The organism is Rhizobacter sp. P5_A1, assembly GCF_056400745.1.
Genome location: NZ_JBFUKR010000003.1, coordinates 278,732 through 332,403, shown reverse-complemented (window position 1 = coordinate 332,403; position 53,672 = coordinate 278,732). Strand labels below are relative to the sequence as shown.

Annotated in this window: 54 protein-coding genes, 3 pseudogenes and 1 riboswitch (2 of these 58 running past the window's edge); of the genes and pseudogenes, 36 read left to right on the top strand and 21 right to left on the bottom strand. The window is 70.1% G+C overall.

Going from position 1 to position 53,672, the window contains the following annotated elements:
- The 3 genes in view from metF to ahcY are tightly spaced (at most 5 nt apart) and all read right to left on the bottom strand, a layout consistent with a single transcriptional unit that may run on beyond the window.
- A protein-coding gene (gene metF / locus AC1DTW_RS05115) for a methylenetetrahydrofolate reductase [NAD(P)H] (RefSeq protein ID WP_477979765.1) crosses the window boundary here: on the bottom strand, positions 1–209 show its 5' portion. Its footprint begins 640 nt before the window's first position; only the first 209 of its 849 coding nucleotides appear in the window; it begins with the start codon at positions 207–209; the stop codon falls past the left edge of the window.
- Position 210: 1 nt separating this feature from the next.
- The gene (locus AC1DTW_RS05110) at positions 211–981 is read right to left on the bottom strand and encodes a TlyA family RNA methyltransferase (RefSeq protein ID WP_477979763.1); all 771 of its coding nucleotides are present in this window, start codon (positions 979–981) and stop codon (positions 211–213) included.
- A gap of 5 nt (positions 982–986) precedes the next feature.
- A complete protein-coding gene (gene ahcY, locus AC1DTW_RS05105) occupies positions 987–2,429 on the bottom strand; it encodes an adenosylhomocysteinase (RefSeq protein WP_477979761.1) in 1,443 nt (480 codons plus the stop codon).
- A gap of 76 nt (positions 2,430–2,505) precedes the next feature.
- Positions 2,506–2,587: riboswitch (S-adenosyl-L-homocysteine riboswitch) on the bottom strand.
- 58 nt (positions 2,588–2,645) lie between these two features.
- Here ahcY and AC1DTW_RS05100 point away from each other — a divergent pair.
- Together AC1DTW_RS05100 and AC1DTW_RS05095 are read left to right on the top strand one after the other, a co-directional pair.
- A complete protein-coding gene (locus tag AC1DTW_RS05100; RefSeq protein WP_477979759.1) occupies positions 2,646–3,464 on the top strand; it encodes an HAD-IIB family hydrolase in 819 nt (272 codons plus the stop codon).
- Positions 3,465–3,531: 67 nt separating this feature from the next.
- Positions 3,532–4,746: a YbfB/YjiJ family MFS transporter gene (locus AC1DTW_RS05095; RefSeq protein ID WP_477979757.1), complete on the top strand. Its 1,215-nt coding sequence runs from the start codon at positions 3,532–3,534 to the stop codon at positions 4,744–4,746.
- 49 nt (positions 4,747–4,795) lie between these two features.
- Here AC1DTW_RS05095 and AC1DTW_RS05090 read toward each other — a convergent pair whose 3' ends face one another.
- Positions 4,796–5,893 carry a DNA glycosylase AlkZ-like family protein gene (locus AC1DTW_RS05090; RefSeq protein ID WP_477979755.1) on the bottom strand — a complete coding sequence of 366 codons (1,098 nt, stop codon included), beginning with the start codon at positions 5,891–5,893 and terminating at the stop codon, positions 4,796–4,798.
- 60 nt (positions 5,894–5,953) lie between these two features.
- Between AC1DTW_RS05090 and AC1DTW_RS05085 the strand changes: the two genes are divergently transcribed.
- Positions 5,954–9,301: an ATP-binding protein gene (locus AC1DTW_RS05085; protein WP_477979754.1), complete on the top strand. Its 3,348-nt coding sequence runs from the start codon at positions 5,954–5,956 to the stop codon at positions 9,299–9,301.
- Positions 9,302–9,325: 24 nt separating this feature from the next.
- Here AC1DTW_RS05085 and AC1DTW_RS05080 read toward each other — a convergent pair whose 3' ends face one another.
- Positions 9,326–10,060, bottom strand: coding sequence for a PEP-CTERM sorting domain-containing protein (locus AC1DTW_RS05080; RefSeq protein ID WP_477979752.1), 735 nt, complete (start codon positions 10,058–10,060; stop codon positions 9,326–9,328).
- Between the two features lie 196 nt (positions 10,061–10,256).
- On the opposite strand from AC1DTW_RS05080, the gene AC1DTW_RS05075 reads away from it, so the two are divergent.
- Positions 10,257–10,610: a DUF1428 domain-containing protein gene (locus AC1DTW_RS05075; RefSeq protein WP_477979750.1), complete on the top strand. Its 354-nt coding sequence runs from the start codon at positions 10,257–10,259 to the stop codon at positions 10,608–10,610.
- A 9-nt stretch (positions 10,611–10,619) separates the two neighbouring features.
- On the opposite strand, the gene AC1DTW_RS05070 is transcribed toward AC1DTW_RS05075, so the two are convergent.
- Positions 10,620–11,171 carry a GNAT family N-acetyltransferase gene (locus AC1DTW_RS05070; RefSeq protein ID WP_477979748.1) on the bottom strand — a complete coding sequence of 184 codons (552 nt, stop codon included), beginning with the start codon at positions 11,169–11,171 and terminating at the stop codon, positions 10,620–10,622.
- 20 nt (positions 11,172–11,191) lie between these two features.
- A complete protein-coding gene (metK, locus tag AC1DTW_RS05065) occupies positions 11,192–12,373 on the bottom strand; it encodes a methionine adenosyltransferase (RefSeq protein WP_477979746.1) in 1,182 nt (393 codons plus the stop codon).
- Positions 12,374–12,560: 187 nt separating this feature from the next.
- On the opposite strand from metK, the gene AC1DTW_RS05060 reads away from it, so the two are divergent.
- From AC1DTW_RS05060 to AC1DTW_RS05025, 8 genes and pseudogenes are all read left to right on the top strand, one after another.
- A complete protein-coding gene (locus tag AC1DTW_RS05060) occupies positions 12,561–13,412 on the top strand; it encodes a lysophospholipid acyltransferase family protein (RefSeq protein ID WP_477979744.1) in 852 nt (283 codons plus the stop codon).
- A gap of 26 nt (positions 13,413–13,438) precedes the next feature.
- Positions 13,439–14,320: an LpxL/LpxP family acyltransferase gene (locus AC1DTW_RS05055; RefSeq protein WP_477979742.1), complete on the top strand. Its 882-nt coding sequence runs from the start codon at positions 13,439–13,441 to the stop codon at positions 14,318–14,320.
- Between the two features lie 49 nt (positions 14,321–14,369).
- Positions 14,370–15,224, top strand: coding sequence for a diaminopimelate epimerase (gene dapF / locus AC1DTW_RS05050; protein ID WP_477979740.1), 855 nt, complete (start codon positions 14,370–14,372; stop codon positions 15,222–15,224).
- Positions 15,225–15,234: 10 nt separating this feature from the next.
- Positions 15,235–15,942, top strand: coding sequence for a DUF484 family protein (locus AC1DTW_RS05045; protein ID WP_477979738.1), 708 nt, complete (start codon positions 15,235–15,237; stop codon positions 15,940–15,942).
- A 10-nt stretch (positions 15,943–15,952) separates the two neighbouring features.
- Positions 15,953–16,915, top strand: a complete 963-nt coding sequence (locus tag AC1DTW_RS05040) for a tyrosine recombinase XerC (protein WP_477979736.1) — start codon at positions 15,953–15,955, stop codon at positions 16,913–16,915.
- The gene (locus tag AC1DTW_RS05035) at positions 16,912–18,093 is read left to right on the top strand and encodes a class I SAM-dependent rRNA methyltransferase (RefSeq protein ID WP_477979734.1); all 1,182 of its coding nucleotides are present in this window, start codon (positions 16,912–16,914) and stop codon (positions 18,091–18,093) included. Before AC1DTW_RS05040 ends, AC1DTW_RS05035 begins: the two co-directional genes overlap by 4 nt.
- A gap of 131 nt (positions 18,094–18,224) precedes the next feature.
- Positions 18,225–19,139 (top strand): annotated as a pseudogene (locus AC1DTW_RS05030) (trypsin-like serine protease); the annotation flags it as partial.
- A 99-nt stretch (positions 19,140–19,238) separates the two neighbouring features.
- Positions 19,239–19,322, top strand: a pseudogene (locus AC1DTW_RS05025) (PEPxxWA-CTERM sorting domain-containing protein); the annotation flags it as partial.
- A 55-nt stretch (positions 19,323–19,377) separates the two neighbouring features.
- Here the strand turns inward: AC1DTW_RS05025 and AC1DTW_RS05020 are convergent.
- Entirely contained in the window at positions 19,378–19,869 is a 492-nt protein-coding gene (locus AC1DTW_RS05020) for an Lrp/AsnC family transcriptional regulator (RefSeq protein WP_477979732.1), read from the bottom strand.
- A 122-nt stretch (positions 19,870–19,991) separates the two neighbouring features.
- Here AC1DTW_RS05020 and glmS point away from each other — a divergent pair, with 122 nt between their 5' ends.
- Together glmS and AC1DTW_RS05010 are read left to right on the top strand one after the other, a co-directional pair.
- On the top strand, positions 19,992–21,887 hold the full coding sequence (glmS, locus tag AC1DTW_RS05015; protein ID WP_477979730.1) for a glutamine--fructose-6-phosphate transaminase (isomerizing): 1,896 nt from the start codon (positions 19,992–19,994) through the stop codon (positions 21,885–21,887).
- Positions 21,888–21,957: 70 nt separating this feature from the next.
- A complete protein-coding gene (locus AC1DTW_RS05010; protein ID WP_477979727.1) occupies positions 21,958–23,160 on the top strand; it encodes a serine hydrolase domain-containing protein in 1,203 nt (400 codons plus the stop codon).
- On the opposite strand, the gene AC1DTW_RS05005 is transcribed toward AC1DTW_RS05010, so the two are convergent.
- Complete coding sequence (locus tag AC1DTW_RS05005; protein ID WP_477979725.1) at positions 23,112–23,411, bottom strand: hypothetical protein; 300 nt, start codon at positions 23,409–23,411, stop codon at positions 23,112–23,114. The genes AC1DTW_RS05010 and AC1DTW_RS05005 overlap by 49 nt on opposite strands.
- 309 nt (positions 23,412–23,720) lie before the next feature.
- Between AC1DTW_RS05005 and AC1DTW_RS05000 the strand changes: the two genes are divergently transcribed.
- From AC1DTW_RS05000 to AC1DTW_RS04975, 6 genes are all read left to right on the top strand, one after another.
- Positions 23,721–24,044: a hypothetical protein gene (locus AC1DTW_RS05000; protein ID WP_477979723.1), complete on the top strand. Its 324-nt coding sequence runs from the start codon at positions 23,721–23,723 to the stop codon at positions 24,042–24,044.
- A 99-nt stretch (positions 24,045–24,143) separates the two neighbouring features.
- On the top strand, positions 24,144–24,569 hold the full coding sequence (locus tag AC1DTW_RS04995; RefSeq protein ID WP_477979835.1) for a helix-turn-helix transcriptional regulator: 426 nt from the start codon (positions 24,144–24,146) through the stop codon (positions 24,567–24,569).
- Positions 24,566–24,973 carry a VOC family protein gene (locus AC1DTW_RS04990; RefSeq protein ID WP_477979721.1) on the top strand — a complete coding sequence of 136 codons (408 nt, stop codon included), beginning with the start codon at positions 24,566–24,568 and terminating at the stop codon, positions 24,971–24,973. Before AC1DTW_RS04995 ends, AC1DTW_RS04990 begins: the two co-directional genes overlap by 4 nt.
- A gap of 19 nt (positions 24,974–24,992) precedes the next feature.
- Entirely contained in the window at positions 24,993–25,388 is a 396-nt protein-coding gene (locus AC1DTW_RS04985; protein ID WP_477979719.1) for a DUF1801 domain-containing protein, read from the top strand.
- A gap of 235 nt (positions 25,389–25,623) precedes the next feature.
- Positions 25,624–26,769, top strand: a complete 1,146-nt coding sequence (locus AC1DTW_RS04980; protein ID WP_477979717.1) for a ParM/StbA family protein — start codon at positions 25,624–25,626, stop codon at positions 26,767–26,769.
- 24 nt (positions 26,770–26,793) lie between these two features.
- Positions 26,794–27,210: a hypothetical protein gene (locus tag AC1DTW_RS04975; RefSeq protein ID WP_477979715.1), complete on the top strand. Its 417-nt coding sequence runs from the start codon at positions 26,794–26,796 to the stop codon at positions 27,208–27,210.
- A gap of 101 nt (positions 27,211–27,311) precedes the next feature.
- Here the strand turns inward: AC1DTW_RS04975 and AC1DTW_RS04970 are convergent, their stop codons facing one another.
- The 4 genes from AC1DTW_RS04970 to AC1DTW_RS04955 are packed head-to-tail and all read right to left on the bottom strand — an operon-like array spanning position 27,312 to position 30,773.
- Complete coding sequence (locus tag AC1DTW_RS04970; protein ID WP_477979713.1) at positions 27,312–27,998, bottom strand: alpha/beta hydrolase family protein; 687 nt, start codon at positions 27,996–27,998, stop codon at positions 27,312–27,314.
- A 17-nt stretch (positions 27,999–28,015) separates the two neighbouring features.
- Positions 28,016–29,008, bottom strand: coding sequence for a Bug family tripartite tricarboxylate transporter substrate binding protein (locus AC1DTW_RS04965; RefSeq protein ID WP_477979711.1), 993 nt, complete (start codon positions 29,006–29,008; stop codon positions 28,016–28,018).
- Positions 29,005–29,406: an AtuA-related protein gene (locus tag AC1DTW_RS04960; RefSeq protein WP_477979709.1), complete on the bottom strand. Its 402-nt coding sequence runs from the start codon at positions 29,404–29,406 to the stop codon at positions 29,005–29,007. The genes AC1DTW_RS04965 and AC1DTW_RS04960 overlap by 4 nt, the downstream gene beginning before the upstream one ends.
- On the bottom strand, positions 29,403–30,773 hold the full coding sequence (locus AC1DTW_RS04955; RefSeq protein WP_477979707.1) for an acyclic terpene utilization AtuA family protein: 1,371 nt from the start codon (positions 30,771–30,773) through the stop codon (positions 29,403–29,405). The genes AC1DTW_RS04960 and AC1DTW_RS04955 overlap by 4 nt, the downstream gene beginning before the upstream one ends.
- A gap of 139 nt (positions 30,774–30,912) precedes the next feature.
- On the opposite strand from AC1DTW_RS04955, the gene AC1DTW_RS04950 reads away from it, so the two are divergent.
- Positions 30,913–31,836: a LysR family transcriptional regulator gene (locus AC1DTW_RS04950; protein WP_477979705.1), complete on the top strand. Its 924-nt coding sequence runs from the start codon at positions 30,913–30,915 to the stop codon at positions 31,834–31,836.
- 41 nt (positions 31,837–31,877) lie between these two features.
- On the opposite strand, the gene AC1DTW_RS04945 is transcribed toward AC1DTW_RS04950, so the two are convergent.
- Positions 31,878–33,566, bottom strand: coding sequence for an FAD-dependent oxidoreductase (locus AC1DTW_RS04945; protein ID WP_477979703.1), 1,689 nt, complete (start codon positions 33,564–33,566; stop codon positions 31,878–31,880).
- A 111-nt stretch (positions 33,567–33,677) separates the two neighbouring features.
- Between AC1DTW_RS04945 and AC1DTW_RS04940 the strand changes: the two genes are divergently transcribed.
- The 3 genes from AC1DTW_RS04940 to AC1DTW_RS04930 are packed head-to-tail and all read left to right on the top strand — an operon-like array spanning position 33,678 to position 36,535.
- A complete protein-coding gene (locus AC1DTW_RS04940; RefSeq protein WP_477979701.1) occupies positions 33,678–34,703 on the top strand; it encodes an ornithine cyclodeaminase family protein in 1,026 nt (341 codons plus the stop codon).
- 39 nt (positions 34,704–34,742) lie between these two features.
- On the top strand, positions 34,743–35,552 hold the full coding sequence (locus AC1DTW_RS04935; protein WP_477979699.1) for a phosphate/phosphite/phosphonate ABC transporter substrate-binding protein: 810 nt from the start codon (positions 34,743–34,745) through the stop codon (positions 35,550–35,552).
- The gene (locus AC1DTW_RS04930) at positions 35,552–36,535 is read left to right on the top strand and encodes a Bug family tripartite tricarboxylate transporter substrate binding protein (RefSeq protein ID WP_477979697.1); all 984 of its coding nucleotides are present in this window, start codon (positions 35,552–35,554) and stop codon (positions 36,533–36,535) included. The genes AC1DTW_RS04935 and AC1DTW_RS04930 overlap by 1 nt, the downstream gene beginning before the upstream one ends.
- A 28-nt stretch (positions 36,536–36,563) precedes the next feature.
- Here AC1DTW_RS04930 and AC1DTW_RS04925 read toward each other — a convergent pair whose 3' ends face one another.
- The 3 genes from AC1DTW_RS04925 to cynS form a co-directional block, all read right to left on the bottom strand.
- Positions 36,564–36,845 carry a hypothetical protein gene (locus tag AC1DTW_RS04925; protein WP_477979695.1) on the bottom strand — a complete coding sequence of 94 codons (282 nt, stop codon included), beginning with the start codon at positions 36,843–36,845 and terminating at the stop codon, positions 36,564–36,566.
- A 64-nt stretch (positions 36,846–36,909) separates the two neighbouring features.
- Positions 36,910–37,377: a nuclear transport factor 2 family protein gene (locus tag AC1DTW_RS04920; RefSeq protein WP_477979693.1), complete on the bottom strand. Its 468-nt coding sequence runs from the start codon at positions 37,375–37,377 to the stop codon at positions 36,910–36,912.
- A gap of 23 nt (positions 37,378–37,400) precedes the next feature.
- Positions 37,401–37,844, bottom strand: coding sequence for a cyanase (cynS, locus tag AC1DTW_RS04915; RefSeq protein ID WP_477979691.1), 444 nt, complete (start codon positions 37,842–37,844; stop codon positions 37,401–37,403).
- Positions 37,845–38,006: 162 nt separating this feature from the next.
- Between cynS and AC1DTW_RS04910 the strand changes: the two genes are divergently transcribed.
- The gene (locus AC1DTW_RS04910) at positions 38,007–38,834 is read left to right on the top strand and encodes an alpha/beta fold hydrolase (RefSeq protein ID WP_477979689.1); all 828 of its coding nucleotides are present in this window, start codon (positions 38,007–38,009) and stop codon (positions 38,832–38,834) included.
- 16 nt (positions 38,835–38,850) lie between these two features.
- Here AC1DTW_RS04910 and AC1DTW_RS04905 read toward each other — a convergent pair whose 3' ends face one another.
- Complete coding sequence (locus AC1DTW_RS04905) at positions 38,851–39,072, bottom strand: hypothetical protein (RefSeq protein WP_477979687.1); 222 nt, start codon at positions 39,070–39,072, stop codon at positions 38,851–38,853.
- Positions 39,073–39,265: 193 nt separating this feature from the next.
- Here AC1DTW_RS04905 and AC1DTW_RS04900 point away from each other — a divergent pair, with 193 nt between their 5' ends.
- The gene (locus tag AC1DTW_RS04900; RefSeq protein ID WP_477979685.1) at positions 39,266–39,634 is read left to right on the top strand and encodes an SPW repeat protein; all 369 of its coding nucleotides are present in this window, start codon (positions 39,266–39,268) and stop codon (positions 39,632–39,634) included.
- A 29-nt stretch (positions 39,635–39,663) separates the two neighbouring features.
- Here AC1DTW_RS04900 and AC1DTW_RS04895 read toward each other — a convergent pair whose 3' ends face one another.
- Positions 39,664–41,103 carry a serine hydrolase domain-containing protein gene (locus AC1DTW_RS04895; protein WP_477979683.1) on the bottom strand — a complete coding sequence of 480 codons (1,440 nt, stop codon included), beginning with the start codon at positions 41,101–41,103 and terminating at the stop codon, positions 39,664–39,666.
- Between the two features lie 5 nt (positions 41,104–41,108).
- Complete coding sequence (locus tag AC1DTW_RS04890) at positions 41,109–42,575, bottom strand: RNB domain-containing ribonuclease (protein WP_477979681.1); 1,467 nt, start codon at positions 42,573–42,575, stop codon at positions 41,109–41,111.
- Between the two features lie 163 nt (positions 42,576–42,738).
- Here AC1DTW_RS04890 and AC1DTW_RS04885 point away from each other — a divergent pair.
- From AC1DTW_RS04885 to AC1DTW_RS04870, 4 genes and pseudogenes are all read left to right on the top strand, one after another.
- A pseudogene (locus AC1DTW_RS04885) lies at positions 42,739–43,574 on the top strand (cysteine hydrolase family protein).
- A gap of 17 nt (positions 43,575–43,591) precedes the next feature.
- On the top strand, positions 43,592–45,292 hold the full coding sequence (locus tag AC1DTW_RS04880; protein ID WP_477979679.1) for an NAD+ synthase: 1,701 nt from the start codon (positions 43,592–43,594) through the stop codon (positions 45,290–45,292).
- A gap of 13 nt (positions 45,293–45,305) precedes the next feature.
- Positions 45,306–46,367 carry a bifunctional nicotinamide-nucleotide adenylyltransferase/Nudix hydroxylase gene (locus AC1DTW_RS04875; protein ID WP_477979677.1) on the top strand — a complete coding sequence of 354 codons (1,062 nt, stop codon included), beginning with the start codon at positions 45,306–45,308 and terminating at the stop codon, positions 46,365–46,367.
- Between the two features lie 12 nt (positions 46,368–46,379).
- The gene (locus AC1DTW_RS04870) at positions 46,380–47,084 is read left to right on the top strand and encodes an NUDIX hydrolase (protein WP_477979675.1); all 705 of its coding nucleotides are present in this window, start codon (positions 46,380–46,382) and stop codon (positions 47,082–47,084) included.
- Between the two features lie 52 nt (positions 47,085–47,136).
- Here the strand turns inward: AC1DTW_RS04870 and add are convergent, their stop codons facing one another.
- Entirely contained in the window at positions 47,137–48,147 is a 1,011-nt protein-coding gene (gene add, locus AC1DTW_RS04865; protein ID WP_477979673.1) for an adenosine deaminase, read from the bottom strand.
- A 316-nt stretch (positions 48,148–48,463) separates the two neighbouring features.
- On the opposite strand from add, the gene AC1DTW_RS04860 reads away from it, so the two are divergent.
- The 6 genes in view from AC1DTW_RS04860 to paaC are tightly spaced (at most 20 nt apart) and all read left to right on the top strand, a layout consistent with a single transcriptional unit that may run on beyond the window.
- Complete coding sequence (locus AC1DTW_RS04860; protein WP_477979671.1) at positions 48,464–49,990, top strand: 3-hydroxyacyl-CoA dehydrogenase; 1,527 nt, start codon at positions 48,464–48,466, stop codon at positions 49,988–49,990.
- Positions 49,980–50,450, top strand: coding sequence for a hydroxyphenylacetyl-CoA thioesterase PaaI (paaI, locus tag AC1DTW_RS04855; protein WP_477979669.1), 471 nt, complete (start codon positions 49,980–49,982; stop codon positions 50,448–50,450). Before AC1DTW_RS04860 ends, paaI begins: the two co-directional genes overlap by 11 nt.
- A gap of 20 nt (positions 50,451–50,470) precedes the next feature.
- Positions 50,471–51,793: a phenylacetate--CoA ligase PaaK gene (gene paaK, locus AC1DTW_RS04850; RefSeq protein ID WP_477979667.1), complete on the top strand. Its 1,323-nt coding sequence runs from the start codon at positions 50,471–50,473 to the stop codon at positions 51,791–51,793.
- Positions 51,794–51,804: 11 nt separating this feature from the next.
- Positions 51,805–52,806 (top strand): 1,2-phenylacetyl-CoA epoxidase subunit PaaA, encoded by a 1,002-nt coding sequence (gene paaA / locus AC1DTW_RS04845; protein WP_477979665.1) that lies wholly within the window; start codon positions 51,805–51,807, stop codon positions 52,804–52,806.
- The gene (gene paaB, locus AC1DTW_RS04840; RefSeq protein ID WP_477979664.1) at positions 52,806–53,102 is read left to right on the top strand and encodes a 1,2-phenylacetyl-CoA epoxidase subunit PaaB; all 297 of its coding nucleotides are present in this window, start codon (positions 52,806–52,808) and stop codon (positions 53,100–53,102) included. Before paaA ends, paaB begins: the two co-directional genes overlap by 1 nt.
- Positions 53,103–53,112: 10 nt before the next feature.
- A protein-coding gene (gene paaC, locus AC1DTW_RS04835; protein ID WP_477979662.1) for a 1,2-phenylacetyl-CoA epoxidase subunit PaaC crosses the window boundary here: on the top strand, positions 53,113–53,672 show its 5' portion. Its footprint extends 214 nt past the window's final position; only the first 560 of its 774 coding nucleotides appear in the window; the start codon lies at positions 53,113–53,115; the stop codon falls past the right edge of the window.

The following is a 53,672-nucleotide window of genomic DNA, read 5'->3' as shown; positions in this document are numbered from 1 at the left end:
TGCGGCGCGGCCTCGACGCCTTCTTCGATGATCGCCTGCACGGCCGCGAAGGTGCCGTCCTGCGTCGAACCGCCGGCGCCGTAGGTCACGGAGCAGAACTGCGGTTTCAGCGCATAGAGCTGGCGCCGCACCGCGGCCAGCTTGGTCACGCCTTCGGGCGTCTTCGGGGGGAAGAACTCGAGGCTGATCGGGGGAACCGTCTTGCTCACATCAACTTCCTTGTCGTGCGGCGGGTTGCGCCCACACGAAGAATTCGCGGTTGCCGTCGCCACCGTCGATGGCGCTGGCGAAATAGTCGCGCACCGTCAGGCCCAGCCGGGTGCAGGCCTCGCGGATGCGCGCCTCGACCCGCGGATAGGCGCTCGCGTCCTTCACGAGCCCGCCCTTGCCGATGTCGGCCGGCTGCAGCTCGAACTGCGGCTTGACCAGCAGCAGCGCGTCACCGTCGGCCGCGATGCAGCGCGCGATCGTCGGCAACACCAGCGTCAGCGAAATGAACGACAGGTCGGCGACGACGAGGTCGAACGAATGCGCCGGCTCGTCCTGCTCGAAGCCCGATCCGGCCACGTCGCGTGCGTTCAGGCCTTCGTGGCCGATCACCCGCGCATCCGCGGCCAGGCTCGCGCTGAGCTGGCTGCGACCGACATCGATGCCGACGACGCGCGCAGCGCCGCGCTGCAGCAGCGCGTCGGTGAAGCCGCCGGTGCTCTGGCCGACATCGAGACAGTTGCGCCCCGCGACCTCGATGGCCGCATGCGCGAGCGCCGCGTCGAGCTTCAGGCCGCCGCGCGAGACGAAGCGCAGTTCGGCGTCGTCAGTGATTTCGAGCCGGCATTCGTCGGGCAGGTCCTCGCCGGCCTTGCGCGGCACCGCCCAGCCCTTCGGCCCGAGCCAGCGCACCGCACCGGCATCGATCAGCCGCTGGGCGGCCGAACGCGTCGGCGCGAGTGCGCGCTGCACCAGCAGTTGGTCGGCACGCACCCTGATCAGTACCTGTAGGTGTCGGGCTTGTAGGGGCCCTGTTTGGGCACGCCGATGTACGCGGCCTGCTCGTCGGTCAGCTCGGTCAGCATCGCGCCGACCTTCTTCAGGTGCAGGCGCGCGACCTTCTCGTCGAGGTGTTTCGGCAGCACGTAGACCTTGCCGACCTCGTAGGCGTCGCTGTGCGTGAAGAGCTCGATCTGCGCGATCGTCTGGTTCGCGAACGAGCTCGACATCACGAAGCTCGGGTGCCCGGTGCCGCAACCCAGGTTCACCAGCCGACCCTTGGCCAGCATGATGATCTTCTTGCCGTCGGGGAACGTGATGTGATCGACCTGCGGCTTGATCTCGTCCCACTCGTACTTCTCGAGCGACGCGATGTCGATCTCGTTGTCGAAGTGGCCGATGTTGCAGACGATCGCCTGGTCCTTCATCGCGGCCATGTGCTCGTGGCGGATGATGCCCTTGTTGCCGGTCGTCGTGACGAAGATGTCGGCTTTGTCGGCGGCGTATTCCATCGTGACGACCTTGAAGCCCTCCATGGCGGCCTGCAGCGCGTTGATCGGGTCGATCTCGGTGACCCAGACCTGCGCGCTCAAGGCGCGCAATGCCTGCGCCGAACCCTTGCCGACGTCACCATAGCCGGCCACGCAGGCGACCTTGCCGGCGATCATCACGTCGGTCGCGCGCTTGATGCCGTCGACCAGCGATTCGCGGCAGCCGTACAGGTTGTCGAACTTGCTCTTCGTGACGCTGTCGTTGACATTGATCGCGCGGAACGGCAGCGTGCCCTTCGCGCTCATCTCCTTCAGGCGGTGCACCCCGGTCGTCGTCTCTTCGGTCACGCCGATGATCTGCGCGGCCTTGCGCGTGTACCAGGTCGGGTCGACGGCGAGCTTTGCCTTGATCGCGGCGTAGAGGCAGGTCTCCTCTTCGCTGGTCGGCTTGGCGATGACCGACGCGTCCTTCTCGGCGCGCTGGCCGAGGATCATCAGCAGCGTCGCGTCGCCGCCGTCGTCGAGGATCATGTTCGGGCCTTCGCCTTCCGAACCCTTGGCGCCGAACTCGAAGATGCGGTGCGTGAAGTCCCAGTACTCGGCGAGCGTCTCGCCCTTGTGCGCGAACACCGGCGTGCCGACGCCGCTGGCGCCGTTCGCGGCCAGTGCGGCGGCGGCGTGGTCCTGCGTCGAGAAGATGTTGCACGAGGCCCAGCGCACGCTCGCGCCGAGCGCCTGCAGCGTCTCGACCAGCACGGCGGTCTGGATCGTCATGTGGATGCTGCCGGTGATGCGCGCGCCCTTGAGCGGCTGCGTCTTCGCGAACTCCTCGCGAATGGCCATCAGGCCGGGCATCTCGGTTTCGGCGATCCTGATTTCCTTGCGGCCCCAGGCGGCGAGCGACGGGTCGGCAATGGCGAAATCGGAGAAGGGTTTCAGAACGGCGTTCATGGTCGAGCTCCAGAAATTGAGGAACCCGCACGTGCCATCGATGGGAAGTTGGAACTCACCCACGAGGAACGAATCGTGCGGGTGAGCGCGGTTGCAATCTGCATTCCGAGCCTGGGGTCGCGCCAAATCAGGCGAGCCTTGCAACGCTCCTCGGAAAGTGCCCGCATTGTAGTCGGGCGACCGAGCCCACGCGAAAAGCCTGTGCAAGACTCGGGCATGACCGTGACTTCCCCCCGGCCCTGGGCCGAACTGCCCGAGGGCGACGCGCGCCGCGTGATCGGCGTGCTGACCGACATCGACGACACGCTGACGACCGCCGGCGCGATCACGCCCGACGCGCTCGATGCGCTTGCGCGGTTGCGCGCCGCCGGCCTGCCGGTGATCGCGATCACCGGCAGGCCGATGGGCTGGAGCGCGCCGTTTGCGCGCCGCGTCGACGAAGGCGGCTGGCCGATCGACGCGATCGTCGCCGAGAACGGCGCTGTCGCGCTGTTCCGCGACGCCGCCGGAACGCTCGCGATCGAGTACGCGCAGGACGCGCCGACCCGCACGCGCAACGCGCTGCGCCTGCGCGAGGTCGCCGCGCGCGTGCTGCGCGAATTGCCGCGCAGCACGCTCGCGCGCGACAGCGCCGGCCGCGTCACCGACATCGCGATCGACCACGCCGAGTTCGCGCACCTGTCGCCGGCACAGATCGACGCAGTGGTCGCATTGATGCATGCCGAAGGCATGAACGCGACCGTCAGCTCGATCCACATCAACGGCTGGTTCGGCGACCACACCAAGCTCAGCGGGGCCGCGTGGGTCATGCGCCGGCTGCTCGGCCGCAATCTGCAGGCGGAGCGCGAGCGCTGGGTCTATGTCGGCGACTCGACGAACGATCAGCTGATGTTCGGCCACTTCCCGATCAGTGTCGGCGTCGCGAACCTGATGGCGTTTGCCGACGCGCTGACCGTCTGGCCGCGCTACCTGACACGGGCCGCGCGCGGCGCCGGCTTCGCCGAAGTTGCGGATCGACTGGTCGAGCGGCGCTGAGCCGGCAACGATCGCTCAGGCGCGGGGCGAAGCATCCGGCAGCAGCGCTGTGCAAGACTGCGCGCGAATGCCGAAGCCTTTGCCGACAACCCACCATGAACTGCCAACCCTCGCGATCGCCGCCGCGCTCGCGCTGGCCGCGGCGGTGTCGCTGGGTCTCGCACGCTTCTCGTACGCGCTGCTGCTGGCGCCGATGCGCGCCGACCTGGGCTGGAGCTACACCACGGCCGGTGCGATGAACACCGTCAACGCAGCCGGCTACCTCGTCGGCGCGCTGCTCGCGCCGGGCTGGCTGCGGCGCTTCGGCGCGCGCCGCGCGCTGCTCGCCGGCGGCGTCGGTTCGGCGCTGCTGCTGGCGGCGCACGGCTCGGTGACCGGCGACGCGGCGCTCTACCTGCTGCGCGCGCTGACCGGCATCGCGAGTGCCGCGACCTTCGTCTCCGGCGGTCTGCTCGCAGCGCGCCTGAGCAGCCGCGAGCCACCGGCGGGCGAACGGCAAGCCCCATCGGCCGGCCTGGTGCTCGGCATCTACTACGGCGGTACCGGCGTCGGCATCCTGATTTCGGCGCTGCTGGTACCGCCAATGAGCGCGTTGCCGATGGCGCACGCGTGGCAGTCGGCCTGGATCGCGCTCGGCGCCGCGGCGCTGGTCGCGACCGCGATCACCGCGTGGGCGACGCGCGGTCTCGATCCGGCGAGCGCTGCGGCACCGGTACCGGCACGCTTCGACGCCGCGCGCTTCGCCTGCGGCCTGAGCGCGTACTTCCTGTTCGGCCTCGGCTACATCGGCTACATGACCTTCGTCGTCACGCTGCTGCGCGAACAGCGGCTGAGCAGCGCCGCGATCACGGTGTTCTACGCGCTGCTCGGCCTCGCGGTGCTCGGTTCGTCGTTCGTCTGGGCCGGGCTGCTGCAGCGTCACCGCGGCGGCGGCGCGCTGCGGCTGCTGAACGCGCTGCTCGCGCTCGCGACCGTGCTGCCGGTTCTCAGCGCGCATCCGGTCGCGGTGTTCGCATCGGGGCTGCTGTTCGGCGGCGTGTTCCTGTCGGTCGTTGCGTCGACGACCGCGCTGGTGCGCCACAACCTGCCGGCCGCCGCGTGGCCGGCCGGCATCGCCGCGTTCACGATCGTGTTCGCGGCCGGGCAGATCGTCGGGCCGACGCTGGTCGGCTGGATCGCCGACGGCGCCGGCGGCCTGCGCGGCGGCCTCGCGTGCTCGGCCGGCGTGCTGCTGCTCGGCGCGCTGATCGCCTGGGGGCAGAAGCCGGTGAAGATCAGCTGAGTTGGCGCCCTGGGCGGTCTCCTTGGTTCGGCAGTCCGCCGACTCGTCCTCAGCACTCCAGACCCAGGAACCTGTGCATGCGTTCGAGCTCGTCATTCAGCCCGTTGCGAAACACGGTGTCGCGCGGGGCGCGGCCCGCGCTGTAGCCGAAGTCGCAGACCAGCGCACCGTCGACCACGCTCGCGTTGGCCCAGCCGATCACCCGGTCGTGCCACAGCAGCGGCAGCGCGTAGTAGCCGAGCTTGCGTTTCGGCGCCGGCGTGTAGGCCTCGAAGCGGTAAGCCCAGCCCCACAGGATCTCGAAGCGGCGCCGGTCCCAGACGACCGGGTCGAACGGCGTCAACAGACGCACCGCGTCGTCCGGCCGCCAACGCGCCGATGTCGGCTTCTCGGTCGCGGGCCAGTACCAGTCGACGCCATCGACACGTTCGTGCGCGAGGCGCTTCTTCGCCCGCGCCAGCACCACCGCGCGCTGGGCTGCCCACTGCGGCGCACCGCCGCGCAGGTGGCTGACGAGTTGGCCGAGCGTCGGGGCCGGCAGCGGCGCGTACTTCGCGACGACCAGGTCGACCAGCGCATCCATCCGGGTGCCGGCCGTTTCGAGATCGGCTGCTGCCGTCTCGCCATCGCGCACCGCGTAGACGCGCGTGCCGCCCTCGCGCCGCGCGACCCGGATCAGGCCGCGGTAGTGCATGCCGTCGAGCAGCTGCGTGCTCGCGTTCGACGAGCCGCCGAACCAGTTCGTCGTCTTGCCGTGCGCGAAGTGCGCGTCGACCTCGCGCGGGTGCACGATGCCGCGTTCGCGGATGAACTCGAGCACCGCGTGCGCCTGCTTCCAGCGCGCCGGCGTCCAGGCCGTGCGCGGCGTGCGCGGGTGCATCAGCGCATGGTGCCGGCGCGGCAGGAAGCCGTAGTTGACGAAGAAGTCTTCCTCGATGGCCAGGCGCGCGTAGCGGCGTTCGAGATCGCCGGCGCGGTAGTCGCGCACGCGGTGGCGCAGGGTCAGGTCCTGCGCGCGCGCCGGGGCGCGGATCGGGTCGGCCTGCACGAAGCCGAGCTTGTCGATCGCGCGGCCCAGCGTGGTCGGCGCGAACAGCGTGCGGGCGACGGCGTAGCGGCGCAGTTGGTCCAGCGTCAGCGTTGTCATGGACCGTGATGATGCCTGCCCATAACGCGCTCATAACGCGGTGCTGCAAGAATCGGCGCGATGCACCGCGACGAACCCGCCACCGATCCGGCCACAGGCGCCGTCGCGCGGCTCTCGCTCGCGAGCGCGCCGAGCGCCCATCGGCCCGCGGGCCAGCCGGTGACGCTCGCGCCGCGCGATGCCGCGCTGCTCGCCTGGCTCGCGCTCGAAGGGCCGACGCCGCGCGCCCGGCTCGCGCAGCTGCTGTGGCCGCACAGCGCGCCCGAGGCCGCCGGCAACGCGCTGCGGCAGCGCCTGTTCCAGCTGAAGAAGCAGCTCGGCATCGACCTCGTGCACGGCACCGGCGTGCTCGCGCTCGCCGCCGGCGTGAGCCACGACCTGCACGATTCCGACGCCGTGCTCGGCGAGGCGTTGCACGACTTCGGCGCGGAATACGCCGCCTGGCTCGCGCAGCAACGCGAGCGGCGGCGCGCGCGCATGCGCCAATCGCTGATCGAGCTCTGCGATCTGGCCGAGCGGGTGCAGGATCACGCCGACGCCCTCTCGTACGCCGGCGAGCTGCTCGCGCTCGAGCCGCTCTCCGAAGACGCGCACCGCCGCGTGATGCGGCTGCATTACCTGGCCGGCGACCGCGCCGCCGCGCTGCTCGCGTTCGACCGCTGCGAGCAGGTGCTGAAGGACGAGGTCGGCGCGCGCCCCTCGGCGCCGACGCTGGCGCTGCTCGACACCATCGTCGCGAGCGAACGCATCACCGCCGGGCCGGATCGGCGCCTGCCCGCCGCGGTGCTGCGCCCGCCGCGACTGGTCGGCCGCGACGATGAAATGCGCCGCGCCGCGGCGGCCTGGGCGGCCGGCCAGATCGTGTGGATCGGCGGCGAGGCCGGCATGGGCAAGTCGCGCCTGCTGCAGGAGCTGATCGCGTCGCGGCCGGGCGGCCTGATCGCCGCGGCACGGCCCGGCGACGCGCTCGTGCCGCATGCGGCGCTCGCGCGGCTGCTGCGCGCGGTGCTCGAGCGCGTGCCCGAGGCGATGGCGGCGGCGCCGCGGGCCGAGATCGCGCGGCTGCTGTCGGAAACGGCAACCGCCGAGGCCGCGCCGCCGCTCGAGGCCGGATCGCCGGTCGCCCGGCAGCTCGCGGCGCAGCGCGGCGCGCTGGCGCTGCTGCGCGCCGCGCAGGCGGCCGGCGTCGGCGCGCTCGCGCTCGACGACCTGCAGTTCGCCGACGAAGCCAGCCTCGAAATGCTCGCCGCGCTCGCCGACGCCGACGCGCTGCCCGGCCTGGCCTGGGCCTTCGCGCAGCGCCCCGCGGACGGCGCGGCCGACGCGCTCGCGGCGCTGCACGACGCGCTGCTCGAAGGGCAGCGCTTGCAGCCCTTGCGGCTCGCACCGCTGACCGGTGGCCAGCTGCACGCCTTGGTCGAATCGCTGGCGCTCGACGGCGTCGACGCCGTGCCGCTCGCCGAGCAGTTGCACCGCCACACCGGCGGCAACCCGCTCTTCGCGCTCGAGACCTTGCGCCAGGCCTGGGTCGAGGGGCGCGCCAGCGGCAGCCAGCCGCTGCCGCGGCCGGTGAGCGTCGCGCGGCTGATCGAGCGACGGCTCGCGCGGCTCTCGGCCGGCGCAGTGCGGCTCGCGCGTTGCGCCGCCGTCGCGGGCCAGGATTTCTCGATCGACCTTGCGACGCAGGTCCTGGGCGTGCCGGTGCTCGACCTCGCCGACGCCTGGGCCGAGCTCGAGCGCGCCCAGGTGCTGCGCGACGGCGCGTTCGCGCACGACCTGATCTTCGAGGCGGTGCTGGCGTCGGTGCCGCGGCCGATCGCGCGTCACCTGCACGGCCAGATCGCGAGCTTCCTCGCCGCCCATCGCGGTGCGCCGGGACGGCTCGCGCTGCACTGGTCCGAGGCCTGCCAGTGGGCGCTGGCCGCGGCGAGCTTTCTGCAGGCCGCCGAGCAGGCCCGGCACGGCGCACGCGTGCTCGACGCGGCGGCGCTGCTGGAGCGCGCCGCGCACGCATTCGAGTCGGCCGGCGACGCTGCCGCGCGCTTCGACGCCTGGCTGCGGCGCGCGCAACTCTTCGCCGCCTTCGAGTTCGCGGAGCGCGCGCAGGCCGCGATCGAGGTGCTCGATGCGATCGCGTCGAACGAGCGCGAACGACTGCAGGCGTTGCACGTGCGGCTCAAGCTGCACGAGATGCGCTTCGACGCCGAGCCGGTGCTGCGCCAGGCGCCCGGCGCGATCGCGGCGGCGCGGCGCCTCGGCGACCTGCCGCTCGAGCTGGGATTCGCGCTGCCGCTGGCCTACGGGCTGAGCGGCATGCGCCGCGCCGACGAGGCGGTGGCGCTGCTCGAACCCTACGCCGCATCGGCCGACGCGCTGGACAGCCTGGACCTGCGCTTCGAGTTCTTCATGGCGCTGGCCTACGCGCTGGACTACGCGAATCGCTTGCGCGACGCGTTGGTCACCTGGGATCGCTCGCTCGCATTGCCGGGTCTGGCGCAGCGCTCCGACCTGCTCTGGCAGGCGCTGTCGAACCGGTCGGCGACGCTCGCAAAGATGGGCCTGGTGCTGGCCTCCGCCGAGGCTGCCGAACAGGCGCTGCAGCGCGTGCGCAGCAGCGGCGAGATGCCGGTGCTGCGCGTGATGCAGACGCAGGGTTCGGTCGCGACGCGGCTGCGCGACATCGGCCGCTATCGCGACGCGCTCGGCCTGCTGGAGGAGGCTCACGCGGTCTTCGGGCGCGCCGAGCTGCCGCCCGAGGCGGCCTCCGTCGAGCACGCGCTCGCCGTCTGCTACCAGCAGCTGGGGCAACCCGAGCGCGCCCGGCCGCTGCTGGCGATCCCGCATGCCGGGCTGCAACCCGGGCTGGCCGTGATGCGGCTGGTGCACCGCGCCGACCTGCTGCGCCAGCTCGGCGGCGACGGCCTGCCGCTGCTGCGCGAAGCCCAGGCGATCCTGCCCGACCCGAACGACATCTACCACCGCATCGCGAGCCTGTTCGCGACCTGGCTCGTGCCGCCGGACGAGGGCGAGGCCCTCGGCGCGAGCCTGGCGGTCTGGGCGACCGCGCGCGAGCGCTTCGGCGTCGCGCTGTCCGGCCACGTGCGCGCCGCGGCCTGCGGGCTCGCGCTCGGCGCGGCGTCGCGTGCGCAGCCGCATGTCGAGGCGGCCTTGCAGCTCGCGCGCACGCACCAGCCCTACACCTACTACCTGCCGGAGCTGTGGCTGGTCGCGGCGCGCGTGTTCGACGCGGTCGGACAGATCGACGCCGCACGCCGCGCGTCGCAGAGCGGGCGCGCATGGGTCGTCGCCGTGCATGACGCGCAGGTCCCCGAGGCTTTCCGGCCGAGCTTCCTGCAGCGCAACCCGGTCAATCGCGAGCTGCTCGCGCTGGCGGCGCGGCTCGCGTGAGCAGTGAGGCGTGCGCCATGCGCCTCAGCGCGGCCGGCGCCGGCGCGCCAGCGCTGCGACGCCGGCGAGCCCGCCGAGCATCAGCGCCCAGGTCGACGGCTCGGGCACCGGCGCGATCGCGTTGAAGGCGGTGACGCGCAGGTTGTCCATCGCCCACGATTCGTCGTCGAGCGACTGCAGGCCCTCGCCTTCCATCCAGAACTCGATCGTCACGTTCGAGCCGCTGTGCGCGAAGTGCTGGAAGCGCGGGTCGGCGCCGAGGTCATAGGCGCTGTCGCGGTAATAGCCGCCCGGGCCGGTGAAGCCGAGGTCGACCTTGCGCGCGAGCTCGACGCCGGGCGGCGGCGCGTACGACTGCACCTGGCTGTCGTCCGCGTTCGCGAACGACTCGCGGAAGGTCGTGACGCCGTCAATGTCGATGCGAAAGTAGTCGCCCGACGGGAAGCTGCCGGTGCCGTCCAGCGAATCGATCGCGGCGAACAGAAACTGCACGCTCAGGGCATCGTGGGCCGGCAGGCCGGCGAGCGTCAACGTGACCTTGTTCGCGGTCGCGCTGCGCAGGAACTGGCCGCCGAACTGGTTGCCCGGCTGGCCGAGACCGGCATAGCCCTGCACGCCGGCGAGCAGTGCGCTGCCGGGATTCAGCGGGGCCGGGATGGCGGCGTCGAAGTCGCTGGCGTAGACGAGCTGCGCCTGTGCGGCCGCCGCGGCGGCCAGCGCCGCCGCGGCGACGAGCGCTCTGATGCGGGTCGATTTCATCGCGGATCCTCCTGAGTGGTTTGCGAGCCGGGCCACTCTAGAAGTCACGGCGTTATGAATGCGTTAGGCAAGCGAGCCGACGGCTGCACGAGCTTACAAAGTTCGCGGCACCTCCCGTCGATCGGCGTGTCGCTCCCGCGTCGTATCGGTGTGGGCACGCATCCTGTGCCCGCACAACGTCCACAGGAGAAGTGCCATGGGTTATGTCGATGGATTTGTCGTTGCCGTGCCGACCGCGAATCGGGACGCGTACCGCCAGCACGCCGAGCGCGCGGGCAGGATCTTCAAGGAGCATGGTGCCCTGAGCGTCGTCGAATGCTGGGGCGACGACGTTCCCGAAGGCAAGCTGACCTCGTTCACGATGGCCGTCAAGCGCGAGCCGAACGAGGCCGTCGTGTTTTCGTGGGTCACGTGGCCGTCGCGCAAGGTGCGCGACGAGGGCTGGAAGAAGGTGATGGCCGACCCGCGCCTGCAGCCCGACACGAACCCGATGCCGTTCGACGGCAAGCGGATGATCTATGGCGGGTTCGAGACGATCGTGAGTCTGTAGCGCTCGAGGTCACGAACGCGTGGTCGGCGCCGTGCCGGGCCGCAGCGTGCCGGTGCGGTCGGCGAACAGCGCCTTGCGTTCGGGACTCGGCTGCAGGATCAGCCGCACCAGCAGCCCCATCTGCTCGACGTATTCGGTGCCGGCGATCGTGTAGCCGAGCTTGAGCTTCGCGATCAGCACCGCGTTGTTGGTCGCGACGTGCTGCGAGCTGATCAGCAGGCCGCCGCGTTCGCGCACGAGTTGCTCGACCGTGTTCAGCATGCGCGTGTACAGACCCTGCCGGCGGTACGCCGGGTCGACCGCCGACAAGCCGATGTAGAAGTTGCCGCCGACCTCGAACCAGCCGCTGCTGCAGCCGATCTGGCGCTCGCCGTCGAACGCGGCGATGCGGATGCGCGCCGGCTTCGGCAGCGCCTCGCGCAAGGCCTGGTTGCGCGCCTCGACCTCGGGGCCGACGAGTTCGCGCATCTGCTGCTGGCGCGCCTCGTTGCCGAAGATCGGCTCGGTCAGCGCGGCCATCGCGGCCTCGTCGAAGGTCTCGACCTGGCGGATCTCGATCATCGACGAAGGCAGGCTGCGACCTACAAACCGGCCGCCGCGCGCAGCGTGGCGGCCTTGTCGGTGCGCTCCCACGTGAACTCCGGCTCCTCGCGCCCGAAGTGGCCGTAGGCGGCGGTCTTCTCGTAGATCGGGCGCAGCAGGTCGAGCATCTGGATGATGCCCTTCGGGCGCAGGTCGAAGTGCTCCTGCACGAGCGCCGAGAGCTTGTCGTCGGGCAGCACGCCGGTGCCTTCGGTGTAGACCGTGATGTTCATCGGCCGCGCGACGCCGATCGCGTAGGCGACCTGGATCTGGCACTGCCGCGCCAGGCCGGCCGCGACGATGTTCTTCGCGACGTAGCGCGCGGCGTACGCGGCCGAGCGGTCGACCTTGCTCGGGTCCTTGCCCGAGAACGCGCCGCCGCCGTGCGGGCAGGCGCCGCCGTAGGTGTCGACGATGATCTTGCGGCCGGTCAGGCCGCAGTCGCCCTGCGGGCCGCCGATCACGAAGCGCCCGGTCGGGTTGATCAGGAACTTCGTCTCCTTCAGCCACTCCTTCGGCAGCACCGGGCGGATGATCTCTTCGATGATCGCCTCGACGAACGACGGCTTCATCGTCGTCGCGGTCTCGCTCTGGTCGGGGCTGTGCTGGGTCGACAGCACGACGGTGTCGATCGAGTGCGGCTTGCCGTCGACATAGCGCATCGTCACCTGGCTCTTCGCGTCGGGGCGCAGGAACGGCAGCCGGCCGTCCTTGCGCAGCTGCGCCTGGCGCTCGACGAGGCGGTGCGCGTAGTAGATCGGCGCGGGCATCAGCTCGGGCGTTTCGTCGCAGGCGTAGCCGAACATCAGGCCCTGGTCGCCGGCGCCGATGTTCAGGTGGTCGTCGCTCGCGTGGTCGACCCCCTGCGCGATGTCGTTGCTCTGCTTGTCGTAGGCGACGAGCACCGCGCAGCCCTTGTAGTCGATGCCGTATTCGGTGTTGTCGTAGCCGATGCGCTTGATCGTGTCACGCGCGACCTGGATGTAGTCGACGTGCGCGTTGGTCGTGATCTCGCCGGCGAGCACGACCAGGCCGGTGTTGGTCAACGTCTCTGCGGCGACGCGCGAGAGCGGGTCCTGCGCGAAGATCGCATCGAGGATCGCGTCCGAGATCTGGTCGGCGACCTTGTCGGGGTGACCCTCGGAAACGGACTCGGACGTGAAAAGGAAATCGTTCGACACTCTTAAACTCCCAGTAGATTGCAGGTTCTGCGTTGCCGGCCTGAAACCTCTGGAGGAGCGGCGAACGCTTTAGCGGCATTTGTTGAGCGGCAGGGCCTGCCACCCGGCGCCTGCCTTGCACTCACAAGGCCTGCGCATCGCCCGCAAGTAGTTCAAATTAACTCGGCGATGACCCGATTATAAGAAGATGCTGAGTCTGTTCCGCTGGCTTGCCCGCCGTCCCCTGTGGTTTCTGCACGCGATCGGCGCCGCGCTCGGCTGGATCACGTATGCGGCCTCGCCGTCGTATCGGCGCCGCTTCAACGAGAACGTGCGCCAGGCCGGCATCGCGCCGGCCGACGCGCGGCCCGCGATCGCCGCGGCCGGCCGCATGGTCGCCGAAGCTCCGCTGCTGTGGCTGCGACCGCCCGACGAGCCGATCGGCCCGCAGCTGAACTGGCACGGCCGCGAGCTGATCGAGGACGCACTGCGCGGCGGCCGCGGCGTGGTCATGCTGACGCCCCACATGGGCAGCTTCGAGGTCACTGCGCAGGCATTCGCGCAGGACATCGGCCCGATCACCGTGTTGTACCGGCCGGCGCGCAAGGCTGCGCTGCGCCACGTGATGGACGAGTCGCGCGCGCGCCCGGGTGTCGCGACCGCGCCGGCGACGCTTGCCGGCGTGCGCCAGATGATGCGTGCGCTGCGGCGCGGCGCGGCGGTCGGCCTGCTGCCCGACCAGGTGCCGCCGGACGGCATGGGCGTGTGGGTGCCGTTCTTCGGCAAGCCGGCCTACACGATGACGCTCGCCGCGCGCCTGGTGCAGCAGACCGGCGCGGTGCCGCTGCTGATCTGGGGCGAGCGCCTCGCGCACGGCGCCGGCTACGCGGTGCGGGTCAGTGAACTCGGCGAGACGCTGCCGAGCGTCGATGCCCCTCAGGCAGAATCCGCCGCGATCATCAACCGGGCGATGGAACGCTTGATCCGGCGGTGCCCGCAGCAATACCTGTGGGGCTACAACCGGTACAAGCAACCGCGCCCGGCCGAACCGTCCGCTTGAGAACGGTCGCACAAGAACGACGAGGAGTGACGTTGGGCGCTCGGATCCTGCTGGGCTTGCTGTGGCTCCTGCATTGCCTGCCGCTGGGCGTGCAGGCGGCGCTCGGCCGCGGCCTGGGCGGCCTGCTGTACGCGGTGGCCGGCGCGCGCCGCGGCATCGCGCTGCGCAACATCGCGCTGTGCCTGCCCGAGCAGGCGCCGGCGCAGCACGAGGCGCTGGCGCGCGAGCATTTCAGGTGGCTGGGCCGCAGCATCCTGGAGCGCGGGCTGCTCTGGTATGCATCGCCGCAGCGGCTGCGGCGCCTGATCCATGTCGAGGGCGACGTGCTGCTCGCCGAGCGCAGCGAGCGCCCCGTGATGTGGCTGGTGCCGCACTTCATGGCGCTCGATGTCGCCGGTGTCGCGGTGCTGCTGTTCCAGAAGCGCAAGGGCATCTCGATCTACCAGGAACAGAGCGATCCGGTGATGGACGCCGCGATCCGCCGTGGCCGCCTGCGCCTGGGCAATGCCGAGATCTTCCCGCGCGACGAATCGGGCAAGGCCTTGTTCCGCGCGATCCGGCGCGGCGATGCGTTCTTCAACCTGCCCGACATGGACTTCGGCGAGCGCGACGCGGCGTTCGTGCCGTTCTTCGGCATTCCGGCCGCGACCCTGCTCGCGCCGTCGCGGCTCGCGCGCGCGCTGAACATGGTCGTGCAGCCGGTCGTCGCCGAGACGCTGCCGGGCGGTGCCGGCTATCGCGTGCGCTTCCTGCCGCCCTGGGACGACTTCCCGACCGACGACCCGGTGCGCGACACCACCGCGATGAACGCGTGGATCGAGTCCGAGATCCGCCGCCTGCCGGCCCAATACCTGTGGGTGCACAAGCGCTTCAAGACGCGGCCGCGGGGCGAAGCGCCGCTCTATTGACGCGCCCGTCGCGCTCTGGCGAAACCGGCCGCGCGGCCATAATCGCGGCATGAGGCTTCGGTTCACCAAGATGCAGGGCGCGGGCAACGACTTCGTCGTGCTCGACGGCACGCGCGAACGCGTCGAGCTCACGCCCGAACAGATCCAGAAACTCGGCGATCGCCGCTTCGGCGTCGGCGCCGACCAGATCCTGATGGTCGAGCGCAGCAGCACGCCGGGCATCGACTTCGGCTACCGCATCTTCAACGGCGGCAGTGGCGACGAGGTCGAGCACTGCGGCAACGGCGCGCGCTGCTTCGTGCGCTTCGTCAACGAGCACGGCCTGTCGAGCCAGCGAACCCTGCGCGTGCAGACGATGAACAACACGCTCGAACTGCGCCTGCAGGACGATGGCCGCGTGACGGTCGACATGAACGCGCCGGTCTTCGACCTGGCGCGCGTGCCGTTCGACGCGTCGGGGCTGAGCCCACGCGAGCTCGGCACCTTCGCACTGTGGCCGCTGGATGTCGGCGACCAGAACGTCGAGGTCGCGGTGCTGTCGATGGGCAACCCGCACGCGGTGCAGATCGTCGCCGATGTCGACGACGCGCCGGTCGAGAGCATCGGCCCGGCGGTCGAGAGCCACACGCGGTTCCCGCGCCAGGTCAACGCCGGCTTCATGCAGATCGTCAGTCGCACGCAGATCCGGCTGCGCGTCTACGAGCGCGGCGCCGGCGAGACGCTGGCCTGCGGCACCGGCGCCTGTGCGGCGGTCGTCGCCGGCATCCGGCTCGGGCTGCTTGATGCGCGCGTCGAGGTGGAAGCGCGCGGCGGGCGCCTGACGATCGAATGGCAGGGCGCGGACAACCACGTGCTGATGACCGGCCCGGCCGAAACAGTCTTTGACGGAGAGATCGAACTATGAGCAGCGAACCATGACGAGCGGCGTGCAGGGCATCACCGAGGCCGACATCGCGAACTACCTGGCGAACACGCCGGGCTTCTTCGAGCGCCACGCCGAGCTGCTCGGCAGCGTGCAGCTCACGAGCCCGCACGGCCAGCGCGCGGTCTCGCTGCAGGAGCGGCAGATGGAGATGCTGCGCGACAAGATCCGCGGCCTCGAAGGCAAGATCATCGAGATGATCCGCTACGGGCAGGACAACGTCGGCATCGCCGACCGGCTGCATCGCTGGACGCGCGCGCTGATGCTCACCGCGCAGCCTGCCGAACTGCCGGGCGTGCTGGTGCGCGAGCTGATGCACCAGTTCATGATCCCGCAGGCCGGCATCCGCGTCTGGGGCGCGGCATCGGCCTACTCCACGCTCGATTTCGCGCAGCCGGTCAGCGACGACGTGAAGCTCTTCGCCGGCAGCCTGGGCCTGCCGTACTGCGGCGTCAACTCCGGCTTCGAAGCCGCGCAATGGCTCGACGAACCGCTCGGCGCGAAGTCGATGGCCTTGATCCCGCTGCGCGGCGAGGCCGCCGCTGCGGCCGATCAGCCGCCGAGCGCCGCGTTCGGCATGCTGGTGCTGGCCTCGCCCGACCCGACCCGCTACACCGCCGACATGGGCACCGAGTTCCTCGTGCGCATCGGCGAGATCGCCGGCGCCGCGCTGTCGCGGCTGCTGCCGGCGCGCACCTGATCGCCTGCCGATGACCGACGCGGCGCCGCGGCTGGCCGAGGCACCGGCGCTCGACGCGGATGTGCGGCGTCACCTCGTCCACCTCGAAGTCGAACGCCGCCTCGCGGCCCGCACGCTCGCGCTGTACCGCGAGGCCTTCGCGAAGCTACAGGCCTTCGCCGCGGCGCAGTCGCTGCCACTGCGCGAAGTGCAGGTCCAGCACATCCGCCGTTGGGCCGCGGCGTTGCACGGCCAGGGCTTGGCGCCGCGCAGCATCGCGCTTGCGCTGTCGGCATGGCGCGGGCTGTACCGCTGGCTCGGGCGCGACGGGCTGGTCGCGCTGAATCCGGCCGACGGCGTGCGTGCGCCGAAGGCCGCGAAGCCGCTGCCGAAGGCCTTGTCGGTCGACCTGGCGATGGCCTTGGCCGACGCGCCGAAGGCCGGCGCGGGCGATCCGGCCGAGACGCCCGCCGTCGCGGCGCGCGACCAGTGCATCGTCGAGCTGCTGTATGGCTGCGGGCTGCGCGTCGGCGAGCTCGTCGGGCTCGACCTGCGGCCCGGCGGCGCGGGCTGGATCGACATCGCCGACGCCAGCGCGATGGTGCTCGGCAAGGGCAGCAAGCGACGCAGCGTGCCGGTCGGTGCCGCGGCGATGAACGCGCTGCATGCGTGGCTGGCGCTGCGCGACGAGCTCGCGCGCGACGACGAGCCGGCGCTGCTCGTCGGCAGCCGCGGCGCGCGCATCAGCGCCGGCCAGGTGCGCGCACGACTGAAGCTGCGCGCGCTGCGCGCCGGACTGCCGACGCACGTGCACCCGCACATGCTGCGGCATTCGTTCGCGACCCACGTGCTGCAGTCCAGCGGCGACCTGCGCGCGGTGCAGGAGCTGCTCGGCCACGCCAACATCACCACCACGCAGGTCTACACCAAGCTCGACTTCGGCCACCTGTCGAAGGTCTACGACGCCGCGCATCCGCGGGCGAAGAAGCGATGAAGGTCATCACGCTGCACGAAGGCCGCGAGCGTTCGCTGCTGCGCCGCCATCCGTGGGTCTTCGAGTCGAGCGTCGCCGGTGGCAAGGCCGACAGCGGCGAGACCGTGCGCGTGCAGGCGCGCGACGGCCGCTTCCTGGCCTGGGCGGCCTACAGCCCGAACTCGATGATCCGGCTGCGTGCCTGGAGCTTCGTCGAGTCCGAGCGCATCGACGCCGCGTTCTTTGCGGGCCGCATCCGCCGCGCGCTCGCGGTGCGCGAGAGCCTGCAGATCGCGAGCTCCGGCGTGCGCCTGATTCACGGCGAGGCCGACGGGCTGCCGGGCCTGATCGTCGATCGCTACGGCGACACGCTGTGCGCACAGATCCTCTCGGCCGCGGCCGAACGCTGGAAGGGTGTGATCGCCGCCGAGCTGCTGCGCGCCAGCGGCGCGAGCCGGCTGTACGAGCGCAGCGACGCCAGCGTGCGCGGCCTTGAAGGGTTGCCGGCGCGCACCGGCTGGATCGAGGGCGACGGCGCCACGCGGCTCGGCATCGACGAACACGGCTGGCGCTTCGAGGTCGACGTCGCGACCGGCCACAAGACCGGCTTCTACCTCGACCAGCGCGACAACCGCCGGATCTTCGCCGACACGGTGCGCCAGTTCGGCTACCAGCGCGTGCTGAACTGCTTCTGCTACACCGGCGGCTTCAGCGTCGCCGCGCTGGCCGGCGGCGCGACCGACGTCACCAGCGTCGACTCGTCCGGCCCGGCGCTCGCGCAGGCCGACTCGCACGTCGCGCTGAACGGCTTCGATCCGGCGCGCCACCGCACCCTCGATGCCGACGTGAACCGCAGCCTGCGCGAGATGATCGAGCGCGGCGAGCGTTTCGACGCGATCGTGCTCGACCCGCCGAAGTTCGCACCGAGTGCCGCACATGCCGAGCGCGCCGCGCGTGCCTACAAGGACATCAACCGCCTCGCGTTCCTGCTGCTGCGCCCGGGCGGCGCACTGTTCACGTTCTCGTGCTCGGGCGGCGTCAGTGCCGACCTGTTCCACAAGATCGTCGCCGGCGCCGGGCTCGACGCCGGCATCGACGCGCGCATCCACGCCCGGCTCGGTGCGGCGCCGGATCACCCGATGACGGTGACCTTTCCGGAGGGCGAGTACCTGAAGGGTCTGGTGCTCGTCAAGCTCTGAGGGCTTCGAGGCAGGAAGCGCAGGGGCCCCGGTTCGCGGGGGTCACGGCGCCGAGCAATTCGCTTACAAACAACCCGGCTGCGAGTGACTTCGCAAATCTTTTCACGATTCCGGGGAGAAGCGTCTTGAAAATGAATCATCACCTGAAGCGCGCCGCGAACGTCGTCGGCTGGCTGGCCGGCCTGGCGCTGACGATCGCGGCACCCGCGAGCCATGCCGATGTTCTCGGCGGCACGGTGGTTCCATTGATCAGCGCCGGCGCGCCGCCGGATTCGCCGACCGCTCGAGTCGATCCCAACACGCCGACATCCGCGTTCTCGGGCGTGGTCAGCATCAACATCCGCTACGCCAATGGCGATTCGTTCATCTGCTCCGGCACGTTGGTTTCTGCGCGCGATGTCGTGACCGCCGGTCACTGCGTCGACTCGAACGGCAAGGGCACCTTGATCGACCTGAACAAGCCCGGCAACGACGTGCGGGTGGTGTTCAACGCGAGCACCGTCGTCGGCAGCCCGGGCCGGGCCATCATCACGGCGGACAAGGTGTCGATGAACCCGTACTACCAGGGCTTCGGCAATTGTCCGTACGCCACGACGACCGATTTCTGCGTCAACGACGACGTGGCCGTGATTCACATGAACCAGGATGCGCCGGCCGACGCCAAGATCTATCGCCTGTACACCGGCCTCACGGGGACCGGCACGCTCGACACCCTGGTCGGCTACGGCCGCTCCGGCGACGGCATCAACGGCTACACCACCGGCCCTGACTTCCGCATCAAGCGCACCGGCCAGAACGTCTGGGACCTGTTCGATCGCGATGACGAACAGCAATTCGCCGGCGGCCCGAACGAGGTCTGGTATTCGGACTTCGATGGCGGCGGCCAGGATACCTTCTGCACCAAGTTCAACGTCTGCACGGCGATCCTCGCGAACGACAAGGAAACGAACATCGGCGGTGGCGATTCGGGTGGCCCGTCGTTCCTCTTCGACGGCAGCGAGTACTTCCTGATGGGCAACAACACCTTCGGTGGCACGTTCCAAGGGCAGATTCCGGGCACCTTCGGCACCTACTTCGGCGGCATCGTGCTCGGCGCCTATGCCGACTACCTGATCGACGCGACCGAGGGCCGCATCATGATCATGGTTCCGGAACCCGAGACCTATGCGCTGATGCTGGTCGGCCTCGTCGCGGTGGGCGCTGTCGCGCGCCGTCGCAAGGCGGCCTGAGCGAAGCGGCGCCAGCGCGCTGCCATCGGCCGACGGCACCCGCGGGTGCCGTTTTTCATGTCGGCAGCGGAATCGCAGTTTCATACTTCGCACGCCGCACGCTGAAGAAGCTCTTCACGTTCCGCACATTGGCGTCCTGCGTGAACAGGCGTGCGACCAGCGCGTTCCAGGCCGGCATGTCGGCCACTTGCAGCATCAGCACGAAGTCGGGCCCGGGGGTCACGCGGTGGCACTGCTGAACCGCCGCGTCCGCGACCGCGCGTTGCTCGAACGCCGCCAGGTGTTCGGCGCCCTGGCGATCGAGCACGACCTCGGCGATCGCGATCAGCCCGGCGCCCACGCGCTCGGGCGAAAGGATCGCGACCCGGCGTTCGATGACGCCCTGATCGACGAGCCGCTTGACGCGCCGCAGACAGGTCGGCGGCGAGGTGTGCGTGGCGGCAGCCAGGTCCAGGTTGGACAGCGATGCATCGCGCTGGAGCTGATCGAGCAGGCGCAGATCGATGGCGTCCAGCGTGACCGAATAAACCAACTTTGACTCATTCATGAATTGTTCAACCGTTCATCGCATTCGATGAAATTATGCATCTCACGTGCGAAAAATTCGATCACATCCGTCGCTCATGGCGCCATACGATTCCGCCTGCCCTCACTCCCCGAAAGCCCTCCATGTGCGGAATCGTCGGTGCCGTCAGCACCCGCAACATCGTCCCGATCCTGATCGAGGGCCTGAAGCGGCTCGAATACCGCGGCTATGACTCGTGCGGCGTCGCGGTCCACCAGGACGGCGAACTGAAGCGCGCCCGCAGCACCGCGCGCGTCGCCGAGCTCGAGGCCGAGGTCGCACGCGACGCGGTGAACTCCGGCACCGGCATCGCGCACACGCGCTGGGCGACGCACGGCGCGCCGCTCGTGCACAACGCGCACCCGCACTTCAGCCGCGGCCCCGGCGTCTCGGACGCCGCCGTGGCGGTCGCCGGCGGCAGCGCGCAGGCCGGGCGCATCGCGCTGGTCCACAACGGCATCATCGAGAACCACGACGAGCTGCGCGCCGAGCTGATCGCGCGCGGCTACCTGTTCAGCAGCCAGACCGACACCGAGGTCATCGCGCACCTCGTCGATCACCTGTACGACGGCGACCTGTTCGACGCGGTGCAGCGCACGACCTTGCGGCTGCGCGGCGCATTCGCGATCGCGGTGTTCTGCCGCGACGAGCCGCACCGCGTGATCGGCGCGCGCGCCGGCTCGCCGCTGGTGCTCGGCATCGGCAGCGGCGAGCGCGCCGGCGAGACCTTCCTGGCCTCCGACGCGATGGCGCTGGCCGGCGTGACCGACCAGATCGTCTACCTCGAGGAGGGCGACGTCGTCGACCTGCAGCTCGGCAAGCACTGGATCGCGCAGCGCGACGCGAGCGGCGCCTACCGCAGCGTGCAGCGCGAGGTGCGCACCGTGGTCGCGCACAGCGGCGCGGCCGAGCTCGGCCCGTACCGCCACTACATGCAGAAGGAGATCTTCGAGCAGCCGAAGGCGATCGCCGACACGCTCGACGCGGTGCCCGGCATCTCGCCCGAGCTGTTCGGCGACGGCGCGCACCGCGTGTTCAAGGAAGTCGACTCGGTGCTGATCCTGGCCTGCGGCACCAGCTACTACGCCGGCTCGGTCGCGAAGTACTGGCTCGAGAGCATCGCGAAGATCCCGACCAGCGTCGAGGTCGCGAGCGAGTACCGCTACCGCGACAGCGTGCCGAACCCGCGCACGCTGGTCGTCACGATCACGCAGAGCGGCGAGACCGCCGACACGCTCGCCGCGCTGAAGCATGCGCGTGCGCTCGGCATGGCGCACACGCTGACGGTGTGCAACGTCGCGACCAGCGCGATGGTGCGCGAGTGCAGTCTCGCGTACATCACGCGCGCCGGCGTCGAGATCGGCGTCGCGTCGACGAAGGCGTTCAGCACGCAGCTCGTCGGACTGTTCCTGCTGACCCTGGCGCTCGCGCAGACGCGCGGCCTGCTGAGCGACGCGCAAGAGGCGACGCACCTGAAGGCGCTGCGCCACCTGCCGGTCGCGGTGCAGGCGGTGCTCGCGCTCGAACCGCAGGTGATCGCATGGGCCGACGAGTTCGCGCGCAAGGAGAACGCCTTGTTCCTCGGCCGCGGCCTGCACTATCCGATCGCGCTCGAAGGCGCGCTGAAGCTGAAGGAGATCAGCTACATCCACGCCGAGGCCTACCCGGCCGGCGAGCTCAAGCACGGCCCGCTCGCGCTCGTCACCGCCGAGATGCCGGTCGTCACGGTCGCGCCGAACGACACGTTGCTCGAGAAGCTGAAGAGCAACCTGCAGGAAGTGCGCGCGCGCGGCGGCGAACTGTTCGTGTTCGCCGATGCCGACACGCGCATCGAGAGCAGCGAAGGCATGCATGTGATCCGCATGCCCGAGCACTACGGCCCGCTGTCGCCGATCCTGCACGTCGTGCCGCTGCAGCTGCTCGCGTACCACACCGCCTGTGCGCGTGGCACGGACGTCGACAAGCCCAGGAATCTGGCCAAGAGCGTGACCGTCGAGTGACGGGCGCACTTGGCCCAGCGGGAATCGTGTTCAATCCGGTCTGTCGACACCGACGTTCCGGAATGCTGCGATGAAGGCGAAGAGGATTGCGCTCGGGCTGCTTGCCCTTCTCGTCGTGGCCGGGTTTGCCGGCTGGTTCAGTCTCGACAAGGAGACGCGCGGGCTGCTGGTCACGCTGCCGACCAACCGCGACGTCCTGTTCTGGAGTCAGCCGCAGCGCGACGCGGCATTTCGCGCGCTCGATCGACTGCCTGTTCTGGCCAAGTCGCGGGTCGTGCCCGCCGGCAGCACACCGATGCCGCTGCCGCCGGGCCCGCCGCTGAAGCTGCCACTCGACGTCGATGCCTACATGGCCGGCCAGCGCAGCGCGGCCCTGCTGGTCGTGCACGACGGCAAGCTGCGCCTGGAGCGCTATGGCCTGGGCTTCGACCGCAGCGGACGCTGGACCAGCTTCTCGGTGGCCAAGTCCATCACGTCGACGCTGGTGGGCGCGGCGATCCGTGACGGCCACATCCGGAGCATGGACGACAAGGTCAGCGACTACATCCCGGAGATGAAAGGCTCGGCCTACGACGACGTCAGCATCCGCCAGCTCATGACGATGACCTCGGGCATCCGGTGGAACGAGGACTACGCCGACCCGAACTCGGACGTGGCGCGGTTCAACAACCACCCGCCCGAGGACGGTGTCGATGCACTCGTGAGCTACCTGCGGCGCCTGCCGCGCGAGGCGCCCCCGGGAACGCGCTGGCACTACAGCACGGGGGAGACGAACCTCGTCGGTGTCCTGCTCAGCCGGTCGACGAAGAAGCCGTTGGCGACATACCTGTCGGAAAAGATCTGGGTGCCCGCCGGCATGGAGCAGCGGGCCACCTGGATACTCAGCCGCACCGGCCAGGAGATCAGCGGCTGCTGCGTCCAGGCGGCGACGCGCGATTTCGCGCGCCTCGGGCTCTTCATCCTGAACGGTGCCCGCGTCAACGGGCGAAGCATCGTGCCGGAAGGCTGGCTCGCCGAAGCCACGACCGAGCGCATCGACATTGGCCGGCCCGGGCGCGGTTATGGCTACCAATGGTGGACGTACGCCGACGGCTCCTTCGCTGCGCGCGGCATCTTCGGCCAAGGGATCTTCATCGACCCGAAGCGCAGACTCGTGATCGCCTCCAACGCCGACTGGGCGGGAGGAGCCAGCGACCACGTCGCCAGCGAGGCGCGAGAGACCTTTTACCGCACGGTGCAGAAAGCCATCGACGCCGAGGCGGCAGGCCTGTGATCAGAATCGGCGGCCGCGCGACTCGGCGGGTGCAACGTGAGCCCATCCACGCCGCTGCGTGACACCGAATCCGCCAGGAAGCCGGCCGCGCGCAGGTCGTCCAGCGCCGCGTCGATCCACTTCAGCCGATCACCGCGGTCCAGAGGTACTGCGATGGTTTGCGGCACGCCATAGAGGTTGTCGGGCAGCAGCCGGAGCGAGATCACGATCCCGCGCGTCGACGTCGCGGTCGACTGCGGGCCGATGGTCAACCCGGATCGCGTGCGCTCGCAGATCGCTGCGCGATCAGCTGGCGGCGCCGGTTTGACGCGCTGAGGGATTGCGGTTCGCTTGCGCGCGGACTATGTTGACTGCACGTGGCGCCGACGCTGTCGGCGCCACGCAGTGGCGCGAACGCGCCGCGACTCGTTGGAGGCACGGCGCGCTCGCGCGTTGTCGGAAGCAGCAGGCAACCCGCGCGGGTTGGAAAGGAGCATCACATGTTGGGCGAACGGATAGGCGAAGACATCGGCAGGGTCACGTCGCAACGAGTGCTCCCGACCGCCCACGGAGCGCCGCGGATGGAAACCTCGTTCCAGGCCAGCGGCTCGATCTACGGTGTGCAGGCCACCGACACGGGCACCTACGTGGCCACGATGCGCCCCGATGGCACGCTGTACGGCGAAGGCCAGGGCATCCTGATGGGCAAGGGCGGCGAGGCTGCCACCTGGACCGGCCAGGGCGTCGGCACGATGAAGAAAGACGGCTCGATCAGCTACCGCGGCGCGTGCTACTACCAGAGTGCATCGCCGCCCTGGGCGAAGCTGAACGGCATCGCGGGCCTCTTCGAATACGAGGTCGATGCGCAGGGCAACACGAAGGGCCAGCTCTGGGAATGGAAGTAGTCTGAGAACTTCCCCGCCTCGCCCCGAGGCGCCGTGAGCGGAGGTCCTCCCGGCCAGGACCCCGCGCTGGTGCGCCGCCTGCTGCGCGCGAAGGACCGGATGGACGCCGCCTCGCACGAGGCCTGGCCCGTCCGGCGCCTGGCGCGCGTGAGCGGCGTTTCCGAGGCCCACTTCGCGCGCTCGTTCAAGCAGGCCTTCGGCGTCCCGCCGCACCGGTACCTGCTCACGCGGCGCATCGAGCGGGCGACGGCGCTGTTGCGCGACACCGAGCTGGCCATCACCGAGATCGCCTTCCGCACGGGATGGGGCAGCCTGGGCACGTTCGGGCGCACCTTCCGCGACATCACCGGCGCGAGCCCGGGCGCGATCCGGGCGCGCGGGAGGATCGCGGCGCACGATCTCGGCCGCGTCCCCGCCTGCATCGTCAGCGCCGCCCACCGGCCCGACCTCACGACAGCAGTTTCGGAGAAGCGGCGCCGGGTGGCCGGCGGTATAAACGGCTCCGAACAAAAGGAGGTCCCATGAGCCAGGGTGTCGAAGTGGTCGGTCTGTACGTGCAGGATCAGGACGAAGCGCTCGCGTTCTACGTCGAGAAACTCGGGTTCCACGTCCACACGGATGTGCGCAACGGCGACTATCGCTGGCTCACGGTGCAGCACCCGGAACAGCCGTCGTTCCAGCTCGGCCTGTTCACCCCGGGGCCGCCGGTGCTCGACCCCGCAACGGCGCAGACGCTGCGCGAGATCGTGGCCAAAGGCGCGATGCCGCCGCTCGTGCTGGTCGTGGACGATTGCCGCGCCGCCCACGACCGGCTGCGCGCCCGCGGCGTCGAGTTCACGCAGGAGCCCGTGGACCGCTACGGTACCGTGGACGCCGGCTTCCGCGACCCGTCGGGGAACGGGTGGAAGATGATCGAGGCGCGCCGCTGAGGCCGTGGGGCAGATGGACATGAACAAGGACCCGTCGAAGAGCGCCGAGTCGCCCTCCGAACTGATCGACGCGAAGATCGACGCGCTGGGCGACTGGCGGGGCGAGATGCTGGCCCGGCTGCGCGCCCTGATCAAGGAGGCCATCCCCGACGTGGTCGAGGAGTGGAAGTGGCGAACACCCGTCTGGTCGCAGCACGGCATCATCTGCACCGGCGAGACCTACAAGAAGGCCGTGAAGATGACCTTCGCCAAGGGCGCCGCGCTGCCCGACCCTTCGGGCCTCTTCAATTCCAGTCTCGAAGGCAACGTCAGGCGCGCGATCGACTTCCGTGAGGGCGAGAAGCTCGACGTGAAGGGCCTGAAGGCCCTCGTCCAGGCGGCGGCGGCAGCGAACAAGTCTTCGGCTCGCCGCTAGTCTGCTAGCCAGCACGCGCCCGGGAGGGCATCGTGCCGCCGCGTACGCTTGCACACAGTCAGGAGCCCCGCGCGCGGGCAAACTAGCGGCCCGAACCTGGCGTTGCGCCAGTTGCTTCGGTGTTTCCAACCCGCTCTTTCTGCAGCGTCCCGGCGCCGCCGGTGGGCGCCGCACTTCATACGATTCACCAATGGCTGCTTCATCGCGAAAACCAGATCCCAATCGGAGAACCTCCATGTCCACGGCTTCCACATCGAAACTGCGCGAAGTGAATTCCGATGCGGCACCGGCCTCGACGTCGAAGGCGCCGGTGGTGCGCGCCATCGACGTCGGCTTCGGCCTCGTCAAGCTCAGCCTGCGCAAGGCGAGCGGCATCGACTTCATCAACTTCCCCTCGATGGCCATCCCCGCCGACGCGAGCGCCGTGCGCACGCTGGGCACGCGCAAGCGCGATACCTTCGACGTTCCGGTCGGCGACGCGAGCTACGAAGTCGGCCGCGATGTCGGGCTGGCGCAGGCCGGCGGCAGCTTCGGCCGCGACGTGACCGACGAGTTCTACCGCGGCGCGATCTATGAGGCCCTGACGAAGGGCGCGCTTCGCTACATGCTCGAAGCGGGCGACCCGGTGATCGATGTGCTCGTGCTCGGCCTGCCGGTCAACCAGTACAACGACAGCAAGCGCCGCGACTTCCTGCGCTCGCACTACGAAGGCGAGATCCCGGTCGGCGACGGCAAGAAGGTCACGGTGCGCAAGGTGCTGGTGCAGGCGCAGCCAATGGGTGGCTACGCTGCGCTCGACGACCACCTCGAACCGCTCAACGACGTGATCGCGAAAACGCCTGGCGCGCTGAAGCCGCTGGCGAGCGGCGAAGCGCTCGACGATCTCTCGGTGCTGATGATCGACCCGGGCGAGCACACGCTCGACTGGCTCCTGATCCAGCAGGGCAGCATCAACCCGCGCGCCAGCGGCGCGGCCTCGGACGCCGGCCGGCACCGCGTCGTGCGCTCGGTGCTCGAATCGCTGGTCGCCGAGGTCGGCCGACCGCTCGGGCCGGCGGTGATGCCGCGCATCAACGATGCGTTGCGCGGCAGCAGCCCGGTGAAGCTGGCCGGCGTCGCGCACGACCTGCAGCACTTCGAGCCGGTCATCATGACGGTCGTCGAGGACTGCATCAACCGGATGGTCGACGGCCTGCGCGACGCACACGAGATCATCGACCTGATGGTGCTGGTGGGCGGTCACCCCGAACGCTATCGCGACGTGCTCGCGAAGCGCTTCCCGGCGATCCCGGTGTTCATCATGCCGGAGCCGATGTCGGCGAATGTGCGCGGCTTCCAGATGATCGGCGAGGCGGTCGCGGAGGAATCGGCGCCGGCCTGACAAAGCTCCGCGCCCGCGAGAACCATGGCCGTGCTTCAGCTGCAGGTCGACATCGACGGCGAGGTGTACCCGGAGCTCCATGACCTGCTGGCGTCGATCGGCAGCAGCGTGTCGCGCGAAGAACGGCTGCGCCAGTTGGCCGCGATCGGGCTGATCTGGGAACGAACTCGTCTGCGAGCCCAGGCCGACATCATCGAGTCCCTGCCCGGCGCGGTGGCGTCGGCGGTGCCGGCGCCGCCGCGCCACCTTCCGGTGCTGACCGACGTGGTCAACCCGACCGACTTCGCCGGCCCGAACCCGGCCGTCGCGCTCCCGGGCGCCGCAGACGGCAGCCGTATCGGCGCGAACGACCCGGTCCACGACTTGCCGGAGGCGCGCCAGAAGGCACACCGTTCGCGCCTGAAGCGCATGAAGGAACGAGGTCTGTTCAAGAACGAATGAAGCGCTGCTCCGACGCGCCGAGCGGTCAGAATCCGCATGAAGTCACCAGGAGGTCTTCCTCGACGAGACCGATCCGATGTCGTCGTCGACAAGCTCCTCGCTCAGCTGCCGGAGCAGGCCTGATCGAACCAGGTCGCCATCGTTTCGATCATCGCCTCGCGGACCTCGGCATCGGTCTGGCCGCTGCGCGCGCGGACATGGAACGCGTGGTCCGCGTCGTCGATGACCTTCAACGTGACGCGGTCAGCAAGCGGCGTCAAGACCTCCTGCAGCAGCGTCAGATCGGCGAGGTCGTCGCGCGTGCCCTGCAGGAACAGCATCGGGCAACCGACCTCGCGCAGATGCGCCGCGCGTTCCTGCGAGGGCTTGCCGGCCGGATGCAGCGGAAAGCCCAGGAACACGAGGCCGCGAACGCCTTCGAGCGGCGCCTCGGCCTGCGCCTGCGAGCTCATGCGGCCGCCGAACGACTTGCCGCCGGCGAAGAGCGGCACATCCGGCAGCCGGCGGCGGGCTTCCGCGACGGCGGCGCGCACGGCCGCGCGCGCGACCGGCGGCGCATCGGGTCGCTTCGAGCCACGCTCGATGAACGGGAACTGGAAGCGCAGCGTGGCCACGGCGCGCCTCGCGAGCCCCTCGGCCATGGCCGCCATGAACGGATGGTCCATGCCGGCGCCCGCGCCGTGCGCGAGGACGAGGCAAGCTCGCGGGTGCTCGGGAAGGCAGAACCATCCGGACACGGCGCTTGCGTCCGCGATCGGAACCGTGATCGGATGCAGCGACGCAGCCATCGGACAATCGCTCGCCGCTACTCGGGCTCGATACCCGCGGCCTTGATGACCTTGCCCCACTTCAGGGTCTCGGCGACCTGGAAGCGCGCGAGTTCATCCGGCGTGGTCGTCCACGCTTCGGAGCCTGCGGTGTCGAAGAAGGACTTCGCCGCCGCGCTCCTGACGCCATGGACGAGCAACTCGTTGAGCCGCGCGACGACGGCCGGCGGCGTTCCGGCCGGGACGTAGGCAGCAAACCAGTAGCCCATGTCGTAGCCCTTGACGCCGGCTTCGGCGATGGTCGGCACGTCGGGCAGCTGCACGCTGCGCTTTTGCGTCGAGTAGCCCAGCGCGCGCAACTTGCCGGCCTTTACTTGCGGCATCCCGGTCGAGGTGTCGGTGATCATCAGGTCGATCTGGCTGCCCAGCAGGTCGGTGATCGCGAGCGGATTGCTCTTGTAGGGTACATGCAGGATGTCGACACCCGCGAGCTGCTTGAGCATCTCGCCGGCGACCCGGCTCGACGAGCTGCCGCTGCCGAAGCTCAGCTTGCCGGGGCTCTTGTGCGCGGCCGCCAACAGGTCCGACACGCTCTTGTACGGCGAGTTTGCGTTGACGACGAGGATCTGGCCGCCCTTGCCCAGGCCGGTGACGGGCGCGAAATCCTTCACCGGATCGTAGGGCATCTTCTTGTAGAGGTGCTCGTTGGCCGCGTGCGTCGTGTTGCTGGTGATCAGCACGGTGTAGCCGTCCGCCGCGGCCCGGGCCGCCGACTGCGCGGCCAGCATGCCGCTGGCGCCGGCCTTGTTGTCGACGACGACCGCCTGCTTCGTCTGCTCGGTGACCGACTGGCCCAGCGCGCGTGCGAGCTGGTCGGTGGCGCTGCCGGCCGCGAACGGCACGATGAACGTGATCGGCTTCGACGGATAGGCGGCCTGCGCGGCGGCGCTGGCCGGCAGCGCGGCGGCGAGCACCAGGGCCGCTGTGCCGAGCAGGGTGCGGTGTCGTTGCGGTGTGAGCGAACGGGTCATTTCGAGTTTGTCTCCGGGTTGGGTCTGAAGCTTGTCGTGGCGGGCGTGCCGGCGAGGTGATTCTGCAAGTCGGCCGGCACCTCGAGCGGCATGTCCAGCAGCAGGAAGGACAAGGCCTTGCCGTGGCTGTCGAGGTTCAACGAGTCGTTGACGCCGCCGTCGAGAACCTCGTCGAGCACGAAGTTCATCGCATGCAGCGAGGGCAGCAGGAAGCGCTGGACGCGCGTCGGCCGCCGGTGCGCGAAGCGCTGCGCGACGGCACGCTCGGTGATCTGCGCGACGAGCAGCGGGTACAAGGCCGGGTTCCACGCGATCACGCTGATGTTCGAGCGATTGCCCTTGTCGCCGGTGCGGGCGTGGGCCGCGCGCCAGAGCGGTTCGGTGCTGCTGCTGCTCATGAAGTCCCCTGTTGCGCATCGGCGAAATCGAAGCGTGCCGCGACCAGATGCCGCGGCATCAGGAACGACAGCGTGCCGAGCGTCGGCCTGAGCGAGGTGCGGACGCCGCCGCCGCCGGCCGGCCCGCAGGTGTACAGCGCGACGATCTCGCGTGCCAGGCGCTCGGCCTGCGCGCGCTCGGTGTGCCGCCATGCGATGCGCAGCCGCACATCGGTGGCGCCGGAATCGGCGCGCGCCGCGAGCCAATGCCCGGCATCGTCGGCCATGACGCTGGCAACCCCGATCAGGTCGACACGCAACGGCCCGCTGCCGGCGAGGCGTTCGCGGATGATCTCGGCGGCCAGCCGCGCACGCGCTTCGGCGCGCGGCCCCGCATACGAGATCTCGCCCTCCGCAAGCCAGCCCGACGCGAAGCACGCGTTGACCTTCAGCGATTCGGTGCGCGGATGGCCGCGCACGCCGCGCAGGCGCACCCGGTCGTTGCCCACTGGCTCGACCTGCGCATGGCTCAGATCGGCCACGACATCCGGCGTGACATAGGCCGCCGGGTCGTGCACCTCGTACAGCAGCTGCTCCTTGACGATGTGTTCGTCGATGCGCCCGCCGCTGCCCGCCGGCTTCGTGATCACGCACTCGCCGTTCGCGTCGATCTCGGCGATCGGGTAGCCGAGTCGGGCGAGGCCGGCCACGTCCTTGAGTCCCGGATCGGCGTAATAGCCGCCGGTGACCTGCGCGCCGCATTCCAGCAGGTGCCCCGCCATCGTCGCGCCGGCCAGGCGCGCCCAGTCGTCCGGCGCCCAGCCGAAATGCGCGATCGCCGGGCCGACCGTCAACGACGGATCGGCGACCCGCCCGCAGACGACGATCTGCGCACCCGCGACCAGCGCGGCGGCGATCGGTTCGGCCCCGACATAGGCATTCGCGCTGACGAGTTCGCGACCGGCGAGCGCGCCTTGCAAGCCGCCGGTCAAGGCGTCTCGGTGCCTGGCGCCGGACACGTCGTCTCCGCTGACCACCGCGATGCGCGGCGCCGCGAGACCGAGCTCACGCGCCAGCGCCGCGATCCGCCGCGCCGCACCCTGCGGATTGGCCGCGCCGAAATTGCTGACGATGCGGATCCCGTGCGCGAGACAGTCGCCGAGCACCGGCCGCAGCATCTCGTCGAGCAGCGGCTCGTAGCCGAGTTCCGGATTCGCCCGGCGCGCGATCTGCGCCAGGGCCAGCGTGCGCTCGGCCAGCGTCTCGAAGATCAGCACCGACGGGCCACCCGACGCGATCAGCGCATCGACGACCGGACGCGCGGCATCGGTGCGGTCGCCGGAGAACCCGGCAGCACAGCCCACGCGCAACACGCCCTGGTTGTTCATCGATCTCCGTCGGGTCGTTGGTATGCGCCGCAATGTAGGGGCACGGCGCCCGCTTGTGAATTCGATTCTTCAGATCGATTGAGTTGGAATGCGGATCAATCTCCCGCGTTCATCGGCGGGCTTGCCCTACATTCACGGCATGACGAGCAACGTGTCCACCCGCCAACTCGAGGCTTTCGTCAACGTGGCCGAGCAGCGCAGCTTCACGCGGGCCGCGCGCCTGAGCCACCTTTCGCAGCCGGCCTTCTCGGCGCTGATCCGCAGCCTCGAGAGCGCGGTCGGGGCGCGCCTGTTCGACCGCACGACACGCAGCGTGGAGCTCACGGCCGAGGGCCGCGTGTTCATCGATTCCGCGCGCCGGCTGCTGATCGACGCCGAACGCGCGCTGAAGGACATGCACGACCATGCCGCGCGGCGCCGCGGCCGCGCCTCGGTGGCGGTGCTGCCTTCATTGGCGGCGGGGTGGTTGCCGGCGGTGCTGGCACGCTTCCACGCCAGATACCCCGGCATCGAACTCGACGTCGCCGACGTACTTTCCGATGCCTGCATCCAGCGCGTGCGGGCTGGCAGCGCGGACTTCGCGTTGGCTTCGACGCGTGCCGACTCCGCGGAACTGAAGGCCGAACCGTTCTGCACCGACGACTTCCATGTCGTCTGCCGGCACGATCATCCGCTCGCCACCAAGCGTCGCCTGAAGCTGCCCGACCTGGCGCCCTACCCGATCGTGCAACTGGCGCGCTCGAGCAGCGTGCGGCAGTACCTCGAAGCGGCGATCTATCCGACCCGGCTGCGAACCGTGATGGAGCTCGACCAGCTCAGCACGGTCGCCGGCATGGTGAAGGCCGGGCTCGGCCTGAGCGTCGTGCCGACGCTGACCTTGTTCCACTTCGATGCGCCCGAGCTCGCGACCAAGACGCTGGATGCGCCTGGGCTCCAGCGCCAGATCTTCATCGTGCAGCGCCGCGACCGCCCGCTGTCGACCGCCGCGCGGGCGCTTTACGAAGAGGTCGTCGCGTCTCCGCCGGCGCCCCGGGCGAAGCGCAGGGCCATCCGCTCGGGTTGAAAGACGCTGACCGAGCATCGGTCGAAAGGCCGCGACGCCGCTCACGCGACCATGTGCGGTGCCGCCAGGTACTGGTGGATCTGCGCCACCGCCGCAGCGCCTTCGCCGATCGCACCGCCGACGCGCTTGACCGACGCCGAACGCACATCGCCGACCGCGAACACGCCCGGGATGCTGGACTCCAGCGCCGCCGGCACGTAACCATCGCGCGGCGCGCCCAGCGCGGTCCCGGTGCGCACGAAGCCGTGCGCATCGACCTGCACCGTGCAGCCCGTCAGCCAGCGCGTTTCGGGATCGGCGCCGACGAACAGGAAGACGTTGCGCAGCGGCCTTTCGTCATCGATGCCGGCGCGATGGTCGCGCCAGGTCACCGCCGTCAGCCCGCCTGCCGCAAGGTCGCCATGCAAGCGGGTGATCTCGGTCTGCGGCCTCAGCTCGATGTTCGACGTGGCCTCGATGCGGTCGATCAGGTAGCGCGACATGCTCGCCGCGAGGCTCGGCCCGCGCACCAGCATGTGGACCTTCGACGCGTGCTGCGACAGGAACACCGCCGCCTGCCCGGCAGAGTTGCCGCCGCCGACCAGCACCACCTCGGTCCGCGCGCACATCGTCGCCTCGAGCGCCGAGGCCCAGTACCAGATGCCGCGCCCTTCGAACTCGCTCAGCCGCGGCACGTCGGGGCGGCGATAGCGTGCACCGCTGGCAATCACGACGGTGCGAGCGCGCAGGCGCCGGCCATCGGTGAGGCGAACGATCAGTTCGCGGTCGGGTCCGGTGCGCGCGCAGTCCAGTGATTGCGCCTCGGCCGGGATCAGCAGCTCGGCGCCGAACTTCTGCGCCTGCACATAGGCGCGGCCCGCGAGCGCACCGCCGGAGATGCCGGTCGGAAAGCCGAGGTAATTCTCGATGCGCGCACTCGCGCCCGCCTGGCCGCCGTACGCGCGGCAATCGAGCACGACGACGCGCAGCCCTTCCGAGGCCGCATAGACGGCCGTCGACAGCCCCGCGGGGCCGGCCCCGACCACGGCGACGTCGAACAGCTCGTCGTGATCCACCGTGTCGACCATGCCGATGCAGCGCGCCAGCACGTTGTCGGCCGGGTTCAGCAGAACCTCGCCGTCGGGGCACACGACCAGCGGTTCGCCGGCGGCCGCGCCGTATTGCTCCATCAGCGCCGCGGCGCAGGTGTCCTGACCCGCATCGATGACGTGGTACGGCTCGCCGTTGCGGCGCAGGAAGTTCTGCAGCCGCAGCACGTCGGCGGAGCCGGGCTGGCCGATCAGCACCGGCCCGCTGGCGCCGGACTCGATCAGCGCGACGCGCCGCAGGATCAGCGCGCGAACCAGGCGCTCGCCGAGATCGGCCTCGGCGATGATCAGCGCGCGCAGTTCGCCGGGGCGAAGCAGCAGCACCTCGACGTCGTCGACCGCGATGCCGTCGACCAGCGCCGGCCGGCCCGACAACGAGCCGACCTCGCCCATGAAATGGCCTCGACGGTGCTGCACGATCGGCGTGACATGGCCCATGCCGTCGCGCTGCGTCACGGCCACAATGCCGTCGAGCACCACGAACATGCCCGGGCCGGGCTCGCCGGCGGTCACCAGGCGCGTGCCGCCCGGGTGCTTCTGCGCTGTGCCGAAGCGCTGCATCCGCGCCATCTCGGCCTCGGTCAGCACGGGGAACATCTGGTGGCGGCGAGACAGGAGCTCGCTCGGTGCATCGTCGGCCATCGAAAACTCCGATCTGGGCGTTGGCGGATTAGACGCCAGACGAGCGCGTCCTGCATCGGCGCGGCATCATGCGTGACCGAACCACGCGCTTTTCGACGAGCACCGACCCCGATGTCAGACGCCGCTGCAGAAATCAAGCTTCACTACCTGAACCATCCCGATGTGCAGGCGCTCGCGATGACCGACGCCGAGATCATCGCGGCCGTCGAGCAGGGTCTGCTGGCGCAGGGACGCGGGCAAACGACGATCGAGCCGCGCATGCACCTGGTGCCCGAGAAGGACTATCCGGGCCACTTCAACGTGCTGCGCGGCTACATCCGCTCGATGGGCGGGCCGGCCGGCGTGGCGGGCGTCAAGGTCGTCGGTGACTTCTACCGCAACTACGAGATCGGCCTGCCGTCGGAACTCGCGATCCTGAACCTGTTCGATCCGAAGACCGGCGTGCCGGTCGCGATCATCGACGCCTCCGACATCACCGACATGCGCACCGGCGCGATCACCGCGATCGGCGCCAAGCACCTGGCGCGCAGGGACTCGAAGATCCTCGCCCACATCGGTGCGCGCGGCACCGCCTACTGGAACGTGCGGCTGCTGCACTCGATCTTCCGCTTCGACGAGATCCGCGTGCATTCGCGGCGCAAGGAAAGCCGCGATGCGTTCGCCGCGAAGCTCGAACACGATCTGGGCCTCGCGATCACCGTGACCGACGACTGGGAATCGTGCGTGCGCGGCGCCGACATCGTGGTCGAGGCCTCGCGCCTGGAGAAGCCCGAGCCGATGCTGAAGACCGCGTGGATCAAGAAGGGCGCCTGCGTCATCCCCTACGGCACGATGAGCGCGGTCGAGCTCTCGCTCACCGACATCATGGACAAGATGGTGATGGACGACTGGGGCCAGGCGAAGGCCGGCCCGTTCGGCGCGCTGCGCGCGCATGTCGACAGCGGCCGGCTGTCGGAAAAGACGCTGCACGCGGAGCTCGGGCAGATCGTCGCGGGGCTGAAGCCGGGCCGCGAGAGCGACGACGAGACCAACCTGTTCTGGCACCGCGGGCTGTCGCTGTCCGACATCGCGCTCGGCTGCGCGATGCTCGACAAGGCACAGGCGCTGGGCCTCGGCCAGACGCTGCGCTTCCGCTAGGGCGCGTCGAACGCGCCGCGAACCCGCACGAGGATCGAGATGCCCACGCCCGTCGCCAACGCGCGCATGTACTCCGCCACGCCTTCCGTGCGGCAGGACTGGCGCGCGCTGCTGCAGTGGGCACTCGCCCGCGCCGGCCTCGACTGGCCGGTGATCGACCACGACCCGCCCGCGCCGCTCGCCGCGCTGTGGGCGCGCGACGACCTCGGTCTCGCGATGATGTGCGGCCTGCCGTTCAGCCAGCGCGGCGTGCGGCCGACGCTCGTCGCGGCGGCGATCCCGTCACCGGCGCGCTACGGCCATCGGCCGGTCTACTTCACCGACATCGTCGTGGCCGCCGAGTCACGGCATCAGCGGCTCGAAGACACCTTCGGTGGAACGGTCGGCTACACGCTGGCCGATTCGATGTCGGGCGGCGTCGCGTTCCGCGATCATCTCGCGCCGCATCGCGAGCGACGCGGCACGCGGCTCTATGCGCGCGCGGTCGGCAACCTGATCAACGCGCGCGGCGTGATCGACGCGCTGGCCGCCGGCACGATCGACGTCGGCCCGCTCGACAGCTACTACCACGACCTGCTGCGCGCGCACGAGCCGGCGCTGGCCGCGAAGGTCCGCGTCGTCGCCAGCACCGGCGCGATGCCGATCCCGCCGCTGGTCGCGACTGCGCGGCTTTCCGCGGCCCAGCTGCAGGCCTTGCGCGATGCGCTGCGGCAGGCCGGCGCTGCCGACGAACTCGCCGCGCTGCGGGCACGCTTGCTGCTCTGCGGCTTCGCGGTGCCGGATGCTTCCGACTACGACATGCTGGATGCGATCGCGCGCCGCCCGATTCCTTCCTTCGAGGATCTCTGATGAAGCGTTTGACTGCTGCGGCGAAGGCCGCGCTCCTCGTGGCCGCCGCGGTGTTCGCGTCGCTGCCGTCGATCGGCACCGCCCAGACCTATCCCGACAAGGCCGTCCACGTGGTCGCGCCGTTCCCGCCCGGTGGACCGGTCGATGTGCTGGGACGCCTGATCGGCCAGGACTTCGGCGAAGTGTGGAACCAGCCGTTCGTGATCGACAACCGCGTCGGCGCGGCCGGCAACATCGGCATCAGCTACCTCGCCAAGGCCGCGCCGGACGGCTACACGATCGGCATCGTGCCGGCCGGCAACATCGCGGTGAACCCGTCGCTGTTCGCGAGCCTGCCGTACAAGGCCTCGGAGCTGCAGCCGGTCGCGATGCTCGCGACGGTCGAGAACGTGCTGGTCGTCAATGCAGCGTCGCCGATCAAGACGCTGAAGGAACTGCTCGCGCTGGCCGCCGACAAGCCCGGGACGCTCAGCTTCGCATCGCCCGGCGCGGGCAGTCAGGCCCATCTGGCCGGCGAACTGCTGGCGCTGAACGGCAACGTGCAGTTCATCCACGTGCCGTACAAGGGCACCGGGCCGGCGCTCAACGACGTGATCGGCGGGCAGGTCACGATGATGTTCGGCCAGATGTCGTCGGTGCTGCCGCTCGTGAAGGCGGGCAAGCTGCGCGCGATCGGCGTCGCGAGCCTGAAGCGCTCGGCCGTGTTGCCCGAGGTGCCGACGATCGCCGAGCAAGGCATGCCGCAGTTCGAGGCGGTGTCCTGGTACGCGCTGATGGTGCCCGCGGCGACACCGAAGGCGATCGTCGACAAGCTCAATGCGCAGACCCTGCGCATGCTCGCCAGGCCCGACGTCAAGGAGAAGTTCACCGGCCTCGGCCTCGAGCCGGCCGGCGGAACGCCACAGGCCGCCGCGGCGACGATTCGGGACGAAACGGTGCGCTGGGCCGATGTGATCCGCAAGAGAAAGATCAGCGCGGATTGAGCCGCGCGCTGCCCTGCGGGCGGCGGGCCTACAGCCGATCGTCGTGCAGCCGGTGGTCGAGCGCATCGATCCAGATCACCGCGCACTCATAGCCGTGGTCGAAGGCCTCCGTCGCACTGGCGAGCCGCCGCTTCGGCACATCGACCTTCACTTCCTCCTCGCTCTCCGAGCCGCGCACGTAGACGTTCACCGGCCAGGTGTCGAGATCCCTGGGCGACAGGTCCGCCAGCGTCGACATCCTGATCCGGTACCCGCTGTGCGCGCCGAAGGCCTCCAGTCGATGCCCGCACGCGATGGTTTCGTACTTCATCGTGGCCCCCCTGTTCGCGGTCTGATCGCCGTACACGGGGTTGGTTCGCGGGCAGCGCGGCGCGCTACAGGTCCAGGTCGCTCAGGCCCGGGTGATCGTCCGGCCGGCGGCCCAGGGGCCAGCGGAAGACGCGCGCCGCCTCGTCGATCGGCAGGTCGTTGATGCTCGCGAAGCGGCGGCGCATCAGGCCGTGCTCGGTGAACTCCCAGTTCTCGTTGCCGTAGCTGCGGAACCACTGGCCCGAGTCGTCGTGCCACTCATACGCGAAGCGCACCGCGATGCGGTTGCCCTCGCTGGCCCACAGTTCCTTGATGAGCCGGTAGTCCAGTTCCCTGGCCCACTTGCGCTGCAGGAAGGCGCGCACCTGCTCGCGGCCGAACAGGAACTCGCTGCGGTTGCGCCAGCGCGTGTCCTCGGTGTAGACGAGGGCCACGCGGTCCGGGTCGCGCGAGTTCCACGCGTCTTCGGCCATGCGCACCTTCTGGCGCGCGCTCTCGGGCGTGAACGGCGGCAACGGCGGTTTGCTTCCCATAGGCAGGTCCAATCAGGCAGATCTCAGTATGTCTTGTACGGCAGGAACTTGCCGCTCATCGTGATCGAGACGCGGTCGCCTTTCAGATCGGGCTCGCGCTGCAGATCCATCTTGAAATCGATCGCCGACATGATCCCGTCGCCGAACTCTTCGTGGATCAACTCCTTGAAGGTCGTGCCGTACACGCTGACGAGTTCGTGGAAGCGGTAGATCAGCGGGTCGGTCGGCACGCTGGTGGGCAGCGAGCCCTTGTACGGCACGACCATCAGCCACTGCTTCTCTTCCGGCGTGAGGCCGAAGATCTCGCCGACGATGCCGGCCTGTTCGGCGCTGAGCGTCATCTGCCCGAGGCAGGCCGCGGTGACCCACTCCTTGCTGAGGCCGACCTTCGCGGCCACATCCGACCACTTCAGGCCCTGGGCCACCTTCGTGGCAACGATCTTCTCGGTCACTTCGAGTCGGTTCATGCGATTCTCCTTGGGGTGAGGGTTGCGGGCGCGAGCCGAACCGCCTGCAAGCGGCATGCCTTGCGGGTATGGTGAGGGCTTGTCTTCCCGAACTTGCGCGATTGCCGCATGAGCGGCGCCATCGCGATTCCGCCCCACCCCAACCCTCAAGGAGAGCAGACCATGAGCACCATCGCGACCCAGGACGGCACGCAGATCTTCTACAAGGACTGGGGCAAGGGCCAGCCCATCGTGTTCTCGCACGGCTGGCCGCTGACCGCCGACGACTGGGACGGCCAGATGCTGTACTTCCTGCAACAGGGCTACCGCGTCATCGCGCACGACCGCCGCGGCCACGGCCGCTCGAGCCAGACCTGGACCGGCAACGAGATGGACACCTACGCCGACGACCTCGCGGCGCTCACCGAGGCGCTCGATCTGCGCGCTGCGATCCACGTCGGCCATTCGACCGGCGGCGGCGAAGTGGCGCGCTACCTCGGAAGGCACGGCTCGAAGCGCGTCGCCGCCGCGGTGCTGATCGGCGCGGTGCCGCCGATCATGCTGAAGACGGCGGCCAACCCGGGCGGCCTGCCGATCGACGTGTTCGACGGCATCCGCGCCGGCGTCGCGAACAACCGCGCGGAGTTCTATCGCGACATCACGCTGCCGTTCTATGGCTACAACCGGCCGGGTGCGAAGATCTCCGAGGGCATCCGCCAGCACTGGTGGCTGCAGGGCATGACGGGTGGCATCAAGGCGCACTACGACTGCATCAAGGCCTTCTCGGAGACCGACTTCACCGAAGACCTGAAGAAGATCGACGTCCCGACCCTGGTCATGCACGGCGACGACGACCAGATCGTGCCGATCGGCGCTTCCGGCCTGCTCTCGGCGAAGCTGCTGAAGAAGGCCACGCTGAAGGTCTATCCGGGGCTGCCGCACGGCATGTGCGCGACGCACCCGGAGGTGATCAACCCCGACCTGCTGGCGTTCATCAAGTCGCAGGGCTGAGGCCGCCCGCGCCGCATCAATCGAGCAGCACGAGGCTGCCGCTTTCCTCGGCGGCCTCGAGGGCCTGCAGCGGGATCATCGTCGAGCGTTCGCCGCTCGGGCCCCAGACGATGTCGACGACCTCGCCATCGAGCTCTTCGACCAGGCAAGGCCCGAGCGGGATGGTGGCCCGCTTGCCGCCCGTCGAGAGGTAGGCGACGGGCCCGGTGATCCGGGCGGAGTGGGTGGTGTGAACCATGGCGGCCTCGCTTTCCACGACAAACTTGCATTCACATCGGCGAGCCCAAAGCCTAGGGTTTCGCTGGCAGGCGATCGATGGGACGGTGCCCGATATCCGCGTCGGACATCGCCGACGCCACGCCGGGGGAACAAGCAGGCCGCCGCAGGCTCGAACGCGGGTCGGCGCTGGATGCCGACAGGAGGTAACCATCGTGAAGCAACTGAAACACTGGCAAGACCCGATCAACGCGTTGGTGGGCGTGGCGCTGGTTCTGTCGCCCTGGGCGCTCAGCTTCTCGCAGAATCCGACGCCGACCTCGAACGCGGTGATCGGCGGCCTCGTGCTGATCGCCGTCGCACTCGGCGCGATGATCGTGCCGCGCGCCTGGGAGGAATGGGCCGAGGCCGTGGTCGGCCTGTGGCTGATCGCCGCGCCGTGGGCGCTGAAATTCAGTGCCGACATGCAGGCGATGCGGGTCAGCGTGCTGGCCGGCGTGGTCGTCACGGTGCTGGCCTTGTGGGTGCTCGCCACCGACAAGGATTACAGCAGCCGCTGGACGAGCGATCGCGCGGCGCATTGAGCGACCGCGCTGAGCCCGCGCGGCGGCCGTCAGCGCGAGCGCGTTGACGCCGTCTTCGCGCGCGGCTTGGCCGCTGCGGCGGCCGGTCCGGGTGCGGCCGCATATTTCGTCGACAGCTCGCGCACCGTCGCCGCTTCGGTCTGCATCATCGTGCCGCCGAGCCAGACGCCGGTGACCGCGCCGGCCGCATCGCGCAGCAGCCGCGCCGGCTCGCCCTGCCGATCGAAGGCGCCGGCCAGCGCGATGTGACCTTGCCCCGGGCCGTCGACGACGATCTCGGCCGCGTTCAGCACCGGATTCGGCAGCGCCGGGTTGGCGATCAGCACCTTGGCCTCGAACGGCAGCAGGTCGACCGGCCCCCACAGGCTCCACCAGCGGCCCGACCACGGCCGGGTGCGGCGCGACGGCGCCCCCCCGGCCGCATACGCACGCAGGATCTGCAGCGCCGCGTCGACCCAGACGTGCGCCGGACCGTCGGCCGCGTTCGTCAACACCGACACCGTGAGGCCGGTCGCCGGCACACAGACCGTGCGCGTGATCGTGCCCTGGAACCCGCCGGTGTGGCCGCACCAGGCCCAGTCGTCGAGCGTGCCGCAGATCGTGCCGAGGCCGTACCAGCGCTCCTGCGCGCCATACGCATCGCGCCACTGGCGGCGCCACATCTCGCGCCGGCTGTCGACCGACAACACGCTCTTCCTCGCGTCGGGCGCGAGGCTCGCGAAGAAGCGCGCGAGGTCGGCGGCCGTGCTGACGAAACCGGTCGCCGCGGCGAGCACGTGGGTCGCGTTGTCGCCCGGGATCACGACGCGCCGGCCGAGCGGCAGCTTCGGACTGTGGCCGCGCGCGAACGGCGCCGTCGGCGCGAGCGGCGCGTCCGGCAGCGTCTCGGTCAGCCCCGACGCGGCGACGATCTCGCGCGCGATCCAGTCGGCGTAGCGCTCGCCGGTGATCGCCTCGATCGCGAGCCCGACCAGGCCGTAACCGTGATTCGAATACTTCAGCCGCGTGTTCGGCTCGATCACCGGGCCGGCGGCCAGATCGGCGCGCAGCGCGGCCTCGTCGAGGAAGGGCCGGCGGTCGCTCCACTGACCGCCATCGGAGCCGTCGCGCACGACGCCGGAGGTGTGCGAGAGCAGCTGACCGAGGGTCGCGACGGCGACCTTCGGGTGCAGCCCGGGCAGGTACTGGCCGATCCGGTCGTCGAGCTTGCACAGTCGCTGCTCGCGCAGCTTCAGGACGCCGGCCGCGGTGAAGCTCTTCGAGTGCGACGCGACCCGGAAGCGATGCCGCGGCGTCAACGCGGCACCGTTGCCGAGATCGGCCGCGCCGAACGCCTGTTCGAGCACCAGCTTCCCCCAGTGCGCGATCGCGATCGCGCAGCCGGGTTGCTCGGTCAGGCGCATCTGGTGCTCGATGAAGCGCGGGATGTAGTCGAGCGCCGGGGCGAGCCACTTGTTGTCGTTGGGCATGTTCATCAGTCCACGCGTCTGAAGTCGATGAATCCGCGCGCCGCGTCGACGCCGACGAGCTCGACGCGCGGCTGGTCGCCGACGTCCAGCCCCTCGAAGCCCTGCACGACGCGCCCTTCGGCGACCGGGTTCGAAATCCGCACCCAGGTGCCCTTGGCCGACGCGCCGGTGACGATGGCCGCGAAGCGCTGCCCGATGCGTGGCGCGAGCAGCAGCGCCGCGGCCGACTTGCGCACCTGGCGCTCGACCTTGTTCGCGTTGTCCTCCTGCAGCGTGCAGTGCTGCGCCAGCTGCGTCAGCTCGGCGTCGCCGAGCGGCGGCGCTGCGCCGGCCAGCGCGGCCTTCAGCAGGCGCTGCGTGACCAGGTCGGGGTAGCGGCGGTTCGGCGCGGTCGAGTGCGTGTAGTCGTTGACCGCGAGGCCGAAATGGCCCGGCGCGCGCTGGCCGGGGCGCGACAGCATGTACTCGCCGGAGCCGAGCAGCTTGACGATCGTCAGCGAGAGCTCGGCGAATTTCTCGGGCGCGGCGAGGCGGCGTCGCGTCAGGAAGGCGTCGAGCGCGATCGGGTCCGGCGCGGCCGGCAGCGCCTCGCCGAAGCCCGCGGCGATCTCGGCGATGCGCTGCCAGCGTTCCGGCTCGCGCAGGAAGCGGCGCAGCGAAGGAAAGTTGCGACTGTCGAGAAAGCGCGCGGTGACGCCGTTCGCCGCGATCATGAAGCCGGCGATCAGCTCCTTCGCGCGGTTGCCGTCTTCGGTGCGCAGGTCGGTCAGCACGCCGTCGCTGCCGAACACCGGCCGCGCCTCGGGCGTCGACAGGCTCAGCGCGCCGTGCTGGCGGCGCAGTTCCTTCAGCGCGCGGCCGGCGCGGTCCTGCGTGCGCAGCTGCTGCTCGAGGCCGGGCCGGGCCGCGACCTTCGCCGGGATCGGCGCCTTGCCGTCGAGCCAGTCGGCGACGGCGTTGTACGCGAGCTTCGCGTGGTTGCGCACCAGCGCGCGGCAGACCGGCGCCGCGTTCGCTCCCGGACTCAGGGCCGGGCCCGCGCCGATCGCGATCTCGATCACCAGCGCAGCGCGATCCTCGCCTTCGTTCAGCGAACTCAGGTCGGTCGAGAGCCGCAGCGGCAGCATCGGGAACACGCCGGCCGCCGTGTAGACCGAGGTCGTGTTGGCGCGCGCGTGCGCGTCGATCGGGCCACCGGCGCGCACCAGCACGTCGACATCGGCGATCGCGATCAGGATGCGCTGGACACCGTCGGCCTCGGGCAGCGCGACGGTCAACTGGTCGAGGTCGCGCGAATCGTCGTTGTCGATCGAGCACCAGAGCAGCTCGCGCAGATCGCGCAGTTCCGCGGGCGCGGCGAGCGGCTCGACCAGCGCGGCCGCCTCGCTTTGCGCCGCGGCCGAGAACTCGGGTTCGAGGCCGCGCTGGCGCATCGCGTCGCGGGCAAGGTTCAGCAGCTCGTGAGGGTCCATCGGCAATGCGGCGCGGGGCGAGGGTGCGGAGCGCTGATTGTGTGACAGCCGCGCCGCGGCCCGCAGCCCGGCCATGTCTCGATTCGCACATCTCGATTCGAATCGATAGTTGTTTTGTACAACTTAAGGAACTAGAGTCGATACGACGCGTCACGGAGATGGCATGAAGCCAGCGACCCACCTGCTGATCATCGACCCGCAGAACGACTTCTGCGACCTGCCCGAGGCGCGCCGCCCGGCCGGCGTCGCGCCGGCGCTGCCGGTCCCCGGCGCCGATGCCGACCTGCGGCGCCTCGCGGCGCTGATCCGCGCCACCGGCGACCACCTCGACGAGATCACCGTGACGCTCGATTCGCACCAGCGCCTCGACATCGCGCACCGACCTTCTGGCAGCGCGCCGACGGCGCGCCGGTCGCGCCGTTCACCGAGATCACCGCGCTGCAGCTGCGCCGTGGCGAGTTCGCACCGCGCGACCCGGCGGCGCTGCCGCGCGCCCTCGCCTACCTCGACGCACTCGAGGCCGGCGGCCGCTACACGCTGATGGTCTGGCCGGTGCACTGCGAGGTCGGCCGCTGGGGCCACGAGGTGCATGCCGACGTGGCTGCCGCGTGCCGCGCGTGGGAGCAGCGCCGCGGCCGCAGCCTGCAGCGGGTGCGCAAGGGCGAGAACCCCTGGACCGAGCACTACAGCGCGCTGCTCGCCGAGGTGCCCGATCCCGACGACCCGCACACGCAGCTGAACCGCGCGCTGCTCGATCGGCTCGACCGCGCCGGGCGCATCCTGATCGCCGGCGAGGCCAGCAGCCACTGCGTGCGTGCGACGACCGAGCACATCGTCGCGAACCTGCCCGGTGGCCGGCCGCAGCGCCTCGCCCTGGTGACCGACTGCATGAGCCCGGTCGGCGGCTTCACGGCGCAGCACGACGCCTTCTTCGCCGAGATGCGCGGCCACGGCGTCGCGCTCGTCACGTCCGACGAACTGCACGCGCAGCTCGCCTGAGCATCGAGAAACCATCGATGTTGACGCTCACGATCGCGCAGCTGAACTACACCGTCGGCGACATCGAGGGCAACACGCGCCAGATGATCGCCGCTGCGCAGCAGGCGGCGCGCGACGGCAGCGAGCTGGTCGTGTTCTCCGAACTCTCGCTGACCGGCTACTACCCCGGCGATCTGCTCGACGAGCCGCTGTTCCTCGCGCGCGTCGCCGAGGGCCTGGCGAGCCTGCAGCAGGCCTCGCGCCGATGGCCCGGACTGCACTGGGTCGTCGGCGCGCCGATGCCGCACGACGGCCCCGGCAAGCGGCTGCAGAACGCGCTCGTCGTGCTGCGCGACGGCGCGATCGTGCTGCGCTATGCGAAGCAGCTGCTGCCGAACTACAACGTGTTCGACGAGCACCGCCATTTCGAGCCCGGCCCGGATGTCGCGCGCGTGCTGCGCATCGGCGCGACGCAGGTCGGCCTGATGATCTGCGAGGACGGCTGGAACGACGAGGGCCTCGACTACGCCGTGAACCCGTTCATGCGCCTGGCCGATGCGGCGCCGGACCTGGTCGTGTCGATCAACGCGAGCCCGTCGGAGCTCGGCAAGCGCGAGCGGCGCCACCAGGTCTTCGGCGACGCGTGCCGGCGCCACGGTTTTCCGCTGCTGTTCGTGAACCAGATCGGCGGACAGGACCAGATCGTGTTCGACGGCGCATCGTTCGCGCTCGAACCGGAACGCGGCGTCGCGTTCGAGGCGAAGCGCTTCGTCGAGGACGTGACGACGCTGCGCTTCGACAACGGCCGCTTCACGGGGCGCGACGGCGCGGCGCTGCCGCCGGTCGCGGCGCAGGGCCTGCCGACGATGGCGTTCTACCGGGCCCAGATCATCCTCGGCCTGCGCGACTACGCGCGCCGCTGCGGCTTCTCGCAGGCGGTCGTCGGCGCGTCGGGCGGCATCGACAGCGCGCTGACGCTGGCGCTCGCGGTCGAGGCACTCGGCGCCGCGAACGTCGTCGCCGTCACGATGCCGTCGGACTTTTCGTCGGCCGGCTCGGTCGACGATTCGGTGGCGTTGTGCCGCGCGTTCGGCGTGCCGCTCGCGACGCATCCGATCAAGGCCATGGTCGCGAGCTACACGGCGCAGTTCGAGACCAGCTTCGGCACCGCGCTGCGCGGCCTGCCGCTCGAGAACCTGCAGGCGCGCATCCGCGGCACCGTGCTGATGGCGCACTCGAACACCTTCGGCCACCTGCTGCTGACGACCGGCAACAAGTCGGAGATCTCGGTCGGCTACTGCACGCTGTACGGCGACACCAACGGCGGCCTCGGACCGATCGGCGACCTGTACAAGACCGAGGTCTTCGCACTCGCGCAGCACGTCAACGCGAGCGCGGGCCGCGCGCTGATCCCGCAGGCCATCCTCGACAAGGCGCCTTCCGCCGAGCTCGCGCCGGGCCAGCGCGACACCGACAGCCTGCCGCCCTACCCGGTGCTCGACGAGATCCTGAAGCTGCTGATCGAAGGCCGGCGGCTCGGGCGCGCCGAGTACGACGCGGCCAGCGCATTCGTCGCGCGGCTGCGTGCGCAGCCCGACGGCGAAGCGCTGGTGCAACGCGTGCGCGGCATGATCGCGCGCAACGAGTACAAGCGCCGCCAGGCGCCGCCGATCATCCGCGTGCGCCCGCGCGCCTTCGGCATCGGGCGCCGCATGCCGATCGCGGCGAAATTCGTCTGAAGAGGCCGCGACGATGCCGCAGACCCGCCCCGATGTCGCCGTTCTCGTCGGCCGCTTCCAGCCCTTCCACAACGCGCACCTCGCGCTGCTGCGGCGCGCGCTCGAGATCGCGCCGAAGTGCGTCGTCGTGATCGGCTCGGCGCACCAGGCGCGCACGCCGAAGAACCCGTTCAGCTGGACCGAACGCGCCGAGATGATCCGTCTCGCGCTGCCCGAGGCCGACCGCGCGCGCGTGCGCTGCCTGCCGGTGCGCGACTACTACGACCCGGAACGCTGGGTGCGCGTCGTCAGTGCGGCGATCGCCGAGCCGGCGCCGGTCGGCAGCCTGCAGGTCGCGCTCGTCGGCCACTTCAAGGACGCGACCACCGAGTACCTGCGCGGCTTTCCCGGCTGGGCGCTGGTCTCGGTCGATCGCCTGCCCGGCGCCGGCGGCACGCAGCTGCGCGACGCGCTGTTCGCCGGCGAACCGGCGCTGCTCGAGGCGACGCTCGCCGCGCTCGTCGACCAGGCGCCGCCGACGACGATCGGGTTCCTGCGCGCGTGGGCCGAGCTGCCGTTCGTCGCCGCGCTCGCGGCCGAGTGGCGGCTGCTGCGCGAGTACCGCGCGGCCTGGCGCGACGCGCCGTACCCGCCGGTGTTCGTGACCGTCGATGCGGTCGTGCGCTGCGCCGACCGCGTGCTGCTGATCCGCCGCGGCCAGCCGCCCGGCGCCGGCCTGTACGCGGCGCCGGGCGGCTTCATCGAGCGGCGCGAGACCGCGTACCAGTCGGCGCTGCGCGAGCTCGCCGAAGAAACGCACCTCGAGCTGCTCGCCGAGACGATGCGACGCAGCCTGCGCGCGACCGCGGTCTTCGATCACCCCGACCGCAGCCTGCGCGGTCGCACGATCACGCACGCGCACTACTTCGATCTCGGCGAGCGCGAGCTGCCCGAGCTGCGCGCCGGCGACGACGCGCAGGCCGCCGCGTGGGTGCCGATCGACGCCATCCCGGCGTTGGAAGACCGCTTCTACGACGACCACTTCCACATGCTCGATCACTTCCTCGTGCTGACGCACGAGGGGCTGGCGACCTGAGGGCATGACGGCATGAAGGATTTCGCGCGCCCGTTCACGACCGTCGATGTCGTGATCTTCGCGGTGCACGACGAGGCGCTCGACGTGCTGCTCGTGCAGCGACCCGCCGGCACGGCCGAACCGTTTCCGGGACGCTGGGCGCTGCCCGGCGGCTTCGTCGACACCGCGCTCGACGCCGACCTGCTCGGCTGCGCGCGGCGCAAGCTGTTCGAGAAGACCGGTGTCGCGAGCCCGTACCTCGAACAGCTCGGCAGCTGGGGCAGCGCGACGCGCGACCCGCGCGGCTGGTCGGCCACGCACGCGTACTTCGCGCTGGTGCCGGCGCACGATGGCGCGCCGCTCGCGAAGGGCGCGAACGCCGCCGACATCGGCTGGTTCGCGGTCGACACGCTGCTGCCGCGCGCGCAGCTCGCGTTCGACCATGCGCAGATCCTGCAGACCGCGGTCGAGCGGCTGCGCAGCAAGGTCGAGTACACCTCGCTGCCGGCCTTCCTGCTGAGCGAGCCCTTCACGCTGCCGCAGCTGCAGCGCACCTACGAGGCGGTACTCGGCCGGGCAGTCGACAAGAGCGGCTTTCGCACGCGCATGCTCGCGGCCGGATTTCTCGACGAGGCCGGCGTCGTTGATAGCGGCTCGAACCGACCGCCGATGGGCTACCGGCTGCGCGACCGGCAGCGCGCGGTCGTGTTCCCGAGAACCTTCCGCCCGCGCGCGTGAGGCGGACGCAAGGCGTTGCCGCCAGGTCGGCGGCGCGATGCTGCCGATGCGTTCACCAACTTTCGAGCGCCTGGATCAGTACCGTCTTGATGTCGGCATTTGCAAAGCTCGCATCGATCGAATTGCGCGCCACGGCCCGGAGGTCGTCTTCGGACCAGGCGAACGAATCGCTGCACAACGCGTATTCGCCGACCAGCGTGGCTCCGAGCAGAACGGGGTCATCGGTGTTGACCGAAACACGGACGCCCGCACGGCGTAGGCGATCGATCGGATGCTCCTGCATCGATCGGTAGACGCCCAGGGTGAGATTGGAAGTCGGACAGATGCCCAGGGGAATCTGCCGATCGACCAGCAGTCCGACCAGTTCCGGGTCTTCGATCGCTCGCACGCCGTGATCGATGCGATCGGCGCCCAGCAGTTCGATGGCATCGCGGACACCCTCGGGGCCGCTGGACTCCCCGGCATGAACGGTACGGCGCAGTCCCGCCTGGGCTGCACGCCGGAACGCCTGCGCGAAGCGCGGCCCGGTGCGACCGGCCGCCGCTTCATTGCCATCGATCGACAGTGCCACCACGCGCGGATGGCGCAAGGCCACCAGCATCTCGACCAGCTCGATCGCGGCGTCGGACGACTGGGTGCGCAGCAGGCTCACGCACAGCCCTACCGACGGAAGCCCATCCTGCTCCGCGGCACGGAAGCCGGCGTCGATCGCATCGATCATCTCGGGCAGACGGCCGTGCCAGGACGGCCAGTGCGTCGGGTTGAAGATCACGTCTGCGTAGCCTGCGCCGCCATCCGCCAGGCGCTTGCTGTAGCTGTAACTCAGGTCGGCCAGCCGTTCGCGGGTCGACGCAAGACCGCATGCCCAATCGAGGAAGTGAAGGAAGTCCGCGAGGCCCTCGAACTCGAACAGGCGTTCCCGAGGTCGGGGCATCGGTACGTTCGCCTGCGAGGCCCACTGCGCCAGAACGGTCGGCTCGAAGCAGCCCTCGAGATGCGCGTGAACCTCGGCCTTCGGCAAGGCGCGAAGCCGGTCGAGACGAGAGAGGCAAGTGTCGGGCATGGAGGACTCGGTTGTGCCAGCGGTGCGGGCAAGCGGTGCGGGCAAGCGGCCGCCAGTCTGGCGCATCGGCAGCCGCAACGTCATACGGCAAAGCCCATATCCGGTATGTCGGCATCGATCAAAGGTGAGAACGGCGCTGCGGGTAATCCCTTGGCCTTGAAACTTGCAAGGGCTCGCTCGCCGTCGTACTATTTACCGACCGGACGGTCGAATATGTTTTCGCCAGACTTCGCGATGCACCTTTCGGCGCCGCGCCTTTGATCGCCGCGTGCCGGCGCCGCAGACTCACCGCTTCTCTGACTTGCCAAAGGGCTTCATGGGTTACTCGCTGAATTCGCGAACGATCGTCGCCGTGGTCGGCGCCGGCAGCATGGGTGCGGGCATCGCGCAGCTCGCCGCGCAATCGGGCCACGCGGTGCGCCTGCACGATGCGCAAGCCGGCGCCGCCGCCGCGGCGCTGACGCGCATCGGCGCCGACCTCGACGGCGCGGTCCAGCGCGGCAAGCTGGGGGCCGACGAGCGCGCCGCGGTGCTCGCGCGCATCAGCGTCGCCGACGACATCGCCGCGCTCGTGGGCTGCGGCCTGGTCGTCGAGGCCATCGTCGAGCGGCTCGACGTGAAGCAGAGCGTGTTCCGCGCGCTCGAGGCGGCGCTCGGGCCCGACGCGGTGCTGGCGACGAACACGTCGTCGATCTCGATCACCGCGGTCGCGCAGGGACTGCAGCAGCCGCAGCGGCTGATCGGCTGGCACTTCTTCAACCCGGCGACGCGGATGAAGCTGGTCGAGGTGATCGCCGGCGTCGAGACCGATCCGGCGCTGCCGCCGGCGCTGCACGCGCTCGGCAAGGCCTGGGGCAAGACCTCGGTCGATGCGCCGAACGCGCCGGGATTCATCGTCAACCGCGTCGCGCGGCCGTACTACGCCGAAGGGCTGCGGCTGCTCGCAGAAGGCCTGGCCAGCGCGCCGGCGATCGACCGCCTGATGCGCGAGGCCGGCGGCTTCGCGATGGGGCCGTTCGAGCTGATGGACCTGATCGGGCACGACGTGAACCTGTCGGTCACCGAATCGGTGTTCCAGGCGACCTCGTACGACGCCCGCTACGCGCCGCACCTGATCCAGCAGGAACTGGTGCGCAGCGGCCGCTTCGGGCGCAAGAGCGGGCGTGGCTTCTACGACCATCGACCGGGCGCGGCGGCGCCGGTCGTCGTGCCCGTCGAGGCGACGCGCGCGCCGACGAAGCTGAACCACGCGACGCAACCCGGCCTGCTCGCGCCGCTGCTCGAACGCCTGCGGGCCGCGGGGGTCGCGCTCGCGCCGCTCGAGGGCCTGCCCGACGAGACGCTCGCCTTCGGCCATGTGCACGTCGGCCTGACCGACGGCCGCAGCGCGGCCGAGCGCGGTGCCGCGCTCGATGGCGACCCCTTGCTGCTGCTCGACCTCGCGCGCGATTTCTCGACCACGCCGACGCTCGGCGCGAGCGCCAACGCGAAGGGCGCCGAGCACCTCGGCGAACTCGCCGCGCTGCTGCAGGCGGCGAGCATCGCGCTGATCGGGCTGCGCGATGTCGCCGGCCTCGCGCTGATGCGCACCGTGTGCTGCCTCGCGAACGAAGCGGCCGACGTGCTGACCTGGACCGGCACGAAGGCCGCCGACATCGACACCGCGATGCGGCTGGGCACCGCGTACCCGGTCGGCCCGCTCGCGTGGGCCGATGCGCTCGGGCCGTCGCGCGTCGCGCGCGTGCTCGCGAACCTGCAGGCGCACTACGGCGAGCCACGCTACCGGCGCGCGCCGGCGCTGTCGCATCTGCGCTTCGGCGGAGGCAAGTTTCATGGCCGATGACCTGGCCCCGGCGCAGCCCTCGACCGCGCAGCAGATCGCCGAGCGCGTGCGCGACGGCATGTTCGCGAACGACCGCGCGTCGAAGCTGCTCGGCATGCGCATCGTCGAGGTCGGCCCCGGCCGCGCGACGCTGTCGATGGCGGTGCGCGACGACATGCTGAACGGCCACGACATCTGCCACGGCGGCCTGATCGCGACCTTGGCCGACTCGACCTTCGCGTTCGCCTGCAACTCGTACGACGAGCTGACGGTCGCCTCCGGCTTCGGCATCGACCTGATCGCGCCCGGCCGTCTCGGCGACGTGCTGACCGCGCGCTGCAGCGAGGTCGCGAAGGCCGGCCGCACCGGCGTCTACGACTGCGAGGTGACGAACCAGCGCCTCGAGCGCGTCGCGGTGTTCCGCGGACGCTCGTACACGATCAAGGGCAAGCCGGCCGTTGCCCCACAGAGCGGCCGCTGAGCCGACCCAGGAGACGAACGATGCCCGTCAAGCAACCCGCGCCCGGCGAACTCGAGCCGATCGAAACCGCGAGCCGCGACGAGATCGGCGCGCTGCAGCTGCAGCGGCTTCAACGCACACTGCGGCGCGCCTACGAGAACGTGCCGCACTACCGCCAGGCCTTCGACGCGAAGGGCGTGCACCCGGACGACCTGAAGTCGCTCGCCGATCTCGCGAAGTTCCCGTTCACCGTCAAGAAAGACCTGCGCGACAACTACCCGTTCGGGATGTTCGCGGTGCCGCGCGAGCAGGTCGTGCGGCTGCATGCGTCGTCGGGCACGACCGGCAAGCCGACGGTGGTCGGCTACACCGCGAACGACATCTCGACCTGGGCCGACCTGGTCGCGCGCTCGATCCGCGCGGCCGGCGGGCGTGCCGGCGACATCGTGCAGATCGCCTACGGCTACGGCCTGTTCACCGGCGGCCTCGGCGCGCACTACGGCGCCGAGCGCCTGGGCTGCACGGTGATCCCGATGTCGGGCGGGCAGACCGAGAAACAGGTGCAGCTGATCACCGACTTCAAGCCCGACATCATCATGGTCACGCCGAGCTACATGCAGGTGATCATCGAGCAGTTCACGCGCATGGGGATGGATGCGCGCGCGAGCTCGCTGAAGGTCGGCATCTTCGGCGCCGAGCCCTGGACCGAAGCGATGCGCCACGAGATCGAGACCCACGCCGGCCTCGACGCGGTCGACATCTACGGCCTGTCGGAAGTGATGGGCCCGGGCGTGGCCAGCGAGTGCATCGAGAGCAAGGACGGCCCGGTGATCTGGGAAGACCACTTCTATCCGGAGATCGTCGACCCGGACACCGGCGAGCTCTTGCCCGATGGCGCCGAGGGCGAACTCGTGTTCACCTCGCTGACGAAGGAGGCGCTGCCGATCATCCGCTACCGCACGCGCGACCTGACGCGGCTGCTGCCGCCCACGTCGCGCGCGTTCCGCCGCATGGGCAAGATCGTCGGCCGCAGCGACGACATGCTGATCATCCGCGGCGTCAACGTCTTCCCGACGCAGATCGAGGAGATCGTGCTCGCGCACGGCAAGCTCTCGGGCCAGTACCAGCTGCTCGTGAGCCGCGACGGCGTGCTCGACCAGGTCGAGGTGCACTGCGAGGTGCAGGCCGGCGGCGAGCACACGAACCTGCACGAGCGGCAGCAGATCGCCGAGTGGGTCAGGCAGCGCGTCAAGACGCTGGTGGGCATCACGACCAGCGTCAGCGTGCTGCTGCCCGATTCGATCGAGCGCACGCTCACGGGCAAGGCGCGCCGCGTCGTCGACAAGCGGCAGAAGGCCAAGTAGAGGAACACGACATGTACACGCAAGCGATGGACACGATGGGCAAGGACGAAGCCGCGAAGGCCGTCCGCAGTGCCGAGGAGATGCAGCTGCAGGAGCGCTTCGATGCGCGCATCGACGCTGGCGACTTCATCGAGGCGAAGGACTGGATGCCCGAGCATTACCGCAAGACGCTGGTGCGCCAGATCAGCCAGCACGCGCACTCCGAGATCGTCGGCATGCTGCCAGAAGGCAACTGGATCTCGCGCGCGCCGACGCTCAAGCGCAAGGCGATCCTGCTCGCGAAGGTGCAGGACGAAGGCGGCCACGGCCTGTACCTCTACGCCGCCGCCGAGACGCTCGGCACCTCGCGCGACCAGCTGTTCGACGCGCTGCACAGCGGCCGGGCCAAGTACAGCTCGATCTTCAACTACCCGACGCTGACCTGGGCCGACATGGGCACGATCGGCTGGCTCGTCGACGGCGCCGCGATCATGAACCAGGTGCCGATCTGCCGCTGCTCGTACGCGCCGTATGCGCGCGCGATGATCCGCATCTGCCGCGAAGAGAGCTTCCACCAGCGCCAGGGTTTCGAGGCGCTGCTGACGATGATGACGAAGGGCACGCCGGCGCAGAAGGAGATGGTGCAGGACGCGGTGAACCGCTGGTGGTGGCCGTCGATCATGATGTTCGGCCCGCCCGACGACCAGTCGCCGAACAGCGCGCAGTCGATGCGCTGGGGCATCAAGCGCATCAGCAACGACGAGCTGCGCCAGAAGTTCATCGACGCGACCGTCGACCAGGCCAAGGTGCTCGGCGTGACCCTGCCCGACCCCGACCTGAAGTGGAACGAGGAGCGCCAGGCGCACGACCACGGCGCGATCGACTGGAGCGAGTTCAGGCGCGTGCTTGCCGGCGACGGCCCGTGCAACCGCGAGCGCCTCGCGGCCCGCGTCAAGGCCTGGGACGACGGCGCGTGGGTGCGCGAGGCCGCACTCGCGCATGCACGCAAGCAAGCAATGAAGGAGGCAGCATGATGAGCAGCGAGCAGCAAGCGGAATGGCCGCTGTGGGAAGTGTTCGTCCGCAGCAAGGCGGGCCTGGACCACAAGCACTGCGGCAGCCTGCACGCCGCCGACGCGAAGATGGCGATCCAGATGGGGCGCGATGTCTACACGCGGCGCCAGGAAGGCGTCAGCGTCTGGGTCGTGCGCTCGGACCAGATCGTCGCGAGCGACCCGCGCGACAAGGCCATGTACTTCGACCCGATGGAAGACAAGGTGTACCGCCACCCGACCTTCTACGAGCTGCCGAAGTCGGTCGATCACATGTGAGCGAATGAGCATGCAAACTTCCATCCGACTCCAGCCCAAGCCCGAGGTGCGGTACCTGCTGCGCATCGCCGACACGCACCTGATCCTCGCGCAGCGCCTCGCCGAATGGTGCGGCCACGCGCCGGTGCTCGAGGAAGACATCGCGCTCGCGAACATGGCGCTCGACCTCGTCGGCCAGGCGCGCGCGCTGCTGACGCACGCCGGCGCGCTCGACGGCCGCAGCCTCGACGAAGACCAGCTCGCGTTCCTGCGCGACGAGCGCGACTACCTCAACGCGACGCTGGTCGAACTGCCGCGCGGCGACTTCGCGTTCACGGTGCTGCGCAACCTGTTCGTCTCGACCTGGGCGAAGCTGCTCTGGGAGCGACTGCAGGCCTCGGACGATGCCGAGGTCGCGGCGATCGCCGGCAAGGCCGTGAAGGAAGCGCGCTACCACCAGCAGCACGCCGCCGACTGGATCGTGCGCCTGGCCGACGGCACCGAAGAATCGCGCAGTCGCGTCGACGCTGCGCTGGACGCGCTGTGGCGCTTCACCGCCGAGCTGTTCGAGAGCGACGCGGTCGACGCCGC

What these genes read in the sequence shown, in the direction of transcription:
- cynS (WP_477979691.1), bottom strand. Translation starts at nt 37,844, where the DNA reads ATGAACCGACTCGAAGTGACCGAGAAGATCGTTGCCACGAAGGTGGCC.
- AC1DTW_RS04860 (WP_477979671.1), top strand. Translation starts at nt 48,464, where the DNA reads ATGGGTTACTCGCTGAATTCGCGAACGATCGTCGCCGTGGTCGGCGCC.
- AC1DTW_RS04905 (WP_477979687.1), bottom strand. Translation starts at nt 39,072, where the DNA reads ATGGTTCACACCACCCACTCCGCCCGGATCACCGGGCCCGTCGCCTAC.
- AC1DTW_RS04975 (WP_477979715.1), top strand. Translation starts at nt 26,794, where the DNA reads ATGGCCGTGCTTCAGCTGCAGGTCGACATCGACGGCGAGGTGTACCCG.
- AC1DTW_RS05095 (WP_477979757.1), top strand. Translation starts at nt 3,532, where the DNA reads ATGCCGAAGCCTTTGCCGACAACCCACCATGAACTGCCAACCCTCGCG.
- AC1DTW_RS04870 (WP_477979675.1), top strand. Translation starts at nt 46,380, where the DNA reads ATGAAGGATTTCGCGCGCCCGTTCACGACCGTCGATGTCGTGATCTTC.
- paaA (WP_477979665.1), top strand. Translation starts at nt 51,805, where the DNA reads ATGTACACGCAAGCGATGGACACGATGGGCAAGGACGAAGCCGCGAAG.
- AC1DTW_RS05035 (WP_477979734.1), top strand. Translation starts at nt 16,912, where the DNA reads ATGAAGGTCATCACGCTGCACGAAGGCCGCGAGCGTTCGCTGCTGCGC.
- AC1DTW_RS04920 (WP_477979693.1), bottom strand. Translation starts at nt 37,377, where the DNA reads ATGGGAAGCAAACCGCCGTTGCCGCCGTTCACGCCCGAGAGCGCGCGC.
- AC1DTW_RS04960 (WP_477979709.1), bottom strand. Translation starts at nt 29,406, where the DNA reads ATGAGCAGCAGCAGCACCGAACCGCTCTGGCGCGCGGCCCACGCCCGC.
- AC1DTW_RS04990 (WP_477979721.1), top strand. Translation starts at nt 24,566, where the DNA reads ATGAGCCAGGGTGTCGAAGTGGTCGGTCTGTACGTGCAGGATCAGGAC.
- AC1DTW_RS05000 (WP_477979723.1), top strand. Translation starts at nt 23,721, where the DNA reads ATGGAAACCTCGTTCCAGGCCAGCGGCTCGATCTACGGTGTGCAGGCC.
- AC1DTW_RS05010 (WP_477979727.1), top strand. Translation starts at nt 21,958, where the DNA reads ATGAAGGCGAAGAGGATTGCGCTCGGGCTGCTTGCCCTTCTCGTCGTG.
- AC1DTW_RS04935 (WP_477979699.1), top strand. Translation starts at nt 34,743, where the DNA reads ATGCCCACGCCCGTCGCCAACGCGCGCATGTACTCCGCCACGCCTTCC.
- glmS (WP_477979730.1), top strand. Translation starts at nt 19,992, where the DNA reads ATGTGCGGAATCGTCGGTGCCGTCAGCACCCGCAACATCGTCCCGATC.
- AC1DTW_RS04995 (WP_477979835.1), top strand. Translation starts at nt 24,144, where the DNA reads ATGGACGCCGCCTCGCACGAGGCCTGGCCCGTCCGGCGCCTGGCGCGC.
- AC1DTW_RS05100 (WP_477979759.1), top strand. Translation starts at nt 2,646, where the DNA reads ATGACCGTGACTTCCCCCCGGCCCTGGGCCGAACTGCCCGAGGGCGAC.
- AC1DTW_RS05040 (WP_477979736.1), top strand. Translation starts at nt 15,953, where the DNA reads ATGACCGACGCGGCGCCGCGGCTGGCCGAGGCACCGGCGCTCGACGCG.
- AC1DTW_RS05020 (WP_477979732.1), bottom strand. Translation starts at nt 19,869, where the DNA reads ATGAATGAGTCAAAGTTGGTTTATTCGGTCACGCTGGACGCCATCGAT.
- paaI (WP_477979669.1), top strand. Translation starts at nt 49,980, where the DNA reads ATGGCCGATGACCTGGCCCCGGCGCAGCCCTCGACCGCGCAGCAGATC.
- dapF (WP_477979740.1), top strand. Translation starts at nt 14,370, where the DNA reads ATGAGGCTTCGGTTCACCAAGATGCAGGGCGCGGGCAACGACTTCGTC.
- AC1DTW_RS04985 (WP_477979719.1), top strand. Translation starts at nt 24,993, where the DNA reads ATGAACAAGGACCCGTCGAAGAGCGCCGAGTCGCCCTCCGAACTGATC.
- AC1DTW_RS05080 (WP_477979752.1), bottom strand. Translation starts at nt 10,060, where the DNA reads ATGAAATCGACCCGCATCAGAGCGCTCGTCGCCGCGGCGGCGCTGGCC.
- AC1DTW_RS04890 (WP_477979681.1), bottom strand. Translation starts at nt 42,575, where the DNA reads ATGGACCCTCACGAGCTGCTGAACCTTGCCCGCGACGCGATGCGCCAG.
- ahcY (WP_477979761.1), bottom strand. Translation starts at nt 2,429, where the DNA reads ATGAACGCCGTTCTGAAACCCTTCTCCGATTTCGCCATTGCCGACCCG.
- AC1DTW_RS05070 (WP_477979748.1), bottom strand. Translation starts at nt 11,171, where the DNA reads ATGATCGAGATCCGCCAGGTCGAGACCTTCGACGAGGCCGCGATGGCC.
- AC1DTW_RS04940 (WP_477979701.1), top strand. Translation starts at nt 33,678, where the DNA reads ATGTCAGACGCCGCTGCAGAAATCAAGCTTCACTACCTGAACCATCCC.
- AC1DTW_RS04970 (WP_477979713.1), bottom strand. Translation starts at nt 27,998, where the DNA reads ATGGCTGCGTCGCTGCATCCGATCACGGTTCCGATCGCGGACGCAAGC.
- paaB (WP_477979664.1), top strand. Translation starts at nt 52,806, where the DNA reads ATGAGCAGCGAGCAGCAAGCGGAATGGCCGCTGTGGGAAGTGTTCGTC.
- AC1DTW_RS04950 (WP_477979705.1), top strand. Translation starts at nt 30,913, where the DNA reads ATGACGAGCAACGTGTCCACCCGCCAACTCGAGGCTTTCGTCAACGTG.
- AC1DTW_RS04880 (WP_477979679.1), top strand. Translation starts at nt 43,592, where the DNA reads ATGTTGACGCTCACGATCGCGCAGCTGAACTACACCGTCGGCGACATC.
- paaK (WP_477979667.1), top strand. Translation starts at nt 50,471, where the DNA reads ATGCCCGTCAAGCAACCCGCGCCCGGCGAACTCGAGCCGATCGAAACC.
- AC1DTW_RS05060 (WP_477979744.1), top strand. Translation starts at nt 12,561, where the DNA reads ATGCTGAGTCTGTTCCGCTGGCTTGCCCGCCGTCCCCTGTGGTTTCTG.
- add (WP_477979673.1), bottom strand. Translation starts at nt 48,147, where the DNA reads ATGCCCGACACTTGCCTCTCTCGTCTCGACCGGCTTCGCGCCTTGCCG.
- AC1DTW_RS04965 (WP_477979711.1), bottom strand. Translation starts at nt 29,008, where the DNA reads ATGACCCGTTCGCTCACACCGCAACGACACCGCACCCTGCTCGGCACA.
- AC1DTW_RS04955 (WP_477979707.1), bottom strand. Translation starts at nt 30,773, where the DNA reads ATGAACAACCAGGGCGTGTTGCGCGTGGGCTGTGCTGCCGGGTTCTCC.
- AC1DTW_RS04945 (WP_477979703.1), bottom strand. Translation starts at nt 33,566, where the DNA reads ATGGCCGACGATGCACCGAGCGAGCTCCTGTCTCGCCGCCACCAGATG.
- AC1DTW_RS04910 (WP_477979689.1), top strand. Translation starts at nt 38,007, where the DNA reads ATGAGCACCATCGCGACCCAGGACGGCACGCAGATCTTCTACAAGGAC.
- AC1DTW_RS04875 (WP_477979677.1), top strand. Translation starts at nt 45,306, where the DNA reads ATGCCGCAGACCCGCCCCGATGTCGCCGTTCTCGTCGGCCGCTTCCAG.
- AC1DTW_RS05045 (WP_477979738.1), top strand. Translation starts at nt 15,235, where the DNA reads ATGACGAGCGGCGTGCAGGGCATCACCGAGGCCGACATCGCGAACTAC.
- AC1DTW_RS04930 (WP_477979697.1), top strand. Translation starts at nt 35,552, where the DNA reads ATGAAGCGTTTGACTGCTGCGGCGAAGGCCGCGCTCCTCGTGGCCGCC.
- AC1DTW_RS05075 (WP_477979750.1), top strand. Translation starts at nt 10,257, where the DNA reads ATGGGTTATGTCGATGGATTTGTCGTTGCCGTGCCGACCGCGAATCGG.
- AC1DTW_RS04980 (WP_477979717.1), top strand. Translation starts at nt 25,624, where the DNA reads ATGTCCACGGCTTCCACATCGAAACTGCGCGAAGTGAATTCCGATGCG.
- AC1DTW_RS04895 (WP_477979683.1), bottom strand. Translation starts at nt 41,103, where the DNA reads ATGCCCAACGACAACAAGTGGCTCGCCCCGGCGCTCGACTACATCCCG.
- AC1DTW_RS04925 (WP_477979695.1), bottom strand. Translation starts at nt 36,845, where the DNA reads ATGAAGTACGAAACCATCGCGTGCGGGCATCGACTGGAGGCCTTCGGC.
- AC1DTW_RS05085 (WP_477979754.1), top strand. Translation starts at nt 5,954, where the DNA reads ATGCACCGCGACGAACCCGCCACCGATCCGGCCACAGGCGCCGTCGCG.
- AC1DTW_RS05090 (WP_477979755.1), bottom strand. Translation starts at nt 5,893, where the DNA reads ATGACAACGCTGACGCTGGACCAACTGCGCCGCTACGCCGTCGCCCGC.